The organism is Bifidobacterium sp. MSK.13.1 (genome assembly GCF_019131435.1).
In the GTDB taxonomy this organism is placed as follows: Bacteria; Actinomycetota; Actinomycetes; order Actinomycetales; family Bifidobacteriaceae; genus Bifidobacterium; species Bifidobacterium pseudocatenulatum.
This window is the reverse complement of the sequence record NZ_JAHOMM010000002.1, coordinates 344,649-402,016: the sequence shown is the minus strand read 5'-3', so window position 1 is coordinate 402,016 and position 57,368 is coordinate 344,649. Positions and strand designations below refer to the sequence as shown.

The window sequence follows — 57,368 nt, the reverse complement described above, 5'->3', positions numbered from 1 at the left end:
TAGACGCGATACCGGTGGAAGGTAAGGCGAACACCTACGAGGTTCGTGTGGAGGTCGAACTGACGGTGGAAGGCTGTCCACTGTCGCAGACTATCACCAACCAGATCAACGGAGCGGTGTCGTCATATCCGGAAGCGACATTGCTGCCGCGCATCGAAGTCGGGTCCATGAGTCAAGACAAGCTCACCCAACTTGTGGCAGGCCTCAAGGCCGAACGCAAACAGAATCCGTTCAACAAGCCGGGCATCAAAACCCGTATTTTCGCCATAGCATCCGGCAAAGGAGGCGTCGGCAAGTCTTCCGTCACTGCGAATCTTGCTGCCACATTTGCCGCATTGGGGTACGATACGGCCGCCATCGACGCCGACATCTATGGTTTCTCACTGCCGCGACTGTTCGGCGTGCATGCTCAACCAACCAATCTGAACGGCATGCTCATGCCAGTCACCGCATGGGGTGTGAAATTGATTTCCATCGGCATGTTTGCCGGCGCCGATCGTGCGATCCTTTGGCGAGGCCCGCGATTGCAGCGTTCTCTTGAACAATTCCTTTCAGACGTATGGTGGGGCGAGCCTGACGTGCTGCTGCTCGACTTGGCACCAGGTACCGGCGACATGGCGATTTCCGTGGCGCAGGCTCTGCCGAACGCGGAACTGGTGGTGGTCACCACGCCGCAGCCATCCGCCTCGGACATTGCGGTCCGCTCCGGCCTGGTGGCATTGCAGGTACCGATGAAGGTACGCGGCGTTGTGGAGAACATGAGCTATTACGAGCATCAGGGCGAACGCCTGCGGATTTTCGGCGAAGGTGGGGGTGCGCGTGTGTCGGAGCAGTTGACCGAAAGCCTTGGCTATGATGTTCCTTTGCTCGCACAGCTACCGTTGGAGCCGGAATTGCGTGAGACCGGTGAGGCCGGCCGCCCCGCCGTGTTGAACGAGGATGGCGCGTTGCGCGCCGATGGCATTGGCGAGACGTTCAGGAATCTGGCCGAATCGTTGATGCACAGACCTATGTGATGTGCGGGGCACGTATCCAGGCCGTCATGACCTGCGGTATGGACAGTGGCCTAATGCGGCTGCGGATTCACAGCTCATCCGGGGAACGTCTGGGTGGAAAACGAAGCGAAATGAAATGACCCTTGTGAAAATCTTGTGCCTTGTGTAGTATCAAGCGCAGACACGGGGGCCGTATGGCTGAGAGGAAGCAAGCGCTTCAACCGTATGAACGTATACCGGGTAATGCCGGCGCACGGACGTCTCTCTTTTCCCGTGCCTTGACATAGAGAAAGGCACATTCATGACCGTAAATGAATCTTCCGTGGTGAAGAAGCATAACAATAAATGGCGAGTTGTTGACATCGTCGTGGCCGCTATCATCGCGGTTGCGGCTGGCGTGATTTTCTGGGGCTGGGATGTCATCTGCGCCGCTCCGATTACGCTTTTCGAAGCGGTGACGCCGGGCTTCGAAGGCTTGTTGAACGGCATCTGGCTGTTTGCGGGTCCGCTGGCCGCCATCATCGTGCGAAAGCCTGGCGCTGCGTTGTTCGCTGAAACCCTTGCCGCCGCTCTGGAGCTTGCCATGGGCAATCCGTGGGGCATCGGCGGTTCTTTGATTATCGGTATCTGCCAAGGCCTCACTGCCGAAATCGGTTTTGCGATTTTTGCATACAAACGTTGGGATTTGCTGTCGACCACCATCGCTGGAACCCTCGCCGGCTTGGGATGCTTCCTGTATAACTGGACCGTGAATCCTGCTTGGGCAGGTTTGCGTATTGTCGTCAGCTGCGTCACTTCCGTTATTTCCGGCGCTCTGGTGGCTGGAGTCCTGATGTATCTGCTGCAGCAGGCCATCGCTAAAACAGGCGTGCTTGACCGTTTCGAATCCGGCCGTGCGAAGGCCTTGGTATGACGATTCGTTAATGAAGTCCCGTATCGCATTCACAGTGGTGGATACGGGACTTCTTTGATGCGTGTTCGTTCTGCAAACGCGGAATGCAAGAGGGATGAAAGAACGATTCATGGGTACTGATGCAGAAAAATCGTTTTCCGCAGCCGGGGTGGTCGCACGCGATTGGGGATGGCGACACGCCTCACGTAAGGATTTCGCGTTAAGGCATGTGGATTTCACCATACAGCCAGGGGAGCGCGTGTTGTTGTTGGGCGCTTCCGGCGCTGGAAAATCGACGTTGATGTCCGGTCTTGCCGGCGTGCTCGGCGGCGATGACGAAGGCGAGCTTGAAGGAGAGCTGCTGATTGACGGAGTGGACGCCCGTCAGGCACGCGGACGTTCCGGATTGGTGTTGCAGGATCCTGACGCGCAGACGATTCTGGAACGTGTGGGCGATGACACCGCTTTCGGTTGTGAAAATCTGAATCTGCCGAAAGATGAGATTTGGAGCAGGGTCCGTTCCTCGCTCGACATTGTTGGACTCGGCTACATGAAACTTGACCGCTCCACACGCAGACTGTCCGGCGGCCAGCGCCAGCGTCTGGCCTTGGCCGGCGTGCTCGCCATGCATCCCGGACTGCTGCTGCTCGACGAACCGACGGCCAACCTCGATCCGGAGGGCGTCAAGGAAGTGCATGATGCGGTACGCCATGTGCTGGAACAGACCCGTGAAACCTTGGTGGTGGTGGAACACCATATTGACGTATGGCTTGATCTGGTGGATCGGGTTATCGTACTCGGCAAGCCGGAGGCCGACTCGCATGTCAGCGGCGTCATCGCAGACGGCACTCCGGAAGAAGTGTTCGGCAGCATGGCATCGGTGCTCGCAAAGGGCGGCGCATGGGTTCCAGGACGCACCATCGAAAGTCATACCCCCGAATCCAGCCAATCGTCGGGAGATGTTGTTCTGCGAACGGAGGATCTCAGCTTCGGGCGTGACTTCGCGCTTGGCGAGCATGTGAACCTCGTGTTCCATGCTGGCGAGATCACCGCACTGACCGGCAAAAACGGCGTGGGAAAATCCACGCTCGCGTTGACTTTGGCCGGCTTGCTCAAGCCGATTTCCGGCCGTGTGAGCATGGATGAGACCATGGTTCCCGCACGTAGGGAGAACGACGTCTTCACTTGGAAAAGTCGGGATCTGCTCGGACGGATCGGCATGGTGTTCCAGGAGCCGGAACACCAGTTCGTCGCATCCAGCGTGCGTGACGAAGCGGCGGTCGGCCCCAAATCCATGGGCAAGAGCGAAGAAGAGTCTTACGCTATAGCCGACAACATGCTTGAGCGTATGAATCTTGCTAGATTCGCTCAAGCTAATCCGTTCACATTATCGGGCGGCGAAAAAAGAAGGCTTTCCGTTGCCTCCATGCTGGCCGCCGCGCCGAAAGTCTTGGTGATGGACGAGCCGACGTTCGGCCAAGACTTCACCACATGGACGGAAATGGTGAAACTGATCGCCGGTGCGCGTGACGCCGGCTGTTCCGTCATCATGGTCACCCATGACGAACCATTGATCGAAACGTTGGGAGCGCGTCGCGTTCTCGTAAGCGAGGGGGAGTGAGATGGAACAGTTGGAAACTATCAGCGTGGTACCGCACAAGGAACGTCATGACGATGCCAAGCCGGCATCGCCGTCATGGTTCGTGGCAAAAATCAATCCGGTCAGCCGTTTCATCGGCGCGCTGATACTATGTATTCCCATGTTCGTGACGCTGGACGTGGTCTCCGCGTCCGTGGCACTCGCATTGGAGGTGTTGTTGCTCTGGATTGGCGGCGTCGCTCCGTGGACGGTGCTTCGTAAAACCTGGCCGGTGTGGATTGCCGCTTCGGGAAGTTTCATTTCCGTGTCGTTGTATGGCAAGACCTCCGGGGCCGTGCTGGTCAATCTCGGTGATGTCGTTGTGATTTCGCAGGGATCGTTGTACTTGGCGTTGGCCACGTTCCTGCGTGTGGCGGCCATTGCCGTTCCCGGCGTGATTCTTGCGCTTGGTCTTGATCCGACTGATTTGGCCGATGGTCTGGTGCAGATTCTGCATTTGCCGTCGCGTTTCGTGTATGGCGGTTTGGCTGGCATGCGCATGTTTACTTTGCTGCAGGATGATTGGCGTGCGCTTGGGCAGTCCCGTCGTTCTCGTGGATTGGGCGACGGCAGCGCCGTCAAACGTGTGTTCTCGCAGGCGTTCAGTCTGCTGGTCGTGTCGATTCGACGCGGCACGAAACTCGCCACCGCCATGGAAGCTCGTGGTTTCGGCGCGGACGCTCCGCGAAGCCAGGCTAGGAAATCGAGCTTACATGCCGTCGATTGGCTGTTTTACGTGATTTGCGTGGCCGTGCCGGTGATTGCGTTGTCTTGCGCTTATTTCACCGGTTACTGGCATTGGGCTTTTACCGGCACTGGCAATTAATCGGAGCAGGGCTGCGCAGTACGAGGTTTGTTGAATGCGCGGCGGATTTGCGAAGGGCGTTTCATTCGTTGTATGGAATGGAACGCCCTTCGCATTTGCCCGTTGTTTTTCTCAAAAAGATATGTGATATCCGCTACTTGGCAAGCTTGTCAAGCAGCAGCGCTTCGGTGATCACATTGTTTTTCAGGCTGGGAAGACTGATGGATTCGTTCGGGCTGTGCGCGTTGGCCTTCGGATCCTCGGGACCGGTGACCAGTACCTGCGCGTCCGGGAAAATACGCTGCAATTCCGGAATGAACGGAATCGAGCCACCTTCGCCCTTATTGACCGGAGCCACGCCAAACGCCTCTTCCATGGCGTCCATGGCGTCTTTGGTAGCCTCGGCATTTGGATCCATGGCCCAACCCATGCCATTATCAAGCTTGTCGACCCACACTTCGGCGCCAAACGGAGCATGCTCGACCATGAACCTGGCAAGTGCTTCCTGAGCCTCTTCCGGACGCTGGTTTGGAGCGGTGCGCAGGCTGAGACGGAACGTCGTTTCAGGGGAGATCACGTTGAACGATCCCTCCACTGGATGAGCATCGAAGCCGATGACGGTCACGCTCGGCTTGGTCCACAGACGTGCGGCCAGGGAACCGGTACCGGCCAGATGATAAGAGTCGACGATGCCGGCGTCCGCACGTACGGTTGCCTCATCCATATCTCGCTGCAGTCCGCCGATCGGTTCCTCCGATGCGATGCCCGGCACCACCAAATCGCCATGCTCGTCATACATGGAAGCGATCAGCATGGAGGCAAGCGTGTTCGCATCGAGGATCGGTCCGCCGTACTGGCCGGAATGCACCGGATGATGCAGCGCCTTGACGTGCACGTCAATATCGGTATTGCCTCGCAGCGACGTGGTGAGCGAGGGGATTTCAGCGGACCAATTGCCCGAGTCGGCGACGATGATCACATCGGAATCGAATTCGTCCTTATGCTCCTCGATGAAGGGAATGAAGCTTGGCGATCCCATTTCCTCTTCGCCTTCGATGAAGACCTTGATATTGACCTTCAAATCGTCGCCGAGCGCCTGCAATGCGCCGGAATGAATGGCGATTCCGCCGCCATCATCGGCCGCGCCGCGTCCGTACAGGCGTGTGTCGATTACCGTGCCGACGAATGGGTCGGTGTTCCATACGCTGGCATCGGGCACCGGCTGCACGTCGTGATGCGCGTACAACAGCACGGTTGGAGCGTCGATATCGACGATTTTCGAACCGATGACCTCCCAAGCGCCCGGCGTGCCATCGGGATTGTGCGACTGCACCACATGCGCATCGACACCTACCTTGTTCAGCTCTTCGGCCACGAATTGCGCGGACTGTTTCATATGATCCGCGGTAATGCCTTTTGCGGAAATGGACTGCAACGCGATTTTCTTGTTCAGCACGTCGACAATGCGGTCAAAATCCGTTTCGACGCGCGCGCGAATCTCATCGGCATGTAAAACTGCCATACTGCTCCTTCTTATATATGCGGCATATACGCATCTTGGAAACGTGCCGCCGCATGCTATCGAATGACCATTGTATCCGTCGAACCAATCACGTCCAATCGTTGACATGAATGAGGCAAGGCGTCGATACGTCAATTTACGCTCTATAGGCATGAGTGTGTTTAATAAGAAGGAAGATGCGGACCAGGAGCCTGTCGGGAAGAAGGCTGCGGAGCCTACTGCCGGCAAGGGGCGTCCGACGCCGAAGCGCAAGGATGCCCAGGCGCAGAATCTCCGTCCGCTGGTTCCCAAGGATCGTGAAGCGAGCCGCAAGGCCGCCAAGGCGCGTATGCGCGAGCGTGAAAACGCCGAATACGATGCCATGCAGAAGGGCGACATCAACCATATGCCGAAGTCCGAGCGTCTGCCGTGGCGTATATACATCCGCGACTACGTCGATGCCCGCTTCAACTTGGGTGAGTTCTTCATTCCGGTCGCCTTCGTCATTTTGATCGGTTCGATTTTCGTGACCTACAAGTGGCCGGCGTTGGCATTGCCGTTGATGCTGCTTATGTACATCTATCTGTTTGCGGTGATCATCGACATCGTGATCATGTGGCGCAAGCTCAAGAAGAAGCTCATTGAAAAGTTCGGCGAGCAGTCCGTGGCCAAGGGCATGCGTTCCGGTTCCTACGCGTGGAGCCGTGCCATCCAGATGCGTCGCTGGCGTCTGCCGAAGCCGCGCTATCAGAAGCGTGGACACTGGCCCGAGTGATCCATTCTGCGAGAATCGCAGTTGCTTTTTCAAGCCGTCGGCGAAAACCGACGGCTTTTCCATTACCATGTAACCAGTTGTAACGCACGAATCAACGAGGGCAGGCATGACTGAACAGCATTTCGACATTGTCATCATCGGAGCGGGGCCAGGAGGATATTCCACGGCATTGCGCGCCGCGCAGCTCGGCAAAACGGTGGCGCTCATCGAACGCGACAAAACGTTGGGAGGCACCTGCCTCAATCGTGGTTGCATTCCGTCGAAGGCGTTGCTGACGGCCGCACACAGTGCGCAGAACATACGCCAGGCGGAACGTATGGGCATCAGTGCCACCTTACAGAGCATTGATTTCGGCAAATTACGTGACTTCCGTACGTCCACGGTGGAGACGATGACGAAGGGGTTGGCGGGATTGCTGTCGCATCGCGGCGTCACGGTGTTCCGCGGCGAGGCTGAGTTGAGGGACGTTCATGATGTGCATGTCGCGCCGGCCGGGGGAGAAGCGCAGGTCATGCGTTCCTTCAAGGCGGGAGTGGAGGAACCCGTCGGGTCGGAGCTTACCATCAAAGGCGAAGATATTGTGCTGGCGACCGGATCGCGACCGTTACCATTGCCGGGCAACCCGTTTTCAGGTGCGTTGATCGATTCGACGCAGGCTTTGGAATTGGATACGTTCCCGTCCAGTGCGGTGATTGTCGGAGCGGGTGCGGTGGCGTTGGAATTCGCTTCGTTGTGGAATGCCGCGGGATGCGAAGTGACGTTGCTGATCCGCAAGGACCGCGTGCTGTCGTCTTGGGAGAAGCGGGCTTCGATGACGTTGACCCGCGAGCTCAAACGTCGCGGCATCAGCGTGGTGACGCGTACGTCGGTGGATTACGTGGATACCGGTGCGAATTTGGGCGCCACCGTGCATTACAGGCAAGGCGGCGGCGAGGAGGAGCGCACCGCATATGGTGAAGTGGTGCTTGCTGCTATCGGACGTATGCCGAACACCGATGCCGGCTGGTTCGCATCCAACGGCATCGAATTGGAGGAACGCGGTTATGTTTCGACCGACGCGTATGGGCGTACGAATGTGGAGGGCGTATGGGCCTTGGGCGACATCACTCCGGGGCATGCTTTGGCTCATCGCGCGTTTGAACAGGGCATCACCATCGCCGAAACCATCGCAGGACTTGACCCCAAGCCGGTATCCGACGAAACCGTGCCGCAAGTCGTGTTCTCTTTCCCTGAAGCGGCAAGCGTCGGTCTTGCACTCGACGATGCGAAATCGTGTGAAACCATCATCAATCCGCAGGAAACCGCATATCCCATGTTGTCCAACTCGCGTATGCTCATGAGTGGGGAAGGCGGATCCATGACCATCGTCAGCGGTGCGCTGGCAGGCGCTCCGGATGTTCCCCTCGTGCTTGGCGTGCATATCGTCAGCCCGATCGCCAGCGATCTGATCGCGGAAGCCGAACAATTGGTCGGCAACCGGGTGCCGCTCGCCGCCGCGGCGAGGCTCATTCACCCGCATCCCACCTTTAGTGAATCGTTCGGCGAGGCGCTGCTTAAGGCGGATGGCAGGCCTCTGCATACCCGATAATCCCCGTCAATCAAGGAAAAACGGCGGAAACCGTGCGATATGGCATGGTTCCTGATAAACTACCGTTCCAGTGTGAGTAACCGCATAACCAAGTGAGGAAGTCGATGGCAGACAAAGAAGAGCCAAAGAAGAAGCAAAGCACCATCAAGCAGATCATTCAGATCTTCAAGTACACCCACGCCGAAGATAAGGCTCTTCCGTGGTTGTGCGGCGGCGTGTTCGTGGCGCCGATCGTTGTGTTCGTGGTGCTTGGCATCGTGTTCAAGTGGTCGGTGATCGGATGGATCACGTCCATGATCCTCGCCATCATGCTTGGCCTGCTGTTCGCCACCATGATGCTCACCAACCGTGCCGACAAAGTCGGATACGCCAAGCTTGAAGGGCGTCAGGGTGCTGCCATCAGCGTGCTCGGCAACATTAACAAGGCTGGCTTCAACTTTCCGCAGGAGCCGGTGTGGGTTGATCCGAAGACCAAAGACGCCATTTGGCGCGGCACCGGTTACAACGGCATCTATCTGCTCGGCGAGGGCGATTACAATCGCGTCAAGCGTGCCATGGACCGTCAGGAGCAGAATATCAAGGGTGTGACCGCCGGTTCCGATATTCCCGTCTACCGTATCTACGTCGGCCAGGGCAAGAATCAGACGAGCCTGAAGAATCTGCGCAAGACCGTGCTCAAGTGCAAGAGCTACCAGCCGACCAGCCACAAGAACAAGCTGATGGCAGCCATCCATTCGAAGAGCCGCTTCATGCTTACCAAGACCGAGCTGAACATCCTCAACGAGCGTCTGCGCACTCTGCAGATGAAGAACGGCATGGGCATTCCGAAGGGCGTCGACCCGATGCACCCGCAGCGCATCAGCCGTCGTGCTATGCGTGGCCGCTGATTTTCCTGGAATCGTAAAGCCGGCTTACATATGGGAACCTCGATGAACACGTTATCGAGGTTCTTTTTTTCATATCTCCGTTACCTTCCGCTGGCCTGCGCGCATGCGGTAAGGTTTTTGAGAAAAGAAATGGACGTCGCAAGCGACATGACGACACGAATGTCCACAAATTGAACGGTTTTGCAGAGGCAAATACGAGCGTTCGTAACAATTGAACCCCAGTTTTTCGCGAAATCATCCTTCGAATATGTCATTACGAAACATTCTCGTAACCCAATTGGCGAGTGAGCGAAACGCGCGTTCCTAGACTAAGAGCCTGTAAGTTACTTATTCGAAAGGAGCGGTCCCGTGACTGCACTTGAAACCAAGGCTGATGCTGAGGCCCTTATCAACAAGGAAGGCATCGAGTATGTCTCCGTTCGCTTCACCGATCTGATCGGTGTTCAGCAGCACTTCACCGTGCCGGCAAGCGAATTCCTGAAGGACGCCTTCACCGACGGCATGCCGTTCGATGGCTCCTCCGTGGAAGGCTTCCAGGCCATCAACGAGTCCGATATGAAGCTGGTGCCGGACGTTTCCACCGCATTCATCGATCCGTTCCGCAAGCACAAGACCCTCGACGTGGCATTCTCCATCGTCGACCCGCTGACCGACGAGCCGTACTCCCGCGACCCGCGTCAGGTTGCCGGCAAGGCCGAGGCCTACCTGAAGTCCACCGGCATCGCCGACACCGCTTCCTTCGCTCCGGAAGCCGAGTTCTTCATCTTCGACAAGGTGCGTTTCGAGAACAGCATGCAGCGCTCCTTCTACGAGGTCGACTCCATCGAAGCTCCGTGGAACTCCGGCATTGACACCGAAGACGACGGCACCCCGAACATCGCCTTCAAGAACCGCGTCAAGAAGGGCTACTTCCCGGTTCCGCCGATCGACCACACCCAGGACCTGCGCGACGACATGGTCGCCAACCTGCAGAAGGTCGGCCTGATCCTCGAGCGTTCCCACCACGAGGTGGCAGGCGCTGGCCAGCAGGAGATCAACTACCGCTTCAACTCCCTGCAGCATGCAGGCGATGACCTGATGAAGTACAAGTACGTCGTCCACGAGACCGCTGCCCTCGCTGGCAAGGCCGCTACCTTCATGCCGAAGCCGATTGCAGGCGACAACGGTACCGGCATGCACTGCCATCAGTCCCTGTGGAAGGACGGCAAGCCACTGTTCTACGATGAGAAGAACTACGGCGGTCTGTCCGATCTCGCCCGCTGGTACATCGGCGGTCTGATCAAGCACTCTTCCTCTGTGCTCGCCTTCACCAACCCGTCTCTGAACTCCTACCACCGTCTGGTTCCGGGCTTCGAGGCTCCGGTCAACCTGGTGTACTCCGCTCGTAACCGCTCCGCCGCCATCCGTATTCCGCTGGCCGGCACCTCCCCGGCTGCGAAGCGCATCGAGTTCCGTGCTCCGGATCCGTCCTGCAACCCGTTCCTCGCCTTCTCCGCACAGCTGATGGCAGGCTTGGACGGCATCCTGAACCACATCGAGCCTCCGGCACCGGTCGACAAGGATCTGTACGAACTGCCGCCGGAAGAGCATGCTGGCATCAAGCAGGTTCCGAGCTCCCTGGCTGAGGCCATGGACGCACTTGAGGAAGATCACGACTTCCTCACCGCAGGCGACGTCTTCACCGACGACCTGATTGACACCTGGATCAGCATCAAGCGTGGCGAGATTGACCAGGCTCGTCTGGCCCCGACCCCGCTGGAGTACGAGCTGTACTTCCACATCTGAGGCCTATACCCAGTTTCCCTTGAAATCAAGCTGTTTTGGACTCCAAGGGTAATCAGAAGGTAGCCAGATTGGTTATAAGGAGAGCCTCTCCAAATTGGGGAGGCTCTCCTTATTCCTACAGAATTTCTTCCATCCGGGACGGCAAAGACCTTACGGACCGGTCTTCTGACTCCTCGCCTCCACGAACACATCAGACGCATCCAATAAATAACCGTTGATATGAGCCGGACGTGCTTCCACAGGTTCACCGTTAATGTCGTCGTATTCATACAACGCAGGAGCGTTTGTGCCTCTGTCGAATCCGACAATGACGACATGCACGTTCGCATTGTCCGTAGTCTGAGCGTCCCAGCAGAACGTACGGTGAGCGAACCGGATACGCCACCCTCGTTCGACCACATGCTTGAATAGCGGGGCGACTTGTGCTGGCCTTGTGTGATGCTATTCGTGGATACGAACGCGAATTGCGCGGAGGGATTCCCGTCAAGGAAATCAATAGCTTTAAAATACCATCCAGCCACATAATCCAGCGAGCCTCCGGCCTTGCCGCACACCAGTTCCATATCATCCTTGATCTGCTGCGTGTGCTGCTGATGGCCGATGAACGGCGGGTTGCCCATCACATACGAGCATTCATCACCGGGCAGCAGAAGACTGACGAGGTCATAACCATAGTCACTCGCGAACGCTCTCGTTGGCGTCGCGGCATCTTCGAGGATGCCTTCAAGCGCCTCACGAGTCCCCAACGTCCTTCTCTGCATGAATGAACCTCCTTGTATGGCTGGAAGTTATCGTCACAGATGATTTCGTAACCACTTACCTCTGTTCAAGCGCCGCGTTGACCTGTGCCTTGAGTGCAGGCAAGGTCTCGGCCTCGAACCAAGGATTCCTGCTCATCCATAGCTGGTTGCGCGGCGACGGATGCACCAAAGGGAAGAATCCCCGGCCGATATAGGCATCATAATCGCGCACCACGGTTGTAAGGCTGTCCGAATTCTTGAGATGCAGGTACCTGCGGACGGCATATGCGCCCACAAGCACAGTGAGCCGAACATTGGGCATGAGCGCCAAGAGTGCAGGATGCCACTGCTCGGCGAATCCCTTGCGCGGCGGTAGATCGCCCGACCTGCCATGTCCCGGAAAATAAAAGTCCATGGGGAGAAGCGCCACCCGCTCAGGATCATAAAACGTCTCGCGAGAAACACCCAGCCAATCGCGCAGACGCTCTCCTGACTTGTCGTTCCAGGGGATGCGCGTCTCTTCCGCCACCGCGCCTGGTGCCTGCCCGATGACCACGATGCGAGCGCCAGCCCCGACGGAGTAGAGCGGATCGATGCCGCGCTTGGTGTAGTCTGCATTCGCCCCATCAGCCTTTATGGCATTAAAAATCGCAAGGAAATCCTTGTCCATGTCGAAACCATCTCCTTGGTGACATGCGCCGTTCATGCATATTGATTACTCGTTTCCCACAAATATACCTTGCCTTTGCTCTGCAGGGTATATCGTAGGAAATCATCCTCATGTAGTAATTCCCGCATAGCCGCTTATCGTCTTTCAAGATTTTTATTGCCAATGTGCATCACAAAGCACTACGCCTAACTGGATTAAATAAATACTCAGGTTTCAACCGTCTTGCAAGCGTAGCGTTACCGCGAACCACTCTCTATAAGCACCCATGGCGCCCATCGTAGATAACAAGCCGAAAGAAGGAGAACGCGGTCCGGACGACCTATTTCAAGCCTCTAAAGGAGCAATCCTTTCGGGGCTTTTCTATTGTCCGAAAGGAGGCGGCACGCATGCCGAGAAAACCAAGACGCCCCTGCCGCCACCCCGGCTGCCCGAACCTTTGCGAGGACGGCGAGCAATACTGTGAGAAGCATCGCAAGGAAGCGGAGCGGCAGTACAAGCATTTCACGCGCGGCTACTCCGCGGGCAAGCGCTATGGCAGGCAGTGGAAGAAGATCCGCGACCGATAGAAGAACATTGGCATAGTCCTCAAAGTGAAATCCCCTTATGAGGTCAGACACATCTGGCAGCGGGACACCATAGGACGCCGCCACATACGTTAGATATTCCCGGAATGTGAAATACTGAAATGACTGATCTTCCGCTGCCCCTAGATCCAGTGCAAATCAGAAAGTAAGGGGTGATCTGCGGTGTACCAGACGCTTAAATGGTTCAAGGAAAGAAGTGCCTTGCTGTCCATTCTGCATTACCTCCGATTGTTTTTGTCTTTCTCCCAGAGCGAATAGGCGGAGAACAGGAGCACGTCGCCGAGGAAAATGTACAGCAGGACAAACGGGATGTTCATGGTAACGAAACTGTAAATCATGCAGACAATAAAACGCAAATCCATTCTTCGCGTGGCCGACGGATACGGGTTCCATCCGATCAGTAAGTTCGGCAAACGAAGCATCCCGGAGTTGACCGGATGCGCTGCGGGGCATGTGGATGCATGTTGGTTGTGATGGGCCGGTTGGAGGATATTCCGGCCGATTATGAGGGTCGTTTGGGCGTCCCCGTTTTCTTGAAAAACCTGTCGAATAAAAACGACCTTACTGAGCCGCCTATGCCTTGTGCATGGCGATAATATGCTCTATCTCGGCAAGATCCGAAGCGAAATAGATGCCATGCTGACGTTCCCGTGTGGAAAAACCATCATCGATCATGCGTTGCAGCAACGCCTTCATGTCATCGTAGAAACCGTTGAGATTGTAGAAAATGCAAGGCTGCGTCAACTGGTCAAGGCAAACCTTCGACACAACCTCACTGATCTCCTCCAACGTTCCCGTGCCGCCGGGGAAGGCGATGAACACGTCGCCAAGCTCGATCATGCGAGTACGCCGTTCGGTGATATTCGGCACGATGGTGAGCTGGGTCAGATTCTTGTGCGCGACACCCTTGTCCACGAACATCTGCGCCTCGATGCCGGTCACCTCGCCACCCTGCTCAAGCACGGTGTCGGCAATCACCGCCATCAGTCCTTCGTCGGAACCGCCATATACCAAGCGGTGCCTGTTTTGGGCGATCCATGTGGCCAGTTCCACCACGGCTTGCTTATATACGGGGTTGTCGCCTTCGTGAGCTCCTAAATACACCGTGACATCCATGCTTGTACCTCCAACATTCATGGGATGATGTCGCACTCCCAACCGCAATCAGACAATAATCAGATAATCAGTGTAACGAACTGATGCTCGCAAACCAATCGAAAGTGGCAAGAAACACTCGCAAGCCGTGCATGTCTTTCATGGATGCGCAAAAGCCCCGTACCCGACCTGCCAAATTCATGACATGTCGAATACGGGGCAAGGCGAAGGGTGACGATCCTGCTGTGACAAATCGCTGCCGTTGCACAACACTTTTCCCTCTGTGGGATTCGCAAGCCCGGAAATCAGTAACAGCATAGTGGTTTTGCCAGCGCTGGGGCATCGCTCTGTGCGTTGCCGGACTGCTGCGAATCCGGAGAATTGTTATCGGTATTGGAATCCTGCGAGCCGGCAGAGTCGCTGGAATCATTTGTCGGACCCTGCATATCGCGACCGAACTGCGCCCTCTGGCTGGTCTGCTGCGACTGCTGCTGGAATGAATCTGGAAAGTTTTCTGAATTAAAAACGTGACATGGATGGGGCATTCGTTGTGGCAATGGTGTTAGGCTAACGCGTATGCCTATAAAATCCGAAGTCATTGCGAATCCCAAGTCGGAGCGCGTTCGCCGCGTGTCCGAACTCGCCGATCGAAAAGGGCGGAAACGGTCTGGCCGTTTCATGGTGGAAGGCCCGCAATCGGTGCGCGAGCTGCTGACATGGCATCCAGGACTTGTCGAGGACCTCTACGTTGAGGTCGAGTCGGCACAGCCCGATGCCTCGTTTGCGACACCTGCCGTCGCGCAGATGGCGGGCAAGGCCATGCAATCCGGCGTGTATGTGCACAAGGTCACTCATGCGGTGATGCACCGTATGAGCGTCGACGCGCAAGGCGTGCTTGCCGTCGCGGATATGCAGGCTTTCCTTGATTCGTCCGCCGTTCCGGACGATTTCGACGGGCATGCGATGGTCGCCGCGTTTTGGCAGGTTCGCGATCCCGGTAACGCCGGAACCGTGATTCGTTCCGCCGATGCGGCCGGCTGCTCCGCCGTGGTATTGGTCGACGACTGCGTGGACATGTTCAATCCGAAAGTGGTCCGCTCCACCGCGGGATCACTGTTCCACCTTCCGATTCTGACCATGGGAACGGACGACTTCTTCGCATGGTGCGATACTCACGAGCTGGCAGTGTATGCGGCCGATGTATACGGCACGGATTCCCGACAACCGGAATCCCTGACGGATGTAATTGCCGCGCCGGAAACGCTTGCCGGGGCCAAAGCGGTGTTGTTCGGCAATGAGGCGCGTGGATTGACCAAGGAAGTTTTGGAACGAACCGATAGGATCGTGTCCATACCGCTCTATGGCAAAGCGGAATCCTTGAACCTCGGCACCAGTTCGGCGGTAATGTTGCTGAGCTTGGCTATGTCGAGTCATGTTGAAAGAATGTAAAGTCGGAAAACGTTGAAATTGCGCGTTTTTCGCGTAAAACAAACGGGAAATGAGAAAGGTATCTCGTGGCAGAAGGTGCGGTATTCGACGCCCAAGCGGTAACCAATGCGGTTGCCGAGGGCATCGCGAAAATCGAAAACGCCTCCAGCATGGAGGAATTGAAAGCCATCAAGACGCAGTACGCCGGAGCGGAATCCGCGATGACGCAGGCCAGCAAGGCCATCGGCGCGTTGCCGAAGGACCAGAAGAAAGACGCCGGCAAGATTATGGGCAAGCTGCGCGCCGACTTCGGTCGTGCGTATGGCACCAAGGAACAGCAGGTCAAGGCCGAGGAAGAGGCCCGTGCGCTTGCCGCCGAAACCGTGGATATGACCCTTCCGGTCAACCGCAAGCCGCTTGGCGCGCGCCACCCGTTGTCGAAGCTGATGGAGGATGTCGAAGACTTTTTCATCTCCATGGGCTGGCAGATTTCCGACGGTCCTGAAGTGGAAACCGAATGGTACGACTTCGACGCGCTGAACTTCGGCCCCGACCATCCGGCACGTCAGATGCAGGATACCTTCTACGTCAAGGGCAATCAGGCCAAGGACGCCGCGGGCTTCGTCGGATCCAACATGGTGCTGCGCACCCAGACCTCCTCCGATCAGGTGCGTGGTCTGCTCACCCGTGGCGTGCCGCTGTACATCGCATGCCCGGGCCGCGTGTTCCGCACCGATGAGCTCGACGCCACCCATACGCCGGTGTTCCACCAGGTGGAGGCTCTTGCGGTCGACAAGCATCTGACCATGGCCGACCTGAAGGGCGTGCTCGATAAGCTTGCCGTGGCCATGTTCGGCCCGGAAGCCAAGACCCGTCTGCGTCCGAGCTACTTCCCGTTCACCGAGCCGAGCGCCGAACTCGACCTGTGGTTCCCCGATAAGAAGGGCGGCGCAGGCTGGCTCGAATGGGGCGGCTGCGGCATGGTCAACCCGAATGTGCTGAAGTCCGCTGGCCTCGATCCTGAGGTCTACACCGGCTTCGCCTTCGGCGTGGGCGTGGAACGTACCCTGCTGCTGCGCCACGACATCAACGACATGCACGACCTGGTCGAAGGCGACGTGCGATTCAGCGAACAGTTTGTGATGGGGGAGTGATTGACCCATGCCAATGGTTGACATTGATTGGCTCAAGGACCATGTCGAGGTTCCGGAAGGCCTTACGTACGAACAGCTTGCCAAAGATCTGGTGAAGGTCGGTCTCGAAGAGGAAGAGATCCACACCTCCCAGCTGGTCGGTCCGATCGTCGTCGGCTACGTGGTCGACGCCACTCCGGAACCGCAGAAGAACGGCAAGATCATCAACTGGTGCCACGTCGACGTCGGCGACGAATACAACGAGACCGATGAGAACGGCAACAAGGTGCCGCGCGGCATCATCTGCGGCGCGCCGAACATGGCCGCAGGCGAAAAGGTCGTCGTAACGCTTCCTGGCGCTGTGCTGCCGGGCGATTTCAAGATCGAACCGCGCAAGACCTACGGCCATATCTCCAACGGCATGTGCGCTTCCGAACGTGAGCTTGGATTGGGTGATAGCCATGACGGCATCATCCTGCTTCGCAAGTACGGCTTCACCCCGGAAGAGTATGAGAAGCTCCAGCCGGGCGACGACGCCATGCACCTGCTGCACTTGGACGAGCCGCTGCTGGAGATCAACATCACTCCGGATCGCGGCTACGCGTTCTCATACCGTGGCGTGTCTCGCGAATACCATCATTCCACCGGTGCGGCCTACACCGATCCGGCTGTCGCCCTGAACGAGAAGGCGCCGATCACCAAGGGCCTGCCGGAAGGCACCAAGACCGACATCGAAGTGATCGTCGACGACAATAATCCGATTCACGGTGTGGTTGGATGCGATCGCTATTACGCTCGCGCGGTCAAGGGCTTCGATCCGGCCAGCCATACGCCGAATTGGATGCGTCGCCGCCTGACCCGCGCAGGCATGCGTTCCATCTCCTTGGCAGTGGATGTCACCAACTACGTGATGCTCGACTTGGGACAGCCGATGCATGCCTACGATCTGGATAAGATCGAAGGACCGATCGTGGTGCGTCGCGCCAACGAAGGTGAGAAGCTCACCACGTTGGATGGCAAGGATCACGATTTGAGCGTCGAGGATCTGCTGATCACCGATTCCCCGAATGGCGAACGCGGCTCCCGTGTGCTTGGCATCGCAGGCGTGATGGGCGGCATGTATGGCGAGGTCACTGCCGAAACCAAGAACATCCTGCTGGAATCCGCGCACTTCGATCAGGTGTCGATCGCGCGTTCCGCACGCCGTCACAAGATTCCGTCCGAAGCCTCCCGTCGTTTCGAACGCGGTGTGGACGACCAGCTGCAGCCGGCAGCCGCCCAAATGGCCGCCGAACTGATGGTTAGGTACGGCAATGGCGAGCCGAGCGAGCACCCGACCGACTTCAATACCGTCTCTAACCGCCGTCCGATCCTGTTCAAGGCTTCGGAAGTGGCTCGTGTGGCCGGACTTGACACGGACGTGAACACCATCAGCGACATTCTTACCGACATCGGTTGCTCCGTCGCAGGAGGCGGCAACGGCGAGTTTTCCGTGGCGCCTCCAAGTTGGCGCCCCGACTTGAACGAGCCGTGCGATCTGGTTGAGGAAGTGGCGCGTCTTGTCGGATATGACGAGATTCCCGTCACCGTGCCGCCGGCACCGGTCGAAGGTCAGGTCGGTCTGACTGCTGAGCAGCTGCGCAAGCGCCAGGTTGCCGATGAACTTGCCGAATACGGCATGGTGGAAACGTTGAGCTACCCGTTCGTCGGCGATGAGGATTACAAGAACTTCGCGCTGGACGTCGCTGAGACGAAGAACGTCAGCGTGGAGATCGCCAACCCGCTCGCCGGTGATCGTCCGTTCCTGCGTCGTGACATTATTCCGACGTTGGCACAGACCGTTCAGCGCAATCTGCGTCGCGGCGTGGAGAATGTGTCGCTGTATGAGATCGGCCACGTGTATCTGTGGGATCCGAACGCTCCGGCGATTCCGGCACTGCCGGGTGCAGTCAAGCCGACGGACGAGCAGCTTGCCGCGCTTGATGCCGGTCTTCCGGACCAGCCGATGCATGTTGCTGGCATTCTGACCGGCAACGCCGTTGACTCCGGTTGGCTGGGCGAGCGCCGCGCAGTGGATTGGTCTGACGCCGTCGAGGCGGTGCAGCGCATCTTCGACCGTATTGGTGCAGCTCTCACGCTGGATCAGCCGAAGGCTGAAGATGTGCCGGCACAATGGCATCCGGGTCGTGCGGCTCGCGTGATGGCTGGTGACGTATTCGTCGGTATGGTCGGCGAGCTTCACCCGCATGTCAACGAGGCGTTGGGCTTCCCGGCCCATTCCGCGGCCTTCGAGTTGGATTTGACCGCGCTGTTCGCCACGTTGAGCGGCAAGCCGGTGCAGGCCAAGCCGATTTCCACCTTCCCGCCGGTCAAGCAGGATCTGGCCTTTACGGTGTCTACCGATGTCACGGCCGCCGAGCTCAAGCAGGTTATTGTCGATGCCGCTGGAAGCAGCCTCGAAAGCATCGAGCTGTTCGACGTGTACACCGGCGACCAGCTGGGCGAGGACGAAAAGTCTTTGGCCTACGCGGTCACATTCCGCGCTCCGGATAAGACTCTCGCTTCCGAAGACAGCGAAGCCATCCGCAAGCGTATTGTGGATGAAGCGTCCAAGCTGGGTGCGCAGCTGCGCGCCTGATCCCGACCTTCCCAAGAACAGAGGATGATTATGAACGAACCGGAGCAGTATCAGCCGACCAACACCGACGAACGTCAGGAGACGGCTGATGCTGCTCCGGTTTCGTCATCTTCCGATGCCGCTGCGTCTTCACAGCCGGAGTATGGTCAGATCAATCAACCCGAATATGGTGCGATGAGTAGCCAGCTGCCGGCCGGTTACGATCCATACGTGTATGGTGCGCCTGAACCTGAACCGCAACCTGCGGATGCTGTACAGCAGCAGAATATGCAATACCAAACGGGGCAATACCCTTCAAATGGGCAGCAACCGATGCCTCCGTACAATGCGAACGGACAACGGAATCCATACGGCGCCAACCCGTATGGGCCGAATCCGTATGATCCGAACCAATATCCGCAGCAGGGCAATATGCCCTATCTGCCGAATCTGGATCTCAACGATCCTCGGCAGAATCCCGCATACGGCCATTGGGATGCCTATGCGATCATGTCTCTCGTGCTTGCCGTGCTGATGCCGGTGCCGGTCCTTCCCGCGTTGGTCGGCGCGATTTCGATGTGGCGTACCAAGAAGCTCCATATGAAAGGGTATGGCTTGGCTCTCGCCGCGGTGATCATCAATGTGTTGTACACCTTGGCCGTGATTTGGTTGGCGATGCATGGTCTTTCCGTTGCCGACCTGTATAACGAGACGTTGCAGAATATGCTTGGCGGCGCGGGATCGGGGCAGGGAGACGAGTCGATCGCTGCCTGATTCGGCGTGTTTTCTAGTCTTTTAATAATTGTCATAGTCTCGCAATGACCACTATGCGACACGAAATGAATGCATAATTATGCAATGTAGTGCATAAAGTGTATGCTGAATGTGTTTTCAGTGAGTCAATGGAAAGAGACGTGACATGGCCAAATACACAGTAGCCGTGGCCGGCGCGACAGGGTATGCGGGAGGCGAGGCCCTCCGTATCCTCGCGGCCCATCCAAATTTCGAAGTGACGTGCGTGGCCGGGCATTCATCCGTTGGGGACAAGCTTGGCAAGCATATGCCACATATTCCGCAGCTTGCCGACCTTGTGGTGGAAGACACCACTCCGGAGGTACTGAACGGGCATGACGTGATCATCCTTGCGCTGCCTCATGGGGCATCCGGTGCATTGGCTTCCCAGCTTGATCCGAATGCCGTGGTGGTGGATTTGGGAGCCGACCATAGGCTTGAGGAAAAAACCGCATGGGATGAGTTCTACGGCGGCGACTTCTATGAACACTGGACTTACGGCATGCCTGAGCTCATTACCGGCATATCCGAAGATGGTTCTTACCAGCACCAGCGTGAGGTGATTCCAGGAACCAAGCGTATTGCCGGTCCAGGATGCAATGTGACCGCAACCACATTGGCGCTGCAGCCGGGCATTGCCCAAGGGCTTGTTGAACCGGCGGATATTGTTGCCGATCTGGTGGTCGGCTACTCCGGCGCAGGGAAGAATCTGAAGCGCGTCAATTTGCTTGCAGCTGAGGCATTCAGTTCCGCATTACCGTATTCTGTCGGCGGTACTCATCGTCATATTCCTGAGATTTTGCAGAACTTCGCCCATGCTGCAGGAAAGAACGCATCCTCGGCAAACGAGTTCACGCTGGGATTCACCCCGATTCTTGTGCCAATGGCCCGTGGCATTCTCGCTTCGGTTTCCGCCAAACTAACCGATACAGCATTGAATATGTCAGATGCTGAAATCAGGCAGGTTTGGACTGACGCATATGCGGATCAGGATTTCATGATTGTTTTACCGGAAGGCGTCATGCCGGCCACCGCCAATATCATCGGATCGAACGCGGCCCATATTCAGGTGGCCATCGACCGTAAGGCGGGGCGTTTGCTGGCCTTCGCGGCAATTGACAATCTCAACCGCGGCACGGCCGGACAGGCGGTGCAGTCGTTGAACGTAGCACTGGGACTTCCTGAAGATGCAGGCCTGACAAAGATTGGAGTGGCGCCATGAGCGTAACATTTGCACAAGGTTTTTCCGCGGCCGGTGTGGAAGCTGGCATTTCCTCGATCAAGGGCAAGAAGGATCTGGCTCTCGTGGTCAATGACGGTCCGCTTGACGCAGCCGCAGGCGTGTTCACTGCAAACCGTTTCTGCGCAGCTCCCGTGCAGTGGACGCGCAAGATCGTGGCCGACGGTCATGTGAAAGCCGTCATCCTTAATTCCGGAGGCGCAAACGCATGCACCGGCCAGCCGGGATATGAGCAGTCCAAGGCCACGGCCCAAAAGGTCGCGGCGCTTGTAGGTGCTAAAGACAGCGATATCGCGGTCTGCTCCACGGGCCTGATCGGTGAGCTTCTGCCTCTTGACCATGTGCTTTCTGGCGCAGACAAAGCGTTCGCGGCCCTTGCCGATACCGCTCAGGCCGGTGCGGATGCGTCCCATGCCATCATGACCACCGACACCAAGCCGAAAACCGTCGAACTTGAAGGGTCCAATGGGTTCCGTGTCGGCGGCATGGTCAAAGGGTCAGGCATGATCGCGCCTCAGCTGGCCACCATGCTGTGCGTGATCACCACGGATGCCGTGGTAAGCGCGGGACAGCTTCAGGCAGCTCTGAACACTGGAGTGGAAATGTCGTTCAACCGCATTGACGTTGACGGTTGCATGTCCACTAACGACACCGTGCTTTTGCTTGCGTCTGGAGCATCCGGTATCGAACCGGATCCCGACGAGTTCAACGAGCTTGTGGCGCAGGCGACTGCCTCCTTGGCACGTCAGATTGTCGGAGACGGTGAAGGCGCGAGCCATGACATCCGTGTCAAGGTGACCGGCGCCACCACGGAAGATGCGGCGCTTGCTTGCGGTCGTGCGGTAGCGGCATCCAATTTGCTGAAATGCGCCATCTTCGGCAATGATCCGAACTGGGGTCGTATCGTCAGCTCGCTGGGTACCGTGCCGCCGGAAGTCGCTCCCTACGATTCCAATAAAGTCACGGTCGACGTCAATGGCGTGCGTATCTGTGAGAACGGCGGAGCCGGGCGCGACCGATCCGAAGTCGACATGACTCCGCGCGAGGTGCATATCGACATCGATCTGCATGCGGGAAAAGCGGAAGCAACCGTCTGGACCGACGATTTGACCCACGAATACGTACACATTAATGCAGATTACGAAAGCTGATTGAACGGTAATGACCAAGGAACTCAAAGGACCTGGATTCCATTTTGACGTGCATACCGATTTGCGCGCCGACCAAAAGGCGGAAGTGCTGATCGAGGCGCTGCCATGGCTTGAGGAATTCGCCGGACAGCGCATCGTCATCAAATATGGCGGCAATGCGATGATCGACGATCATCTCAAGGCCTGTTTCGCTGAAGATATGGTGTTCCTGCGACAGGTTGGCTTGCATCCGGTTGTGGTGCATGGAGGCGGACCGCAGATCTCTCACATGCTCAAGGCTTTGGGCATTAAGTCGGAATTCAAGGGAGGTCTGAGGGTCACCACTCCGGAGGCCATGGATGTGGTGCGTATGGTTTTGACGGGCAAGGTTTCCCGTGAACTTGTCGGGTTGATCAACGCCCATGGTCCGTTCGCGGTCGGTCTTTCCGGCGAGGATGGTGCGCTGTTTTCCGCCATGCAGCGCAAGCCGATCATCGATGGATCGCCAACCGATATTGGTTTGGTCGGCGACGTGGTGAGCGTCGACGCATCCGCGGTTGAGGACCTGATCAATGCCGGACGCATTCCTGTTGTTTCCTCGGTGGCTCCAAATGAGGATGATGCTACCGAAGTGTTGAATGTGAATGCCGATTCCGCGGCTGCGGCGCTTGCGGCCGCTCTTGGAGCCAGCAAGCTGGTCGTGCTGACCGATGTGGATGGCCTGTACGCCGATTGGCCGGACAGGGATTCTCTGATTGGTCGCATCGGCGTGGAGAACCTACGCGACATGTTGCCGGATCTGGAGAGCGGCATGCGCCCCAAGATGGAAGCCTGCGTCAGAGCCATCGATGGAGGCGTGCCACGCGCCCACATCATCGACGGACGCAAACCGCATTCCATCCTGAATGAGATTTTCACCACAGACGGCATTGGAACCATGGTCGTTCCCGAAGACGGTATTGAAATGAGGAGTTCGTATGGCAACTGAACAGTTGGAAAACCTCGGCAGAGAGGACGCCAAGTGGCTGGGGGAGTACTCCCGGGTGCACATGAACGTGTTCGGTACTCCGCTGCGTGTTATGGACCATGGCGAAGGCGCGCACATCTGGGACATCGATGGCAATGAATACCTCGATTTCCTTGCGGGCATCGCGGTGAACGCGCTCGGATACGCCCACCCGAAATGGGTGAAGGCCGTCAGCGAGCAGGCAGCCAAAGCCGCTCATGTGAGCAACTACTTCGCCACGGAACCGCAGATTGAACTGGCGTCGAAGCTCATTGAGCTTGCCGGCGCCCCCGAGGGATCTCATGTGTATTTCGGCAACTCCGGAGCGGAAGGCAACGAGGCAGCACTGAAACTCGCCAAACTGTATGGCCGCACCTTGCCGGGCGCATCGCCTGCCATTGGAGGCAAACCGGCGCGTATCATCGCCATGACCCATGGCTTCCATGGGCGTACCATGGGCGCGCTGTCCGCAACGTGGAAGCCCTCCATCCGAGAAGCGTTCGAGCCGCTGGTTCCCAATATCGAATTCGTCGAAGCTGGTGACGAGGCCGCATTGCATGACGCGTTTGCCGAAACCGGTCCCGGCAAATATGGCAAAGGTCCTGTCGCCGCCGTCATCATGGAGCTGATCCAAGGTGAGGCTGGCGTGCGTCCGCTTGGGGCCGGCTATGTGAAGAAGGCCCGTCAGATGTGCGACGACAACAACGCGTTGCTCATCATCGATGAGGTCCAGACAGGCATCGGACGCACCGGATCCTGGTTCGCATTCCAGCGTGAGGATCTTGCGGGCGGAGTGGTTCCGGATATTGTGACCTTCGCCAAGGGCGTTGCAGGCGGTTTCCCGATGGGTGGCATGATCTCCTTCGGAGCCAAGCTTTCCGCGCTGTTCACCCCAGGCTCCCACGGCTCCACCTTTGCGGGCAATCCGCTCGGAGCGGCCGCCGCGATGGCCACGTTGGAAACCATTGAGGAAGACGGTCTCGTGGCCAACGCCGAGGCGCGTGGCCAGCAATTGCGTGACGGCATCATGGCTTGCGGCAATCCGCTTTTCGTCTCCGTGCGTGGACGTGGCTTGCTCGATGCGGTCGAACTTGCCCATCCATGTGCGCATGCGGCGATGAATTGGGCGTTGGAGCACGGTTTGATCGTCAACGCGGTGGCGCCGGATGCGCTTCGTCTTGTTCCTCCGCTGGTGGTGACCGAACAGGATATTGATCAGGCCATCTCCATCCTCGCGAAGATTCCAACTGATCTTCCCAACGACTGAACATAGCCGGCAATCACAACGAACTGAAACTCTTTTGAAAGGAGCCAACAATGGCAACTCCTGAATTGCGCCACATGTTGCGCGATGACGATCTCAACCATGAAGAGCAGAAGCAGGTTCTCGAACTCGCCATCAAATTCCACAACGATCGTTTCTACCATCAGCCGTTCGCCGGCCCGCAGGGCATCGCGGTGATCTTTGACAAGCCGAGTACCCGAACCCGTTCCAGCTTCTCCATTGGCGTTGCCGAACTGGGCGGCTATCCGCTGGTCATCGACAAGTCCGGCTCCCAGCTGGGCCGTGGCGAACCGGTTGCCGACACCGCACGTGTGCTTGACCGCATGGCCTATGGCGTGGTGTGGCGCACCTTTGGCCAGGATCGTGTGGAGGAAATGGCGAAGTATTCCACCCATCCGGTGGTGAACGCTCTGACGGATGAATTCCACCCTTGCCAGATTCTTGCCGACTTCCAGACCATTGCCGAGCATCGTGGCGGCGTCGACAATCTGAAGAACCAGACCATCGCCTACCTCGGCGACGCGGCCAACAACATGTCGAACTCCTACCTGCTCGGCGGCGCCGTGGCCGGTATGAACGTACGCGTTGCCGGACCGAACGGCTATCTGCCGGATCCGCAGATCGTTGCCGATGCCGAAGCCATCGCATCCGAAAACGGCGGTTCTGTACTGGTGACCACGGATCCGAAGGAAGCGGTCGCCGGTGCCGACTGCGTGTTCACCGACACATGGGTTTCCATGGGCGAAGAAGCGGAATACGCCATCCGTTCCAAGCCGTTCTGGGACTATCAGGTGAACGCCGAACTCATGTCTTATGCCAAGGAAGATGCCATCTTCCAGCATTGCCTGCCGGCATACCGTGGCAAGGAGGTCACCTCCGAAGTCATCGACGGGCCACAGTCCGTGGTTTGGGATGAGGCCGGTAACCGCCTGCATGCGCAGAAGGCGCTGCTGACTTGGCTTGCCGGCAAGGCTCGCGGCGATGAAAGCCTGTTGGCCTGATGACGGACCAAACGCCTGCGCTGCAACGTCCTGCCACACGGGCCGCTCGATTGAGCGCCATCGAGCAGGCGTTGCTGACGTGCATCGTTACCTCGCAGTCGCAGCTGTCTCAGATTCTCGCGGACCAGGGCATCGAGGTGACCCAAGCCACCCTGAGCCGCGATCTCGACGAGATTCATGCCACGAAAACCCGTTTGGCTGACGGAACCGTGGCCTATGCGCTGGGCAAACAGCCGGAAGAAGCCGCATTGGCCAATCCTGATGCAAAAACGGAACAGCAAATGAACCGTGTGCTTTCCGGATTGGTCACTTCGGTCGCTGCGGCCAGGAATCTGGTGGTGGTCCATACGCCGTCTGGCGCGGCCCAGTATGTGGCAAGTGTGATCGACAAGCAGCCCATCGACGGTGTGCTCGGCACCATTGCCGGAGACGATACCGTCATGGTGATCTGCGCCGATGACGATTATGCGAAACAGCGTGCGCAATGGCTGTTGGACGTCGTGTCCAAGGGCTGAATAGCCGTATAGTGGACACGACGCACCGTATATGCATAAATATACAGAGTATTGCATATACTGATGAATAACGTTTGATGTTAGAAAGGGAAACCATGAGCGATCAGAATCGTCTCGTTCTGGCGTACTCCGGTGGTCTGGATACCTCCGTCGCCATTTCATATCTGAAGGAACGCACCGGCAAGGATGTCGTGGCCGTGTCCCTCGACGTCGGCCAGGGTGGCGAAAGCCTCGAAACCATCAAGCAGCGCGCGCTTGCCTGCGGTGCCGTTGAAGCGTATGTGGTAGACGCCCGCGACGAATTCGCCAATGAATACTGCATGAAGGCGCTGAAGGCCAACGCCCTGTATGAGGGTGTGTATCCGCTGGTTTCCGCCATTTCCCGCCCGCTCATCTCCAAGCATCTCGTGCGCGCCGCCCACCAGTTCGGTGCCGACACCATCTCCCATGGCTGCACCGGCAAGGGCAACGACCAGGTCCGTTTCGAGGTGTCCATCTCCTCCATTGATCCGACACTGAAGGCCATCAGCCCGATCCGCGACCTGTCGCTGACCCGCGACGTCGAGATCGCATTCGCCAAGGAGCACAAGCTTCCGATCGTGCAGACCGAGAAGAGCCCGTTCTCCATCGACCAGAACGTGTGGGGCCGCGCCATTGAAACCGGCTTCCTTGAGGATCCGTGGAATGGCCCGACCAAGGACTGCTACTCCTATACCGACGATCCGGCATTCCCGCCAGTCGAAGATGAGGTTGTCATCGAATTCAAGCAGGGCATTCCTGTCAAGATCGACGGTCACGACGTCACCCCGCTGCAGGCCATCGAAGAGATGAACCGTCGCGCAGGCGCACAGGGCATCGGCCGTATCGATCTGATCGAGGACCGTCTGGTCGGCATCAAGTCCCGTGAGCTGTACGAGGCTCCTGGTGCTATCGCACTGATCACCGCCCACCAGGAACTCGAGAACTGCTGCCTCGAACGCGAGCAGCACCGCATCAAGCGCGATATCGACAAGCGCTGGGCCGAACTCGTCTACGATGCGCAGTGGTTCTCCCCGGCAACGCAGTCCCTGAACGCCTTCATCGAAGACACCCAGAAGTACGTTTCCGGCGAAATCCGCATGATCCTGCATGGCGGCCGCGCCGTCGTGACCGGTCGTCGTTCCGACACCTCGCTGTATGACTACAATCTGGCCACCTACGATTCCGGCGACAGCTTCGATCAGAAGTCGTCCAACGGCTTCATCGACATCTACGGTCTGCCGAGCCGTGTGGCCGCAGCCCGCGACGTCAAGTTCGGCAATGGCATCGAGGTTCCGGAAAACAGCGTCGAGTAAGCGGGTTTTTACGCCGAATCGTCTTGATAATGGGGGAGAGCGTACCGTTAGGACCATCCTGACTGGTATCCTCTCCCTCAGTCATATCTGCAAGGAGAATGAAGTAACAATGACCGAGAGCACAACCAATGGTGAACACCTCGCCCTGTGGGGCGGCCGGTTCAAGTCCGGCCCGTCTCCGGAACTCGCGCGACTGAGCAAGTCCACCCAATTCGATTGGCGTCTTGCCGACGACGACATCGCAGGCTCACGCGCCCACGCCCGTGCGCTCGGACGTGCGGGACTATTGACCGCCGACGAGCTGCAGCGAATGGAAGACGCTCTCGACGAGCTGCAGCGCCGTGTCGATTCCGGTGCGTTCGCTCCGATCGAAGACGATGAGGACGAAGCCACTGCATTGGAACGTGGACTGCTGCAGATCGCCGGAGACGAGCTTGGAGGCAAGCTCCGCGCCGGCCGCTCCCGCAACGACCAGATCGCCGCGCTGATCCGCATGTGGCTCCGTCGCCACAGCCGCGTCATCGCCAAAATGCTGCTCGGCCTTGCCGCAACACTGACCGAACAGGCCGAAAAGGCCGGACGCACCGTCATGCCGGGGCGTACCCACATGCAGCACGCCCAGCCGGTGCTGCTCGCACACCAGCTCATGGCCCACGTGTGGCCGCTGCTGCGCGATGTGGAACGTCTTGCCGATTGGGACAAGCGCATCGATGCAAGCCCGTATGGTTCCGGCGCCCTCGCCGGCAACACCCTCGGCTTGGAGCCGGTGGCCGTGGCCCGCGAACTCGGCTTCTCCAAGGTAACCGCGAACTCCATCGACGGCACCGCCAGTCGTGATCTGGTCGCCGAATTCGCTTTCATCGCAGCCATGGCAGGCGTCGACATCAGCCGACTGTCTGAAGAAATCATCATCTGGAACACCCAGGAGTTCGCGTTCGTGCGCCTTGACGACGCCTATTCCACCGGCTCGTCCATCATGCCGCAGAAGAAGAACCCGGATATTGCGGAACTTGCACGAGGCAAGTCCGGCCGTCTCATCGGCGATCTGGCTGGTCTTCTCACCACGCTGAAGGGCCTGCCCACCGCTTATGCACGTGATCTTCAGGAAGACAAGGAAGCCGTGTTCGACCAGGTCGACACGCTGGAAGTGCTCCTTCCCGCGTTCACCGGCATGGTCGGCACCATGGTCTTCAACAAGGAACGCCTCGAAGCGGAAGCGCCGACCGGTTTCGCCCTCGCCACCGACATCGCCGAATGGCTGGTGAAGAACGGTGTGCCGTTCCGCCACGCGCACGAGCTTTCCGGTGCATGCGTGAAGATCGCCGAAGACCGCGGCCAGGAACTGTGGGACCTGGCCGACGATGACTTCATCGAGGTCTTCAAGGAATTCCTTCCGGCCGACAAGGCTCCCGAAGTGCGCGAAGTGCTATCCACCGAAGGTTCTGTTTCCGCCCGCAATGGCAAGGGAGGCACGTCTCCGCTGCGCGTGCGCGAGCAGATCGTTTCCGCGAAAACCGCCATCGAACAGCTGCGTGCCTTCGCCAACTCCGTCAGCGACGGCCCGGCATACAAGACGCCGGAATCATTGCTCAAATAATTACAGCAACAGTACATAGCAAAGGCAAAGCGGTGCCACTGACACGAACGCAGATACAGCAGCTTGTTCGACTTCACGGCCAGGAGATACTGTGCCATGAGCATATGCAGATCGAAAGAGTCTGTTACCAGCATGGCGTGGTCACCACGTTTGCTCATTCCATCCGTGTGGCCTGTCTGGCCGTATGGATCGCTGACAGGCTGCGCTTATGGCATAGGGTGGATTTGCATTCGTTGATTCGCGCCGCTTTGCTGCACGATTATTTTCTTTACGACTGGCATGCTCATGATGGCGGCCGTCATCGTATGCATGGTTTCACCCATGGTGGCACCGCCATGCGCAATGCCGTGCGCGATTTCCATCTCAATAGAGTGGAACGTGACAGCATCGAGAATCATATGTTTCCTTTGACGCCGATACCGCCTCGGTATCTTGAAGGGTATTTGGTGACTGTCGCGGATAAGATCAGCGCCACACGGGAAACGGTCAGTCTTGAGCGCTTCTACAAGCCGAAAGTCAATATGCATACAAGTGGAAAGTGACGGCGCGAAAGCATGCTCATGCTGGAATACCTGTTCTTATGGTTCCTGTTCTATTCATTTGCCGGATGGGTATATGAATCGATTCTCGTGTCCGTTTCGGAACGTCGCTTGGTGAATCGTGGCTTCCTGAATGGTCCCATCTGCCCGATCTACGGTTGCGGAGCCGTTCTTGCGATTGTGCTGCTGCATGATCTGCATAATCCCTTCGCGGTTTTTCTCATTTCTTCAATCGGTGCATGCATGCTTGAATATGTCACGTCATGGGGCATGGAAAAGCTATTCCACGCACGATGGTGGGATTACAGTCATCGCCGATTCAACATTCAAGGGCGCATTTGCTTGCTTGGAGCGATTGTGTTCGGTCTGCTGGGTGTGCTCATCACCGATGTGATACAGCCTGAAGTGAATCGCATTACACAGATGATTCCTTTGCCAGTAGTGCACTGGATGTGCGTGATTTTCATGGCGTTTATCGTCGCGGATACCATTATTACAGTGCTTGGCATCATCGATTTGGCCGACAATCTTGCGAAGTTCAGCGAAACCGTGCAGGCATATGCGGAGAAAGCCGGTGATTCCCTGCAATGGGGCAAAGACATTTTCCGAGACAAATTCCGCGACAAGGTGCAAGACAAGGTCCAGGATTGGTCGGACTCCTCGCAGGAGATTCTTGCCAATATGCAGGCCACTGCCGCATCTATCCTGAACAAGCAGCAGCGTCGTATGATTAACGCATTCCCGCGTCTGCGTTTCACGGATTCCATCAAATACAGCAAGATCATCGAAACTCTGCACGAAATGCTGCGTCGCAAATAATCGCGCAATAAGCAACAGCATGAAATCGCCTGCCGCTCGAAAGAACGACAGGCGATTTCATTATTGTTTGCGATATGCGATTTGCATGACAATCACGCTATGACAGTCCATCGGATCGTTTACGGATTTCGTATGGAGTGGGCGCTTCCAGCGACGTGTCCGATCCCTTGTAGTCGGTGATGCCCGCACCGACATTCGGATGTTGCGCGGAATACACTTGGTCGGCGCAATACAGCACGAGCAGCACGGCGGCCACGATGCCAAGCTTTCGCGCATCGATTCTGCTGAGCAGGTTGTCGAGGGCCGGAGCCAGCAGATATACGATGGCCAATCCGCCAAGGCCGAACGTCAATAATCCTTCGGCGCAGATACGGCCGTTGATATTTAGAAAGTATCCGGTGTAATCCCACCAGCGTTGACCATCATGCGTCATCTCCAGATACCACGATGAGAAGTATTCCAAGCAGCCGCACAGCACCATAGCCGCGACGAATTCAAGCGCTGGCTTTTCGCGCAGCTTTTTGAGCAGAACCAGAATGATCACTCCGCCGGTGCCATAGATGGGCAGCCAAGGGCCATGCAGCGTGCCACGGTTCACGAACATGTCTTCGGAAATAAATGCGAGACTTACCTCCCACACCCAGCCGACGAAGCAAAAGATGAAGAACATCATGATCAGATTGACCAGTGAGTAGCTGCGGTCGGCGCTGATGGTACGTGATTCACGGAATTTGAACGGCATCGGAGCAGGCGCAAGACGCCCCGGATAAATGGAGCCATTCAGAATATTCTCGCCGATCTGCATCTGGTGAAGATTCTCACGATACTCTTCATAGCGGTTCACTGCGCTGGCATGCAGAATGCGGATGCCAAGCCACTCAGAAAGAAATCCTGTGAATCCATGCGGCTTGGGCGCTGGAACAAGATTCTGTTCCAGCTGTGCTACGGATTGGGCGACATCGGCGTACGTGGTATGGAGCGTCTGCGGGTCGGCCTTGAAGTACAGGTATTCGTCGTTGAGCATCTCACTGCCTGCAATGCCGGTAGTCTTGGCCATCGAACGCACGTACACATAGTATTCCGCGAAGAACGCGGCATTGTAGCCATTGGAATAGAAGATGCCGCTCAAGCCGAAGGTGATAAGGTTGAGCAGGTACCAGCCGAGGAACGAGCAGTCCGCCACGAAGCATTCCCATTTATGCCCTTTCATCATGCGTCGGGACAAGCGAATGGCGTCCAAAGCCTCGATATTCGGATTCTCCGCAACGATGTACGGCACCATACGGTAGGAATATTGCTTGATGAAGAAGCCGACGATGGTGAGACTCCAAAGGAACAGGAACACGTTTTCCACAAACATGGTCCATGCCATGCGCGGCCATTTGCGCGTGTGAATGGGGTAGAAGAAGCGACTTGCCGGAAGCTTGTTATAGGAACGTCCTTCCAACAGCATACGTGCCATGACGATGCGGTATGTTTCTTGAATGAACAGCCAGACGAAAATGTAGACGGCCAGCGAGAGTATTACCGGCACGGCGATGGAGACGCCGCCGTTATGGGTGACGGAATTAATGGCGTCGGCCACGGCGATCACCATCGAGCCGGATGCAAACGAGTTGAGCAGGGACGCGATTACTCCGCGGCGACGGCCGAACGTGGCATCGGTATCGTTGTTGACGATCTGCTCTTGGTTTTGCTTGACCTTTTCACGGGCATCGTTTTCATTGCCTACGGCAAGATCCTGCAATACGTCATACATGTCGTTGGATTGCGTGGAATCCTCCGTTTGCGGGGTGCTGATCGAAATGTTGGTGCTGACCGAGAGCGTCGATGAAGTGTACGCAACACCGAACACCGAAGCGAACAGGCAAATGGCGACTATCATCCAATAATGTTTTCTCTGGGCTTTCTTAGCCGCAACCTTCATGCCTTTGCGGTCCATGCAGGTATCTCCCTTCTTGATATGGGGATGCTCCTTCTAACTTTACCCGTATGCACGATGGTTGGTGGATGATGGGGAAACACCGCGTGCGCCTGTCTTCATCTTCTGCGAAACTGTAGGGTGCGTAAAACGCAGTATCATCCGCAATTCAATAGGGAGAAAACACAGCTATGGCTCACGTCATCGATTTCAAGGAGGCCGGTTTCGAGTCCGTCCTCGATGAACTGGAATGGCGCGGGTTGATTTCCCAGTCCACTGACAGGGATCGACTCGCCGAAGCGTTGAACGGAGATCCCATTTCCTATTATTGCGGTTTCGATCCGACCGCTGCCTCTCTGCATATCGGCAATCTGGTGCAGCTCATCAACATGCGTCACCTTCAGGCAGCAGGCCATCATCCGATTGCCCTGGTCGGTGGCGCCACCGGCTTGATCGGCGATCCTCGCCAATCGGGCGAACGTACGCTCAATCCGAAAGACGTCGTGGCTGGTTGGGCCGAGCGTCTGAAGGCGCAGATCGGCGGCATTCTCGAAGTGGAAGGCAGCAATCCGGTCCGTTTCGTGTCCAATTACGATTGGATCGCCTCCATGAACGTCATCGACTTCCTGCGTGACGTCGGCAAGAACTTCCGTTTGGGTACCATGCTCGCCAAAGACACCGTTGCCCGTCGGCTGAATTCTGAAGATGGCATTTCCTTCACCGAGTTCAGCTACCAGGTGCTGCAGGGCAACGACTTCCTGCACCTGTTCGACGAATACCATTGCGTGCTTGAGCTTGGCGGATCCGACCAGTGGGGCAACCTCACGTCCGGTCTTGACCTGATCCACAAGGTACGTGGCGTGGATGTGAACGTGTTCACCAGCCCGATTATCACCGACGCTCAGGGTAAGAAGTTCGGCAAGTCCGAAGGCAACGCCGTCTGGCTTGACGGCACTATGCTGAGCCCGTACAAGTTCTACCAGTTCTGGTTCAACCGCCCTGACAGCGAGATGGAGAACCTGCTGAAGGTGTTCACGTTCTTGCCGAAGGCGGAGATCGAACGTCTTGTGGAGGAAAGCAAGACCAATCCGGGCGCGCGTGAGGCGCAACGCGCCTTGGCTTGGGAGGTCACCAGCCTGGTTCATGGTGAGGAAGCCACCCGACAGGCCATCGAGGCCGCCGGTGCGCTGTTCGGCCGTGGCGGCGATCTTGCGGGCGTTGACGAGTCCACGCTCGAAGCTGCTCTTGACGGCGTGAAGATCGACGGCGAGTTCGCCAAGGCCGCGGTGGGCGACCGTGTGGCGGAAGCCGGCATGAAGGCCGGACTGTTCAAGTCGATTTCCGAAGCGCGCAAGACGATTAAGGCTGGCGGCGTGTACCTGAACAACGCCCGTGTTGAAGACGAAGAGCAGGTTTTGAACGAAAATGACTTCCTGCATGGACGTTTCGCATTGATTCGTCGCGGCAAGAAGGCCCTCGGCGTCGTCGAAAACGTGTGAGGCAATCGCGAGCGGCGTAAACAAACGTAAGCAAAGAACAAACGAAGACCATTTTCAAGGAATACAAGGAATATAAGGAACAGCATGGCAGAAGAACAGCGCGGATCGCGCGGCAAGTCCTACGGCAACCACAAGTCCTACGGCTCGGGCAAGCCGGGCGATCGCGGCGGCAAGGGATTCAAGCCGCGTGGCAATGGCGGCAAGTCCTACGGCCACAAGTCCGGCGGCTTCCACAACGACGATCATAAGGGCGGATACCGCAAGGGCAATGGCGGCAATTTCCACCGCGACCGCGATTTCCGTCGTGACGGTGAGGGGGAAGGCCAGGAGCGTCGCTTCCATAACGGTCCGCGCAAGTTCAACCGTGACGGCGAGCGTCGTGACGATCATCGCGATTATCGTGGCGGTCGTGGAGACAATCCTCGCTATCAGCGCGATGGCGAGCGTTCCGGTTCCCGTCGTGACGATCGACGTGACGGAAACCGTAAAGACTTCCACCGTGACGGCGACCGTCGTAACTTCCGTCGTGAAGATGGCGACCGTCGTAACTTCCACCGCGATAATGATCGCCGTGATTTCCATCGTGATGGTGATCGTCGTAACTTCCGTCGTGACGACCACCGTGGCAATGATCGTCGTGATGGCGGACGCCGTAATTTCCGTGATGGCGATCGTAAGGATTTCCGTCGTGACGATCAGCGCCGTGACTTCCACAAGGATCGCGACCAGCAGCAGGGCGAGGAGCGTCGTGAGTTCACCCGCGAAGAGAAGATGGCCTACCGTGAGGAGAAGCGTGGCGAGTACATGGCCAAGCCGCGCCGCAATTCCGATGGCACGGTGAGCTTCCCCTCGCAGAACCCGTACACGCATCGTCGTCCTGATGAGCCGAAGATGCCGAAGGGCATCGAATGGCGTATGCTCACCACCGACGATCGCGAACGCCTGCGTGGCCTGTCGAAGGAACATGCGGAAAACATTGGTCTGCACATTCTTGCCGCGTACACGCTTGAGGAGAGCAACCCGGAGCTGGCCCTCGAACATGCCAAGTGGGTGGCCCGCCAGGCTTCCCGCATCGATTTCGCCCGCGAGACACTCGCCTTCGTGGCATACCGTCAGGGTGATTACAAGCTTGCCTTGCGTGAGTTCCGCACCGCGTTCCGTATGAACGGTTTCCTGGATTATCTGCCGTTCATCGCCGACTGCGAGCGTGGCATGGGCGAGCCGAAGAAGGCCATCGAAGTGGCTGTGAGCGACGATGCCAAGTATCTGCGCGGTGAAGCCAAGGCTGAAATGTTCTTGGTGTACGCTGGCGCTCTGGGCGATCTGAAGATGTGGGACAAGGCCATCGAGATCGTGCACACGCTGGGCCGTTCCAAGGGATTGGCCGGCGAATACCGCATGCGTGCGGTGCAGGCCGAACAGTATTTCCTTGAAGAGGCCGGCCGTACCGATGAGGCCATCGCATTGGATCGTCTGCTCGACAAGCTCGAACTGCAGTACGCCGATGTTGAGGATGATGAGACTTCCGACGATCTGGTTGTCGAATACGACATGCAGGAGCTGAACGACGAACTCATGGACGTGCTTGGCATTTCCGAAGATGACGCGCAGTACGCTCCGGAAGACCCTGAGAATGAGGAAGACGAATCCGAAGCCATCGACGAGAACGGCGAAACCAACGACGAAACCCAGCTTGAGGCCGAAGAGACGGAAGCAGGCGCGGAATCCGATGACGAGCCGGCAGAAGCTGACGATGCTGCGGAAGATGACGCCGATGATGACGGTGAGGCTGAAGAGGCCGAAGAGTCTTCGGATGCTTCTTCCGAATCCTCCGAAGATAACAAGTGAGGTGACGTGGCCCGCATGCTGAAGTCCACGAATCAGCCGCTCAGCGAAGCATACTCGCTGGCACTGCTTGATCTTGACGGCGTGGTCTACCGTGGTAAGAACCCGGTGGAACATGCTGCCAAGAATATCCGCAAGGCCGAATCCTTGGGCATGACGGTGGAATACACCACCAACAATTCGTCCCGACTTCAGGCCGTGGTGGCAGACCAGCTGAAGGGGTTCGATTTGGATGTCGAATCCTGGCAGGTCATCACCTCGTCGGTTGTCGCCGCGCGCATGGTGGCACGTGCCGTGCCTGAAGGTTCGAAGGTTTTCGTGCTTGGCGCCCAGCATCTGCGTGAGGAAGTGGCCAAGCAAGGTCTTGAAGTCGTCGATTCCGCAGAAGCGCAGCCGGTCGCCGCCATCCAAGGATGGTATCCCGACATGTCTTGGAACGAAATGGCCCAAATCGCCTATGCCGTTGAGCATGGCGCGACCTATTTCGTGACCAATCGTGATCTGACCATTCCTCGTGAGCTTGGCATCGCGCCGGGATGCGGTTCCATGATCATGGCGGTGATCAATGCCACCGGTGTGGAACCGGTTTCGTCCGCAGGCAAGCCGGAATCCGCCATGTATGACGAGGCGCGCATTCTCGCAGCCCATGATGATGGCGAGCCGGTGGACAAGGAACAGTGCCTCGCCATCGGCGACCGTCTCGACACCGATATCGAGGCGGGCAATCGGGGCGGGTACGATTCCCTTGCGGTGTTGACCGGCGTCACCGATCCGCGCGAACTCATGTTCGCTCCGGCGTATCTTCGCCCGACCTACATCGCCAAAGATCTGCGGGGCTTGAACGAGCCCGCTCCTGAAGTGGTGCATGATGAGGGCGCATGGCTGTGCCGCGATGCGAAGGCCCGCGTTGACGGCGACCGCCTGTATGTCACCGACATCACCAGTGTCGACGGGTTGCGTGCCGCATGCTGCGCCATGTGGGCCGCGGCCGACAGCGGGCGAGATGTGAGTGGCGTGATCGTTCCGGAATTCCGTATTTCCTAACGAACAATTCGTACCGATTATTGGAAAACCATTGCGAAACAGTGATTCCACTCAGGTTGTTCGTCTTGACGTTGCGTTGTTGGAACGTGGTCTGACCGACAGTCGTTCCAAGGCGCAACGTCTGATCGCGGATGGCAAAGTCAGTGTGAACGGTGTCACCGTCACCAAAGCATCGGCGAAAGTCGGTGGTGATGACGTCATCGCCGCCGATAGGGGAGACGGCTACGTTTCCCGTGGCGCATACAAGCTTGTCGGCGCGTTCGAACGGTTCGCCGACGTCGGATTGCGTTCCGCGCAAGGATTACGTTGCTTGGATATCGGCGCGTCCACCGGTGGTTTCTGCGACGTGCTATTGCGCAATGATGCCGCGCAGGTCATCGCTTTGGATGTCGGCCATGGGCAATTGGATCCGAAAATCGCGCATGACGACCGTATTATCGAAATGAGCGGCGTCAATATTCGCGACGTGTATGCGGAGGATTTGCCGTATTGTCCGGAAATGATTGTTTCCGACGTATCGTTTATTTCGCTGACATATGTGATTCCGGTGATCGCAAGAATCGCCGCACCGCAGGCGCAGATCGTGCTGCTGGTCAAACCGCAGTTCGAGGTCGGCAAAGGCAACCTTGGGAAAAACGGGATTGTCGAAAGCCAGGAATTACGCGAACAGGCGCTGTCCTCCGTCGTGGCATGCGCGGAACGCAACGGGCTTGACGTGCGCGCCACAACAGTATCTCCCATTGAAGGCACGCATGGCAATATCGAATATCTGCTGTACGCGGTCATGCAGTGAAACAGCGACCGGTTGAGAGAACCGTGTCTGCAGTGTAATCAAGGCAAATAAGATAAGTAAAAGAAAAACCGGAAATCATGATTATGAAATTCCGGATTTTTCCATATGGAAAGAGCGTGTCAGCTGCGTAGGAACCGGTCGATTTGATTCTGCTTGCCCATGATGATGAGTTCGTCGTTGCGGTGCATGATGAGCTCTTTCGAACCGTATTCGAATTCCTTGCCCGGCGATTTGATGCCGACCACGGTAATGCCGAAGCGTTCATGCACGCGAGCGTCTTCGATGGTGTAGCCGACCACATGCGCGGGGGTATGGATTTTGACGACGTTGTACGCGCCTTCAAGCTCGATGTAGTCAAGATAGTTGCCGGACACAAGATGTCCGACGCGTTTGCCGGCGTCGGTTTCCGCGTTGATGATGTGGCGTGCGCCGATGCGTTGCAGAATGCGGGCGTGTTCCTTCGACACGGACTTGGCCCAAATGTCGGAGATGCCGGCGTCGAGCAGATTGCCGGCGGTAATGACGGAAGCTTCGACGCTGTCGCCGATAGCCACGACGGCCGTGTCGAAATCGGATGCGTTGATCTGCTCCAACGCCATCACATCGGTCATGTCGGCCTGCACGGTGGGAATCTGCGAAGACCAACGGTTCACCAGTTCGCCGTCTTTGTCGACGGCGAGCACATCCTGGCCCATCATGTCGAGCGTGGTGGCCACAGAGCTGCCAAAACGCCCCAAACCAACTACGAGAACGCTTCTGGTGTTGTTGGCCATGATGTTATGCACCTTTCGAAATTCCATCTTCAAAAATCTATATTCATGTGTGATTGCAGGCAACTGTAAGTATATGAAGCCGTATCGTCAGCCGACCACGATCTGCTCGGTGGGGTAGCGGACGGCCTCGAGATTGTGTGGACGCGAAATCGCGTAGGCGATGGTGAGCGGTCCGAGACGCCCGATGAACATGGTTGCGGCGAGAATGTATAGCACCGTGGGGCTGCTTTCACTGGCTACGCCCACCGAGTAGCCACCCAGTCCGAACGCGGAGCAGGTATCGAACAGTGCGTCGCACAGCGAGCAGCCGGTGATGATCATCAGCGCCATCGACACCACGGTGACCAGCATGAGACATGCCGTGCTTACGGCCACGGCGGTCATAACCGCCTGCGTGTGGATGCGGCGGTGGAATGCGTTGATGTCGTGGCGTCCGGTGAATGCGGCACGACAGGTCAGCAGGGTCACCGCGAACGTGGTGACGCGGATGCCGCCTGCGGTCGAGGTGCTGCCACCGCCGATGAACATGACGATGGACAGGAACACTTTGGTTGCGTCGCTGACGCCTGGCATCCACGACAGGTCAAATCCGGAGCTTCGTGGCATGACGGCCGCGACCATGGCGTGCCAGAGGCGCGGCTCGATGCCGTTTCCGGCGAACAGCAGCTTGTTGTTCCATTCCATCAGCAGGAACCACGTGAACGAGGCGATCACAATGCAGAACGTGGTGGTCAGTGTGAGCTTGGTGTGCAGGCTCCAACGCTTCGGAGGACGACGCATACGCCAGGAACGCATCAGGTTCAGCAATACCGGGAAGCCAAGGGTTCCGCAGAAAGCACTGGCTAGGATCGGCAGGCCGACCGCCCAGTTGTTGACATGCAGACCGGCGCCGTCGGGGGTGAAGCCGGCGTTGTTGTACGCCATGACCGCGAAGAACAGCGATTCCCACAATGTGTGGCGCACATTACCGTGGTTGACCTTGTAGAGGCCGGGGAACAATGCGACGAATGTGATGCCTTCGATGACGAATGCGGTGGTGATGACTACGGTGAGCACGCCTTTGATTTCACCGAGCTTCGTAGTGCCGAGTTCGTTGGCGGTCAGCATGCGCTGCGTGGCCTTGAGATGGTGGTTCACGGCCAATGCGATCAAGGAGGCGAACGTCATGACGCCAAGGCCACCCATCTGCACGGCGAAGATGAGCACGCCTTGGCCGAAGGTGGTCCAATGCGTGGTGGAGTTGACGATGGAGATTCCGCATGTGGAAATGGCGGATACTGCGGTGAAGAACGCGGTGGTGAACGTAGTGGTTTCGTCTTTCGGCGTGGCAATGGGCGTCATCAGCAACGTAGTGGACAACGCCGCGAGCGTCAGAAAGTAGAAGATGGTCAGACGGCCTGGATGGTTGACGAGTCGGCGCGTGAGGCCGCGCTTGCGTGGCTTGCGGTCTTCCGCCATGGCCTTCTCGAAAGTATCTCCCGAGAACCACCATGCGTAGCCATGTGAGGCCTCACGATTGGAGGAGGACTCGTCAAAGACGAGGTTTGACATGCCGTTCCTCTCTCCTTTTCTTACGATGTTCGGTCTTCGTTCCTGTGAGCTATTGTAAGCATATGTGCGACTAACAGGCTATTTGACGGCTGACATTCCTGATTCGTGGCTTGCATCGGAGACGGATTTGAGGCGTGTTCGCGGGTTTTGGCATGTTTTCGACGCGCATTGCCGGTTTTCGTTCATTTGTTCGATTACACTGGAGGTCGGTGACGTCTTCATGGGCGTTTTCCATAGGGCGTTTCCTTTTGCTGGAAAGGGATTAACGATGTTCGGTACCCGTCATGCGGTGGTGGTGACGCATAGTCGTCTGAGGGAGAGTGGCACGGTGGTTGAGGAGGCTGTCGGGCAGCTGACCCAGGCCGGTTTCGAAGTGTCGATCATTGACAATATCGAGGCGCCGGATTTCGGCAAGCAGCCGCCGGTGGTTTCCGAACGTACTGAGATCGTGGTGGTGCTCGGCGGGGATGGCACCATTCTTCGAGCGGCTGAACTGGTGCACTGCACCAGTGTGCCGATTCTTGGCGTGAACTTGGGACATGTCGGCTTTTTGGCGGAGTTTGAAAGCTTCCAGATGAGTGAGGCGATCCGCAGGGTTGCCGAGCATGATTATTCCATTGACGAACGCATGATTGCGCATGTCGATGTGTGGCTGCCGGGAGCAAGCGAGCCGATTGAGGATTGGGCGTTGAATGACATCACGTTGGAGCGTGCAGACCGTGGCAAAATGGTCGAACTGTCGATTCGTGTGGATGATGTGGAAATGAGCTCCTTCGGCTGCGATGGCGTGATCGTGTCGACTCCGACCGGCTCAACCGCATACGCGTTCTCCGCCGGAGGACCGATCATGTGGCCGAACGTGAAGGCGTTGCAGTTGGTGCCGTTGGCCGCCCACGCCCTGTTCGCTCGCCCATTGATTATTGGCTCCGGTTCCACATTCGCCATTGATATCCTTGAGGATTCCACGTCGGATGGTTGGATCTGCTGCGATGGCCGTCGCCAATGCGCGTTGCCGCGGGGCACTAGGGTTGAGGTGCGCGAATCGAAGAGCACATTGCGCCTGGCCCGTCTTTCCGGCGTGCCGTTCACGAATCGTCTGGTCACGAAATTCGATCTTCCTGTTGTCGGTTGGCGCGAGCAGGCGCGTAAAACCGGGGGAGTGCATCATGGGCATGTGTTTCCGGAAGATAAAGAAACGAACGAGTAAAAACACTGATGCTTGAAGAACTTGAGATTCATAATCTTGGGCCGATCCGTTCCGCGCTGATCGCGCCTGCCGGCGGTATGACGGCGATCACCGGTGAGACGGGTGCAGGCAAGTCGATGCTGCTCAGTGCGATTCGGCTGATTTCCGGCGGTCCTTCCGACGGTGGCCGTGTATCGGTCGGAGCGAGCGAGGCGTGGGCGCAGGGCGTGTTCGAGGTCGCCTCGTCACCGGCCGCGGTCGCAGCCGCGCACGAGGCGGGTTTCGAACCTGAAGACGGAGAACTGTTCCTGTCTCGCAAGGTTCCTGCCTCCGGGCGCTCCCGCAGCATGCTGTCTGGTCGTAGTGTGCCTCGTTCCGTACTGGGGTCGATCGCAGCGGAGCTGGTGACGATTCATGGTCAGGCGGACCAGTTGCGTATCGCGTCTTCGGCGCGGCAACGTGAGTTTTTGGACCGCTATGCCGGCGATGATGTGGCGTTGGTCGCATACGGCAAGGCTTGGAATGCGCTTCGTGCCATGGATGAGCGGTTGAAACGATTGTCGAGTCAGGAATCGTCCATGCGCCAGCAGGCGGATTACCTGCGCGAGTCCATCGAACGAATCAACCGCATCGATCCGCAGCCGGGGGAGATGGCCGAGTTGCGTGCTCGCCGTGATCGCATTGAGAACGCGGCCGAGATCGCCGAAGGGGTGAACCGTGCGTTGAGCGCGTTGGATGCTTCGCAGGTTGTTGACGATGTTGAATCATCCAGCGCCACCGATCTGATTGATCGCGCGTCGCAGGCGCTTCGCGCCATTCATGTGGACGGCGTGTTTTCGGAATTGGCCGATCGGCTTGATTCCATCAGCACTGATTTGTCTGATGTGGTGTTCACCTTGTCGGGCGAAGTCGACAATGATCTCGGCATGGAAGACTTGGACGCCATCAACGGGCGGATCCATGAGCTTGACGAATTGGTTCGTCGTTGGGGTCCGGAATTGTCGGACGTGATTGCGTGGCGAGATCAAGCGGTGTTCGATTTGGAGGATCTGGACGCGTCTCCGGAAAAAGTTAGTCAATTGCAGGCGGAACGTGAAAAACTGTTCGGTGAAGCGTTGAAGGCGGCGCGTGCGGTAAGCAAAAGGCGTGTCGCTGCCGCGAAGGAACTCGCCGCCAAAGTCACTGCGGAACTCGAATCTCTTGCCATGAGCGGATCGAAACTAGAGATCCGTGTATCGGAACGTGAACATTTGGACGCTTCCGGCGCTGACGGCATCGATTTTCTGTTCACGCCGTTCCCGGGTTCGCCGCAAATGCCGATGGGCAAAAGCGCGTCCGGCGGCGAGCTGAGCCGGCTCATGCTCGCGCTTGAACTCGTTGCGGCGGAAAAACATGTGGTGGCGGGCGGTTCCGTACCTCCCATGACGTTCATTTTCGACGAGGTCGACGCAGGCGTCGGTGGCAAAACCGCGGTGGAGCTTGGCGCGCGATTGGCGAAACTCGCTCAATCCGCGCAGGTCATTGTCGTCACCCATCTGCCACAGGTCGCATCCTGGGCGGACGAACAGTACGTGGTCGCCAAAGGTGAAATGGATGACGGATCAATCGCCACCACCATCAATCAAGTGCGTGGGGAGGCGCGTGTGCACGAAATCGCCCGTATGCTCTCCGGCAGTGAAAGCGAAGCGTCGCTGGAACATGCCGAAGAACTGCTCAAATCATCGGTTCTCGATTAACGTAAGATGCACAATAATAAAGGAGGATATCGATGGCAGGCAATCAAGGCAAGGGCGCCATTTTCGATCTTGACGGCACGCTGCTTGATTCCATGGGCGTTTGGGATCAGGTTGACATCGATTTTCTTTCAAAACGAGGCATTGACGTGCCGGACGATTACATGACGAAAGTCGCGGCCATGCAATTCCGCCAGATCGCCGAATATACGATTGCGCGTTTCAGCCTTACCGACACTCCCGAAGAGCTGATGGATGAGTGGGATCATATGGCCCGCGTCATGTATGCCACAGTGGTCGAAGCTAAACCGTATGCACGTGAATATCTCGCTCAATTGAAAGAGAGTGGAGCGAAACTTGCCGTTGCCACATCGCTGCCGCCGATGCTGAGAGAGCCGGCGATGAAGCATGTTGGCATTTTCGACTACTTCGATGAAGTGGTCAGTGTCGATGATGCCGGCGGCGTCGGCAAAGACCAACCGGACGTGTATCTGTTGGCTGCATCTCGCCTCGGAGTCGAGCCGGGGGAGTGCACCGTGTTCGAAGATTTGCTGATCGGCATGCGTTCCGCCAAGTCGGTTGGCATGAAGGTATGGGCCATGCACGACGATTCGTCCGATGCCGATTGGCCGGCGATTTGCGGTCTGGCGGATGGTGTCATGTTCGACTTCCACGACGCGCCTGCCGTATTGTAGGAACCGGCGTCGTACGGAGATATATGCATTTGGGGCTTTCCGTTGATTCGGAAGACCCCAAATCCGTTCCATAAGAGTCTACCGGCTGGCTTGGTTCAGATGTCCTTGCTGCCGTAAATATGCAGCGATATCTTGCGGGAGAACGCCAAGGCGAGTACGTCGATGATCAAGAATGCCGCTAACGCAATGGCTTGGTGCCGGCTGATCGCCTCGGCCAGCTGTTCGACGGTCTTTTCGAATTCCGGCAATGCCTTGCACAGTCCGATGACCGCGCCCCCGATCACGCCGATGCTCAGAAAAATGGCGGCCATGGCGCGATAAGGGGAGAACCGGTACAGGAACGGCTGCACGATGGCGTTGAGCAGCACGAGGGTCAGCACGGTCATCGCGGCGAAGCCGATCGCATCCGTCACTTTAACTGGCTCGTGCATGATGGTGCCGGCGCAGGCGATGCTGACGGCCACTTCCAATCCCGCCACCAGATCGCAGGCGATAAGGAATGCGAATCGTCCGAGGATCTGGTGGTTGCGGTTGATGGGCACGATGCCGTTCATCCAATGATGGTTGTTCATTTGTTCATAGGAGAACAGGGTGATATTAAGCATCAGGAAGCCGGAGGCCGCCCCGCCGATGGCGGCTCCCGCAACGCTGTCGAGAGTGGACCCTGTAGCCGCCATCAGGCATGTGAAACCTGGAACGTACGCGAAGAAGATGGCTATGTACGACCGCCCGTAGCTGATGGTACGGTTCCAGTCCAAGGAAATCTGCCTAAGGATGGCGGTCATGGCGTCCGCGTTCGCTGTCGTGTTCATCGTACGTCTCCTTCGTTGGTATTGCCGATTGCCGTATGTGCCGCGGCGTTGGTCAGTCTGATCACATCCTCAATCGAAGCATGCTGTGTCAGGAGACCGTCGGTGCCGCCGATGTGTGGGATATCCTGCGTGCGGACCAACGCGTCGAAGCCGGTTGCGTATGTGCGGATGCCGACCATTGCCCGCCGCAGACCATCAGTAAGCTCATCCGGACCGCCCTTGACCAGACGGAACGCGTCTTCGAACTCGTCTTTCGGCCCGCTGTAATACAGCATGCCGCTCGTTATATACGCGAGGAAATCCGCGCAACGCTCCAAATCGGCGGTGATATGCGTGGAGAAGATTACGCTGTGTCCGCCATCCGCAACATAATCGGACAGGATGTCCATGAGCTCGTCGCGGGACAGTACGTCCAGACCGCTGGTCGGCTCGTCGAGAATCAGCAGTTTCGCATCGTGGCTCAACGCCACGGCGAGCATGAGTTTCATCTGCATGCCGCGCGACAGATCCTTGATCTTCTTGTTCCGTCCGAGTCCGAACCGTCTGAGATATGCGTCGAACAGATTGTGGTCCCACAGCGGGTACATTGGGCTGCTTGTCCGTTCCACCGCGTCGACCGTCATGTATTCGATGAAATAGCTGCTGTCGAGCACTACGCCCAGCTGCTCTTTGGCCCGCTCCTCATCGGCCATCGCGTCAAGGCCGAGCACTTCGATTCGTCCCGCGTCTCGCGTGGTCATATTGAGGATCAGTTTGATCAACGTGGATTTGCCGGCTCCGTTCGGACCGACCAGACCCATGATGTAGCCGGACGGCAGGTCGAAGGTCACGTCATCCAATGTGAAGCCGGAATCATAATGCTTCGTCAATCCGGTTACGCTCAAGGCCAAGGTTGGCCGCGTTCCTTGGGGGAGTGAGGAATCGTTCATGATTGTTCCCTGTACGCTTTCTCGAACATGCCAAGCAGATCAAGTAGGCTGATGTCGGCGGCTTTGGCCTCGATGGAAACTTCACGGAGCTTGTCCATGATGCGTTCACGCGCACGTTCCTTCATGAGTTCGTTGCCTCGTTCCATCACGAATGTGCCTTTGCCCTGCACATTCTCCACGAGCCCCTCGTCGGCCAGTTCGTTATACGCTCTGGTCACGGTGAGCACGCTGACGCGCAGTTCCTTGGCGAGCTTGCGCAGTGAGGGAAGCGCCTCGCCTGCTGTAAGCTCACCCGACATGATCGCGGACCTGATCTGGTTCTTGATCTGTTCGTAAATCGGTTCTCCGGACACGGATGAGATGATCAGCTTCAATCTGTGCCTCTTTTTCTGTATGTTTCGTAGGTGATATATCTCCCGGCCGAACAGTTAGATGCAAACTGTTTAGCTGTTATATATAACAGTAACACAGAAAACCCGTACTGTTATTACGTGTCGCATAACAGTACGGGTTTTGTTGGAATATAAGGAAATCCGCCGCTCCATGAACGCCTCTTGCGGTCGACGATTGACGGAAGCGACATTTACTTGCGTTCGAGGATTCCCGTATGGACGGTTATGCGCGAGTCGGATGGATGATACGGCGGAAACACAGGTAGATCAGCTACGCCAACGGCATGGTCATCAACATAGGCAGTGTAGGGAACCGGCGATGAGTCCCACGCCAATCATGATTGCGATTTTCTTCGCGCCGAAGGAGAGAGCGTCCGTTTCGGCGCGATCCGTCGCCTGGGTGGTGTTGCTATCTTGCTGCATGATTGTTTGTTGGGGAAACCATCTGTTATTCCATTCCCTTATAGAGTTCTTTGGCTAGACCAATCAGTGACTTGTCTGAGCCTGCTGGGCCAATAAGGCATGCGCCGCATGGCAGTCCATCTGCTGTTTCCAATATCGCGTATCGTCCGTTCATAGTCGGGTAGTTGTTGAAACATCGACAGATCAATCAGACCGTGAACGCCTTTGGTGTGATATCAACGACTTGCGTCACGTTGAAGTCGATGGCAGCCGACAGCAGCAGGTACACTTGTTGACGTGGCATCTCGAACATGGCGGCAATCATATTGATGGCGTGTTCGACGCTTTGCGATAATGCGTCATCCAGCGTACTGCTGAAACCCATTGGAATCAGCGTGCCATGACTGATCGCAAATGGCAGAGGGGCTGCGGACGTTTTCTTGGAGATGATCACGCAGCCATTCCCTGGCTCTGACGGTATTGTACCGGACTCATCCAACCGAGCGACCGTTTGATGCGCTCGTGGTCGTACCAGCGGATGCAGTCGTCGACCGGGACGAGCACCTCGTCGCGGGTACGTTCCTCCCAATGCCCGGGATGGACGGACTCCATCTTCATGCGTCCGAAGGACCCCTCCGCGCCGTCGTTCCTCGGGACCGAACATACGATAATCCTTTCATTCAGTCTCCAAGAAAACGTCCGCATCCTGTAACGTCCGGATTCTTGCATACTTTGGGTTTTCGGTCCTGACGTGAAAGGCGGGGACGTTTCCACGTGTCAAGTCGACAATCGGCCAGCCATAATGATGTGCGTTGATTGGGGGTGTCCGCAGCGAAATCGGTGGAACTTGTCCAGCAGGTTCTGTGATACGTCGAGCATCGTGAATCCATGGGGTGGGGGAGTTGCGGCTGTGCAACTTACTTGAGTTCTAAGCGACGGTTCGCGGATTATTTGTCGATCGTTCACGTTTAAGGCGTTGCGTGTTCGCCCTCCGAGCCTATTTTGTCGCCCGGGCTGGCTTGTCTGACAGCTTCAATGTGGCAAAGCAGAAGAGGTAGAAGAATGAGGATAATGGCGAAAAACCATACGGCAACAAAGGAACAGCGGCAGGCAGGAGCCTGGCGCAAACGCGGTACCAAATCGGTGGGCGGTGGCATGCTCGCGTTGACAAGCGCTGTAGTGGCAGCGGCCATGCTCGCAACGCCAGCGGCTTTGGCTGGGGAAGGAACCGCCCGGTATTACAGCAGCAAGCAGCCGTATGTTGCACCGGCGAGCACATCATATTCAGCAATTCCGAGCAGATACCATCTTGCATACACCGAGTCTGTGGCAAGGCATGGCTCGCGTGGCCTGTCGAGCTACAAGTATGACGCTTTGCTGGCACTGATGGCTCAGTCTGCTGCGGAAAACAATTATGCTGGATTCGTTAGCCCAGAGGTTGGCAAGGAATTCATCAACAATGTCAATGCCATTACTGCGGTCAACGTGGGCAACGGGTATGGCATGCTCTCTGGTCAGGGCGCCATACAGCATCAGGGCATTGGTGAGAGAATATACCAGCGTGATGCTGATCTGTTCGCCAATGCCGCAAAGCAGGGACTGCGCGTCTCATACCAGAGCTCGGGTGAGCCTCGTGCAACCGAATCCGGAGAGAATTTCAAACTAGGATTCGATCAGGCTTCCAACGGTTTGCTGGCGAATGCGGTTGTAGCACCGAATAATCCTGCGGATAACAATTCCGGCAAGAATTTCGACAAGAACACCACCACGTTGTATTTCCATAAGACTGATAATCCGGATGGTACGCAGAAAACGGGCGAGGCCAAGGAGCGCGCGGAACGTTACCAGCAGTTCGTCGCGAATGATGGGGGCATCGCCGAAGCTGAGGAAAACGTGACGAACGATCCGTCCATGACCACCGCTTCGCATAATCTGCTCTCTCAAATCTTCACTGACGATTTCCTCGCGTCCATCGGCAAGGAGGAAGGCCAGCGCATCTGGTACAACACAGCTGACGGCACGAAAAAGGGTGCGGCCAATTGCGCTGCTGGCGCCGACCCTGCCAAGGATGCGAACGCGTGCGGTGACGCCAAGAAGAAGATCGCGTCGGAACAGGACGCGGCAATGGATTTGTACAATCTGTACATCATCGCGGCCGATATGGAACAGGAGAACACCGGATCCCACACGTTCAATTTCGACCAGTACTTCCAAGGTCAGCACGCCCAGGAGGCGAAGACGTTTGCTTGGTCGCTTGATGCCGAGGACTTCTATGAGAAGGGACCGGGGCGCGCAGGTCAGGATGAGACCTACCGCATTGCCCAGCCGTTGCTCGACGATTTCTTCAATGCGATCGACACGAGGGAGCGGGCCGGCACCGCCGCGACGTTCCGATTCGCACATGCCGAAACCATTATTCCGTTTGCGGCATTGCTGAAGCTGCCTGGATCGCAGCAGCAGGCGAGTGAACTGTACACGTATGAGAATAATCCGTGGCGTGGCGAAAGTGTGACGCCGATGGCTGCGAATGTGCAGTGGGATGTGGTCGTGCGTGATGGTACGGACGTCTCGGGGCAGCCGTATCAGCCGTTGGTCAGAATGCTGTACAACGAAAAGGAAATCGGATTCAACGATTCCTGCACGCCAATTGCGGATGGTTCGACCTGGTATAAGGAAAGCGAGCTGAAAAGCTGCCTGAATGGTAAGGGAACCACGGTTGATGCCCGACTGACGGATGAGGAAGGTCAGCCTGAAACGCCGGGCCATGAATCGACACCAGATGATTCGCAGAAGGCTCCGGGTGCGAATGATGCGAACGGCCAGCGGAAGCATCCGGTGAAATCGTCCGCGAACGGCGGCGATGCGGTCAAGCTCGCCAAAACCGGTTCAAACGTGACGCCCGCCATCGTGGCGACCGTCGTGATGGTGTCCTCCGCGATTTTTGGAGGAAGCTACGCGCGGCGTTCCCGCCGGAAGGCTTGATTTGAAACCTTATCTCGACCGGGTTACGGCCTGACTTGCAACTTGGCCGCAGCCGGACTTCGGTCTAGCGTTTTACATCTGATGCGCTGTTCCCAATTCCCATCCTCGGGCTTGGAAGCAGCGCATCATTGCGTCAAGGTGCGGTATGAGGTCAGTGCGTATGCGGCTGGGGCTTTTCGCGTACTTTGGCGGTGAGATAGTCCGCTTCCACCTTCCATACGGTGACGGCGCGTACCTGCTGGTCGGTGAATTCCGCATGTTCCATGCCGGCCTGCTGCTTCATCAGCAGTGCGAGCCCCTGGCGTGCCTCGTCAAGATCGTCGATGATGGATGCGGTGCCATTGCCGACGATCGACTTGAACGCCTCGCCCCAATTGCACAACGTACGCCCCTCAACCACCTCGCAGTCAGTCGCCATTTCGAATGCTACAGGAAGCGCGTTGTTCGCGGCCTTGACCGCGTCCATCTTACGTCCGGTCGCAGAACCATGGAAATACAAGGTGAGATGATTGGATTCCGCATCGAACACGTATCCGAAATTCAACGGCACGATGGTGATGCCTTCCGCATCGGTGTATGCAAGACTCACGATCTTGCACGTTGCGATAATCGCATCGATCTGCTGTGGTTCGGTTACCTCACGGTCGGCACGCCTCATCATGCGATGCCTTCCCGCAACCGTCCGCTCATCATTACGACGCGTCACCATGGCACGTTCCTCTCTGCTGGATTTACACACCCAGCCTACCGGCTCCCTCAGCCGATGCTGTACACGCCGGAACCATCATCCCACCAAGCATGATCCACCGGCTCCGGCTGCACAAGACGTTTCGGTCCCTTCAGCATTTCAATCGCCTTCAACTCCAAACGTTCACGCTCATCAACCAACGCACCGCCAACACGATCAAGCAAACCGCACACGCAAGCCGTGGGCTGACATGTCGGAAGACGATGATTTATTGTCGGAAGTCTGAGTCTCATCGCGCTTTTTCTCTTCTCATACGAGGCCGTGCCCCGTGCCGTTACGAGACCTTCGAAAGGCTCGCCGAAGAGCCATGTTCGAAGACATCGGCACACTGCACGACCACTATCAGGAATTCGACATCTACCCGCTACTGACACTGCTTGCGTCATTCGCACGAAAAAGCTGATCTATAAACAAAGCGGCATCGCATTCCAGATTAGAAAACGGAACCATCAAGCTTATCAAGCGCACGCAGCAGAGAATCAACATGACCTTTCGCGCGCACGTTGTATCGGGCAACACGAATCACTCCATCACCGTCAATCACAAAAGTCGAACGAATCACACCCTCGTAAACCTTGCCATACAATTTCTTCTCACCGTACGCACCATACAAACGATGCACGGTCAAATCAGCATCCGACAACAGGGGGAACGTCAAATGGTCGCGCTCGCGGAATCGGATAAGCTTGTCCATCGGATCCTTCGATATACCGAGTACGGTGAATCCGCGGGAGCTTAGGCGTGCGAGGTTGTCGCGGAAGTCGCAGGCCTCGGTGGTGCAGCCGGGAGTCATCGCGGCAGGGTAGAAGTATAGGATGATATTTTGGCCGCGCCATGCGGAGAGCGTGACACTACCGCCGTTGTCGCTGGGAAGTGTAAAGTCCGGGGCCGTTAGCCCCGCTTCGAGTCGTGCAGATGTACGGGAGTCCTGCGCTGCTGGGGTTGCTGGCGAATTGATGTCGGACATGATTGCTCCTTATCGTTCTTCGGACTTCGTGCCGATACAAAGCGCGAATAGGTGTCATCATACCCGCCTTTGCGTGTGCACAGTTCGTTGACTCGTTGCGCGCCGCCGCGAACTCCAAACAGTAGGCGTCAGACCTGTCAAGGGAACAAATCGGAAAAAGATCCTGCGCGAAGTATGGTTTGAAACGTGTCATCGTGCGCATTTTCTGGATCTGTCGGCCTTGTGCTGAGCAAAGCAGGCTGTATCTCGCCTATGTATGGCAGATTTCGGGATGTGACATGAGGCATCTCGCTTATATATGGCAGTCGGTTTCGCGAAAATGAGGTTTTTCATGCCCCCTACCTACTGCTTTGACGGACTGACCTGCCATATATAAGCAAGATATCTCCGGACAAGTTCGCAAATCTGCCATACATAAGCGAGATATGAGCAAAACGGTGTTCAACAACAAAGGAAACGTCAAATGATCGCGCTCGCAGAATCGGGCATGAGTACTCTTTAGCTACTCTTCGGAATTCAGAAGCCAAGTGGAAAACGAACTGTCATACAATTCCGTTTATCTCCTATGATGTTTTCCAGAACGGGGAAATTTCGGGGAAGCATGGCGCGTTGAAGAGAGGGACATCCACGTCGCACCGTACGACAACGGAGAACAAAGACGCGGCAGCGAACGTCACCGCGAAATCCATATGGTTCAAACGACAGCTCAACATGGCGGTTGCGGCGGTAGGCAGCGTCGCATTGTGCGCCACCATGGCCTTCGTCGCGGCACTCACCGGCTACGTTTCCTCAAGCGACCTAGACTCCGCAGCATACAAGATGGCGGCCTCCCAAGCTGAAATCACCGAGAGTCTCATCACCGACAGCGACGGCGTGCGGAAGGTCTACAATTCTGCCGCCATAGCGTTCCCTGACGGGCACACCGACTCCTACCAGAAGATGCATCGCGCCGGATCCGAGGAAACCGCATGGTCGTTGCCTGGCAGCACGCCGGTCATGTTCGAGATGCCCGAGTGGACCGGCTCGGACGGCAAGCCGCTCAAGGCCGGTATCGACATTTGTTGAGACGGCCACTTCTATCCGGAACTCGGTCGTTATTATGCCGCGTCCGGAGCCGAACTGTTTCCGCATCCGACGGCCACGACCGGCAACGCATGGCATCGCGAATCCCGCATGGGCAGCTATACCGACCGTGACGGTCTCGCAGTGATCACCGACAACGTGTGGGGTCCCGACGGGTATCCGCTCGACGTCGACGGCAACCCGATCTACTTCGTCGATGAGAACGGCGACACCGTTTCCTCCGGCAAGGACATTGCGGTCTACAACTACGCAGGAGTTGGATCTGACCCGTTCCGCACGTCGAGCCTCATCATCAACGCATGGAGCGGCAAGGATGGCACCCCGTTCGACTACTCCACGGGCAGCGCGCTCGACACCAGCGGAACAGGCAAGGGCGCGTCCGACAGCGAATCGGCCGACATGACGTTCGCCGAAGGCGCCTACGATCCAGACAATCTGGAAATCCGACAGATGAACTTGTCCCGCGCAGGGTTCAGTGTCATGAACTTCAACGCTCGCCTCTGCTCCAAGATGTGCGATCAGCTCGCCAAACTGACCATCCCAGGATATCAGGCCATGTATGATGATCCGACCGAACTCGACAAGAGCGCGCTCGAAGCTCCGATCGCGGCGGCACAGGCCAAGCTTGCCGAATTCGGCAAATACACGGACGATACGGTCGCATCTCTCACGGAAGCGTACGAGCAGGTCCTCTCGCTGTGGAACAACACCACGTTCAGCAGCGAACAGAACGGTCTTGTCTCCAATGCCGCCACGCTCCTTAACACGGCATTGGACGGTCTGAAGCTTCGGGAAACGAAGCCTGATGACCAGCCGGGCGGTGGCGAGGCCAAGCCGAATGACAAGCAGCCCTCGAAAGACAAGAATGCCAGCAAGGCCGATGGAAAACCGACTGCGGACTTGCCTCGCACGGGCTCCGACATCGTTCCCATTATCGCGGTCATGCTTCTCCTTGCAGGAGCCGGAACCACTGCCGGTACGTTGATACGCCGCAAGCATGTGTAGCGGTATGTTCTAGAAACCATCACCAGATAAATGGCCGGTCGAAGCACATTAGCTGCGACCGGCCATTTATCAGATGGGGTACGGTGATTAGAAGACGCTGTAGCCGCCGTCTACGCGAATGTCAGTGCCAGTAACGTACGAGGACGCGTCGCTGGCGAGGAAGAGCACCGTGCTGGCAATCTCGTCATTCGTGCCGAAACGATGCATCGGCACGACCTCGAGCATGGCGTCGTGGCCAGGCATGTCGATACGGCCATTGAAAATTCCAGACCACACGTATCCGGGGGAGATGGTGTTGGAACGGATACCATCCTTGGCGAGCGCGGCAGCAAGGTAACGTGAGTGTTCCATGATGGCCGCTTTGGTGGCGCCATACGCGTTCACCGGCGTCGGACTTCCCATCATGTAGTTCGCGTTGTGTCCGGACAGGGAGGCTGTGAAGATCAGTGAGCCGCCATGACCGTGTTCGCGCATGATTTCATGCGCGATGCGGCCGGTACGGTAGGTGCCGTTGAGGTTGATGTTGATGGTGCGCGTCCATACTTCTTCGGTGGCGTCTTGATCGTCGCCCGGTACGTTGACTCCGGCGTTGAGGAACGCGAAGTCGACGGTGCCCAGCTGTTCCACCAATTGTGTTTTGAGTTCGGCTACTTGTTCGACGTTGGTGACGTCGCAGGTGAGCGCGATGACGTTGGTGCCGAAACGTTCGCTCATGTCTTTCGCCAGTTCGGTGAGCTTGTCTTCTTGGCTGGGCAGGTCGACTAGTGCGACGTCTGCTCCGGCTTGGGCGAGCGCGGCCGCCGCGTTGCGTCCTAGACCGCCTGCGGCTCCGGTGACGAAGCCTTTGCGGCCGCGCATTGAGAATTTGTCGAGTATCGAGTAGTTTGAATCCTCCCATTTGTCGAGGGGATAACGTTCGTCGAAGATTTGTTCGACGGTTTTCTCTGGAATCTTCGATGATTCGTCTGCCATGTTTCGCTCCTTTGCGTGATGGCGACCGCTTTTTTGGATGCGTCCGCGCATCATGTTTTGCGCATCTATGGACCATGTTTGCGGTTGCCTATGCTCGTGCCTGCGGTCGTTCGGCGTCCGTGTCGAACCAATCCGAGTATAGCAAATAAAACGATGGCGGTGCTGTCAGTATTTGTCAGGTAAAACGTAATGAGGAAACCGTAAGGTCAATATAAGAAGATAGTTGATGATTGAAAGGGGAGTGGTGATGACGGATTTGAAAATGTTTTCCAAGCCTGTGGTGTTCACGGATTTCGATGGGGTGCTCAACGCCTTTCCGGATGACAAGCTTTTGCGCAGGGGCGGCGTGAACAAAGTTATGACCTGGGCGAAGCCCGACAGTCCCTACGCGAAAATGTACAATCCTGAAAAAGCGTTCCACTTGGACGGCAACGAAAAGCCCACACGCCCGTAGGCTCATGGCGCATCCACTGGTCCAGCGAACTATCCGACGCCATGTACGCGTTGGCAGTTGACGGCATTGTGGAATTGTGGTGGCTGTCCACCTGGCAGCCATACTGCAGTCAGATTCTCGACCCGATGCTCGGATGGGATCCCATGCTGGTCGATGTCATCACCTGGTACGATCCTGTCACCAAATGGGGACGTGAGGCAGGCAAATGGCAGACCATCCAACGACGCGTACGCATCGAATGCGAAGAGAATGAACCCGCGCCGATCGTATGGATCGACGATGATGAATGCTTCGAACAGCGCGCGCAGCTCTTGGAGGAACTCCAGCCGAAAGCGCCGGTGCTTATGGTCCGCCCGGACTATCGTATCGGCATCAGCCGTCGCCAATGGAAACTGATCGATACGTTCGTACACCATCCCGAACAGTTCGACACGGTCACGTTCGACATGGAACCAACCTGCAGGATATACGACATCCACCACGGTTTCTAGCCTAAATGAATTACCATGGGAGGATAGTCGAGCGGAATGAAGGAAGGATGGGGTTATGGCGGAACGTATCGTGGAGCGTCTTATCCGAGAGCGTGATACTCGATATGGTGACGGCATTTACACGACCACGCAAATCCAGTTCGCATGGAATTCCAATCATATGGAAGGTTCCACCCTTACTGCCAAACAGACCGCGCAGCTATTTGCCACCGGTACCTATACCACGGATGGCAGCGAACAGGTCAATCCTGATGATGCGTTGGAAACCCGTAATCATTTTGCTGCGTTCCGTTGGATTCTCGACCATGCTGATGAGCCGGTGGACCGGGATATGGTCTGTCACCTGCATGCCATTCTCAAGCAGGGCACCAGACAGGTCTCCGACTCGCTTTTCAACGTGGGCGGCTACAAGACTCGGCCGAACTTTATCGGCAATCATGTCACTCCGACAAGGACCGCGCTGCCGCAGGATGTTCCCGAATTTATGGACAGGCTGTTTGATATGTGCACGAAACTTGAGGACGAGCCGTATCAGATCGCCCGTGTCCATTGGACGTTTGAGAAGATTCACCCATTTTCGGACGGCAACGGTCGAATCGGACGGCTTATCATGTTCAAGGAGCTTTTGCGTATCGATGCGTTGCCTGTCCTTGTCCATGACGCGTATCGTGCGGAGTACGTCAATGGCATCAGTAAGTTTCCGGACGAGCCAGGATGGCTGGTTGATACGCTTCTATTCGAACGGGACCTTTACCGGTCGCATGTTCTGAAAACGGATGCCGAGGCATTGCGTTACACGTACCATGACCAATGGAATATGGCTGAGCATCGGGTGGAACGAGATGAGGATCTGGAATTCGCCAAGCTCATCGACACGAAGGCCCAGCCGTTGTTCGATGAGGAGTATCAGCAGCGCGAACGGCTCCTATGGGGCGAATAGCGGTCCGACTGTGTTGTTGTGGTGGTTCCTCCTTCCAAACGTGACATGAACCGAATGTGCATTGAGATGTGCAATTTGTGCACATTGCGGTCGCCGGCCGTTCACCTTGGTGTAAGAAGGAATCAGCCTTCGGACTTTAGCATGAGGTGCAATGGCGCGTATTGAATGCGCGCATACGAGGAAGTGAGAGCTGCATACATGCGTGTATTCGACTTCGATGGAACCATCTATGACGGAGAAAGCCTGTTCGACCTGTACCTGTTTTCGGCCAAATACAATCCGAAAGTATTGCGGTACATCGCCCCGGTACTGCGCTATGCCATCAAATACAAGCTCGGACGAACCACGTCCGATCAAATGGAATACGGTGTGGTCAAGCTATGCCACGGATATTTAAGCGAACTTGCCGAATCGTTGGAATTCGAAGAATTGGTCAACGCCTTCTGGGATCAGAACATGAAGCGCATCAAACCCTGGTATAAGCCACGCGAAGACGATGCGATCCTCACCGCCTCGTTCGACATCACCGTGGGCGAGGCCTGCCGCAGGCTTGGCGTGCAACATTTGGTCTCGTCCACCATCGACGACAACACGTTGAACGTAAACTACCTCAACTTCAACACCAACAAGCCCAAACGATTCCGCGAACTCTACGGAGACAACGTGCGAGTGGACGAATTCTACACAGACAGCCGATTCGACCAGCCCATGATCGACATGGCCCGACGTGCCTACATGGTCAAAGGCAACAAAATCCACCAAGTCAAATAGCCGGAAAGGCTGGAACGGAATACGGCGGCAAGGACCGATCCTGACATCTCCCCTTCGGCATGGACGCCTTGCACGAGCCAGGATGGGCGTCGGTCGGTCATATTGCCGTATATGGAAAATACGACCGACCGCAAAAACAGTTAGAACGACACGCGCTTGGACTGGTTTACGGCAGAAACCTCGCACACGATGCCAACAACTACCGCGAAACACGCTTCACACACAACAAATAAATCAACCAAGCAACAGGCATCGCCAACATAAACACCGGATAAAACCACACAGCAGGCAAATGCCCATACACCAAACCACCCACAAACGGACCAACCGACATACCCAAATCAATACCCGCATAATACGTACTATTCGCAATACCACTGCGCTCGCGGCCTGCGATTACCACGGCCTGCGCCTGCGTGACTGAACTCATCAGACCGTAGCCGACAGCGGTGAAAATCGCAGCCAACAACAGCATCCAATCATTGAACAGGAACGTCATGCATGCGAGCATCGCCAGCATGCCCAACGAGCAGACCGTCAGCCAGAAACGGAAGCCCTTGCTGTCGAACAGGTCGCGCAAGCCCAGTCGCAACACCAATAACGCGACCGCGTAAAACATGAAAAACAGGTCGGATGATACCGGCAGATGACGAGACTGAACATAACTCACGATGAAGGACTGATTTGCGAAATACGCTATCGCAAACATCATGAACGTCAGCGACAACGGCACCACACGCGGTTCCAGAATCGAACGGATCGAAAAACGATGCTTTTTGGTTGCGCTAGCAGAACCGTCAATGTCTACGGCAGTGGAGGGATTCTCCGTTATGGAAGTCTGCTTTTTGCGTACCGGCTGTCCGCCATTCTTCACCATCAGTGTGGCGAGCAGCATGATCACCGCCAGCACCAGCGAACTCAAAAACGTCAGACGATAACCGATGTATTTTTGCGCGCGAATACCCAATGCCGGTCCGACCGCCATAGC

The 57,368-nt window shown here is 56.9% G+C and carries 55 protein-coding genes, 2 pseudogenes and 1 riboswitch (2 of these 58 cut by a window edge); of the genes and pseudogenes, 37 read left to right on the top strand and 20 right to left on the bottom strand.

Annotation, left to right across the window (positions count from 1 at the left end; all coding sequences use genetic code 11):
- The 4 genes from KSY55_RS04590 to KSY55_RS04575 form a co-directional block, all read left to right on the top strand.
- On the top strand, positions 1-1,016 hold the 3' portion of the coding sequence (locus KSY55_RS04590) for a P-loop NTPase (protein ID WP_055063457.1). 106 nt of this gene lie to the left of the window's left edge; only the last 1,016 of its 1,122 coding nucleotides appear in the window; its start codon lies beyond the left edge, outside the window; the stop codon is at positions 1,014-1,016.
- Positions 1,017-1,168: 152 nt separating this feature from the next.
- A riboswitch (TPP riboswitch) is annotated at positions 1,169-1,271 on the top strand.
- 25 nt (positions 1,272-1,296) lie between these two features.
- Complete coding sequence (locus KSY55_RS04585; RefSeq protein ID WP_022245116.1) at positions 1,297-1,908, top strand: ECF transporter S component; 612 nt, start codon at positions 1,297-1,299, stop codon at positions 1,906-1,908.
- A gap of 109 nt (positions 1,909-2,017) precedes the next feature.
- Positions 2,018-3,508: an ABC transporter ATP-binding protein gene (locus KSY55_RS04580; RefSeq protein ID WP_055063600.1), complete on the top strand. Its 1,491-nt coding sequence runs from the start codon at positions 2,018-2,020 to the stop codon at positions 3,506-3,508.
- 1 nt (position 3,509) lies between these two features.
- Entirely contained in the window at positions 3,510-4,352 is an 843-nt protein-coding gene (locus KSY55_RS04575) for an energy-coupling factor transporter transmembrane protein EcfT (protein WP_055063456.1), read from the top strand.
- Positions 4,353-4,485: 133 nt separating this feature from the next.
- Here the strand turns inward: KSY55_RS04575 and KSY55_RS04570 are convergent, their stop codons facing one another.
- A complete protein-coding gene (locus tag KSY55_RS04570) occupies positions 4,486-5,853 on the bottom strand; it encodes a dipeptidase (RefSeq protein ID WP_065435318.1) in 1,368 nt (455 codons plus the stop codon).
- 151 nt (positions 5,854-6,004) lie between these two features.
- Between KSY55_RS04570 and KSY55_RS04565 the strand changes: the two genes are divergently transcribed.
- The 4 genes from KSY55_RS04565 (at position 6,005) to glnA (ending at position 10,867) form a co-directional block, all read left to right on the top strand.
- Positions 6,005-6,607: a DUF3043 domain-containing protein gene (locus KSY55_RS04565; protein ID WP_034879600.1), complete on the top strand. Its 603-nt coding sequence runs from the start codon at positions 6,005-6,007 to the stop codon at positions 6,605-6,607.
- 106 nt (positions 6,608-6,713) lie between these two features.
- Entirely contained in the window at positions 6,714-8,195 is a 1,482-nt protein-coding gene (locus KSY55_RS04560; RefSeq protein WP_117750097.1) for an FAD-dependent oxidoreductase, read from the top strand.
- Between the two features lie 104 nt (positions 8,196-8,299).
- A complete protein-coding gene (locus KSY55_RS04555) occupies positions 8,300-9,082 on the top strand; it encodes a DUF4191 domain-containing protein (RefSeq protein WP_117645378.1) in 783 nt (260 codons plus the stop codon).
- Positions 9,083-9,430: 348 nt separating this feature from the next.
- The gene (gene glnA, locus KSY55_RS04550) at positions 9,431-10,867 is read left to right on the top strand and encodes a type I glutamate--ammonia ligase (RefSeq protein WP_003810315.1); all 1,437 of its coding nucleotides are present in this window, start codon (positions 9,431-9,433) and stop codon (positions 10,865-10,867) included.
- A 150-nt stretch (positions 10,868-11,017) separates the two neighbouring features.
- Here the strand turns inward: glnA and KSY55_RS09250 are convergent, their stop codons facing one another.
- The 3 genes and pseudogenes from KSY55_RS09250 to KSY55_RS04540 form a co-directional block, all read right to left on the bottom strand.
- The gene (locus tag KSY55_RS09250; protein ID WP_004222397.1) at positions 11,018-11,266 is read right to left on the bottom strand and encodes a DNA methyltransferase; all 249 of its coding nucleotides are present in this window, start codon (positions 11,264-11,266) and stop codon (positions 11,018-11,020) included.
- Positions 11,267-11,355: 89 nt separating this feature from the next.
- Positions 11,356-11,487: pseudogene (locus KSY55_RS09245) on the bottom strand (DNA methyltransferase); the annotation flags it as partial.
- Positions 11,488-11,683: 196 nt separating this feature from the next.
- A complete protein-coding gene (locus tag KSY55_RS04540; RefSeq protein WP_022245374.1) occupies positions 11,684-12,277 on the bottom strand; it encodes a uracil-DNA glycosylase family protein in 594 nt (197 codons plus the stop codon).
- A 386-nt stretch (positions 12,278-12,663) separates the two neighbouring features.
- Here KSY55_RS04540 and KSY55_RS04535 point away from each other — a divergent pair, with 386 nt between their 5' ends.
- Entirely contained in the window at positions 12,664-12,843 is a 180-nt protein-coding gene (locus KSY55_RS04535; RefSeq protein ID WP_033499875.1) for a hypothetical protein, read from the top strand.
- 591 nt (positions 12,844-13,434) lie between these two features.
- On the opposite strand, the gene KSY55_RS04530 is transcribed toward KSY55_RS04535, so the two are convergent.
- Together KSY55_RS04530 and KSY55_RS04525 are read right to left on the bottom strand one after the other, a co-directional pair.
- Positions 13,435-13,977: a TIGR00730 family Rossman fold protein gene (locus KSY55_RS04530; protein ID WP_033499819.1), complete on the bottom strand. Its 543-nt coding sequence runs from the start codon at positions 13,975-13,977 to the stop codon at positions 13,435-13,437.
- 177 nt (positions 13,978-14,154) lie between these two features.
- Positions 14,155-14,277: pseudogene (locus KSY55_RS04525) on the bottom strand (hypothetical protein); the annotation flags it as partial.
- A gap of 255 nt (positions 14,278-14,532) precedes the next feature.
- Here KSY55_RS04525 and KSY55_RS04520 point away from each other — a divergent pair.
- The 14 genes from KSY55_RS04520 (at position 14,533) to KSY55_RS04455 (ending at position 30,392) form a co-directional block, all read left to right on the top strand.
- Positions 14,533-15,405 carry an RNA methyltransferase gene (locus tag KSY55_RS04520; protein WP_117649142.1) on the top strand — a complete coding sequence of 291 codons (873 nt, stop codon included), beginning with the start codon at positions 14,533-14,535 and terminating at the stop codon, positions 15,403-15,405.
- A gap of 65 nt (positions 15,406-15,470) precedes the next feature.
- Complete coding sequence (gene pheS, locus KSY55_RS04515; RefSeq protein ID WP_080789396.1) at positions 15,471-16,538, top strand: phenylalanine--tRNA ligase subunit alpha; 1,068 nt, start codon at positions 15,471-15,473, stop codon at positions 16,536-16,538.
- A gap of 7 nt (positions 16,539-16,545) precedes the next feature.
- Positions 16,546-19,155, top strand: coding sequence for a phenylalanine--tRNA ligase subunit beta (pheT, locus tag KSY55_RS04510; RefSeq protein ID WP_118269026.1), 2,610 nt, complete (start codon positions 16,546-16,548; stop codon positions 19,153-19,155).
- A 30-nt stretch (positions 19,156-19,185) separates the two neighbouring features.
- Positions 19,186-19,908 (top strand): DUF4190 domain-containing protein, encoded by a 723-nt coding sequence (locus KSY55_RS04505; RefSeq protein ID WP_033524111.1) that lies wholly within the window; start codon positions 19,186-19,188, stop codon positions 19,906-19,908.
- Between the two features lie 145 nt (positions 19,909-20,053).
- Complete coding sequence (gene argC, locus KSY55_RS04500) at positions 20,054-21,148, top strand: N-acetyl-gamma-glutamyl-phosphate reductase (RefSeq protein WP_065437385.1); 1,095 nt, start codon at positions 20,054-20,056, stop codon at positions 21,146-21,148.
- The gene (gene argJ / locus KSY55_RS04495) at positions 21,145-22,317 is read left to right on the top strand and encodes a bifunctional glutamate N-acetyltransferase/amino-acid acetyltransferase ArgJ (protein WP_065437384.1); all 1,173 of its coding nucleotides are present in this window, start codon (positions 21,145-21,147) and stop codon (positions 22,315-22,317) included. The genes argC and argJ overlap by 4 nt, the downstream gene beginning before the upstream one ends.
- 10 nt (positions 22,318-22,327) lie before the next feature.
- Complete coding sequence (gene argB / locus KSY55_RS04490) at positions 22,328-23,284, top strand: acetylglutamate kinase (protein ID WP_004222361.1); 957 nt, start codon at positions 22,328-22,330, stop codon at positions 23,282-23,284.
- Entirely contained in the window at positions 23,274-24,569 is a 1,296-nt protein-coding gene (locus KSY55_RS04485; protein WP_065437383.1) for an acetylornithine transaminase, read from the top strand. The genes argB and KSY55_RS04485 overlap by 11 nt, the downstream gene beginning before the upstream one ends.
- Before the next feature lie 50 nt (positions 24,570-24,619).
- Positions 24,620-25,588, top strand: a complete 969-nt coding sequence (gene argF / locus KSY55_RS04480; protein WP_065435327.1) for an ornithine carbamoyltransferase — start codon at positions 24,620-24,622, stop codon at positions 25,586-25,588.
- Positions 25,588-26,103: an arginine repressor gene (argR, locus tag KSY55_RS04475; RefSeq protein ID WP_055063445.1), complete on the top strand. Its 516-nt coding sequence runs from the start codon at positions 25,588-25,590 to the stop codon at positions 26,101-26,103. The genes argF and argR overlap by 1 nt, the downstream gene beginning before the upstream one ends.
- Positions 26,104-26,180: 77 nt before the next feature.
- Positions 26,181-27,437, top strand: a complete 1,257-nt coding sequence (locus KSY55_RS04470) for an argininosuccinate synthase (protein ID WP_003810287.1) — start codon at positions 26,181-26,183, stop codon at positions 27,435-27,437.
- Positions 27,438-27,546: 109 nt separating this feature from the next.
- Positions 27,547-29,034 (top strand): argininosuccinate lyase, encoded by a 1,488-nt coding sequence (argH, locus tag KSY55_RS04465; RefSeq protein ID WP_003810286.1) that lies wholly within the window; start codon positions 27,547-27,549, stop codon positions 29,032-29,034.
- A 32-nt stretch (positions 29,035-29,066) separates the two neighbouring features.
- Positions 29,067-29,576, top strand: a complete 510-nt coding sequence (locus KSY55_RS04460; protein ID WP_003810285.1) for an HD domain-containing protein — start codon at positions 29,067-29,069, stop codon at positions 29,574-29,576.
- Between the two features lie 12 nt (positions 29,577-29,588).
- Entirely contained in the window at positions 29,589-30,392 is an 804-nt protein-coding gene (locus KSY55_RS04455; RefSeq protein WP_003810284.1) for a putative ABC transporter permease, read from the top strand.
- A 97-nt stretch (positions 30,393-30,489) separates the two neighbouring features.
- Here KSY55_RS04455 and KSY55_RS04450 read toward each other — a convergent pair whose 3' ends face one another.
- Positions 30,490-32,334, bottom strand: coding sequence for a DUF975 family protein (locus KSY55_RS04450; protein WP_118269801.1), 1,845 nt, complete (start codon positions 32,332-32,334; stop codon positions 30,490-30,492).
- Between the two features lie 170 nt (positions 32,335-32,504).
- Here KSY55_RS04450 and tyrS point away from each other — a divergent pair, with 170 nt between their 5' ends.
- The 4 genes from tyrS (at position 32,505) to KSY55_RS04430 (ending at position 37,494) form a co-directional block, all read left to right on the top strand.
- Positions 32,505-33,812: a tyrosine--tRNA ligase gene (tyrS, locus tag KSY55_RS04445; protein ID WP_217749497.1), complete on the top strand. Its 1,308-nt coding sequence runs from the start codon at positions 32,505-32,507 to the stop codon at positions 33,810-33,812.
- A gap of 84 nt (positions 33,813-33,896) precedes the next feature.
- Complete coding sequence (locus KSY55_RS04440) at positions 33,897-35,660, top strand: lipopolysaccharide assembly protein LapB (protein ID WP_217749498.1); 1,764 nt, start codon at positions 33,897-33,899, stop codon at positions 35,658-35,660.
- Between the two features lie 15 nt (positions 35,661-35,675).
- Positions 35,676-36,701 carry an HAD-IIA family hydrolase gene (locus KSY55_RS04435; RefSeq protein ID WP_065435335.1) on the top strand — a complete coding sequence of 342 codons (1,026 nt, stop codon included), beginning with the start codon at positions 35,676-35,678 and terminating at the stop codon, positions 36,699-36,701.
- 31 nt (positions 36,702-36,732) lie between these two features.
- Positions 36,733-37,494 (top strand): TlyA family RNA methyltransferase, encoded by a 762-nt coding sequence (locus KSY55_RS04430; protein WP_217749499.1) that lies wholly within the window; start codon positions 36,733-36,735, stop codon positions 37,492-37,494.
- 119 nt (positions 37,495-37,613) lie between these two features.
- Here the strand turns inward: KSY55_RS04430 and KSY55_RS04425 are convergent, their stop codons facing one another.
- The gene (locus tag KSY55_RS04425; protein WP_022245237.1) at positions 37,614-38,267 is read right to left on the bottom strand and encodes a TrkA family potassium uptake protein; all 654 of its coding nucleotides are present in this window, start codon (positions 38,265-38,267) and stop codon (positions 37,614-37,616) included.
- Between the two features lie 87 nt (positions 38,268-38,354).
- Positions 38,355-39,818, bottom strand: coding sequence for a potassium transporter TrkG (locus KSY55_RS04420; protein WP_003810276.1), 1,464 nt, complete (start codon positions 39,816-39,818; stop codon positions 38,355-38,357).
- Between the two features lie 268 nt (positions 39,819-40,086).
- Between KSY55_RS04420 and KSY55_RS04415 the strand changes: the two genes are divergently transcribed.
- The 3 genes from KSY55_RS04415 to KSY55_RS04405 are packed head-to-tail and all read left to right on the top strand — an operon-like array spanning position 40,087 to position 43,432.
- Entirely contained in the window at positions 40,087-41,025 is a 939-nt protein-coding gene (locus KSY55_RS04415; RefSeq protein WP_033524035.1) for an NAD kinase, read from the top strand.
- Between the two features lie 8 nt (positions 41,026-41,033).
- Positions 41,034-42,740: a DNA repair protein RecN gene (recN, locus tag KSY55_RS04410; protein ID WP_117784298.1), complete on the top strand. Its 1,707-nt coding sequence runs from the start codon at positions 41,034-41,036 to the stop codon at positions 42,738-42,740.
- Between the two features lie 32 nt (positions 42,741-42,772).
- On the top strand, positions 42,773-43,432 hold the full coding sequence (locus KSY55_RS04405; RefSeq protein ID WP_065438957.1) for an HAD family phosphatase: 660 nt from the start codon (positions 42,773-42,775) through the stop codon (positions 43,430-43,432).
- Positions 43,433-43,527: 95 nt separating this feature from the next.
- Here KSY55_RS04405 and KSY55_RS04400 read toward each other — a convergent pair whose 3' ends face one another.
- The 6 genes from KSY55_RS04400 to KSY55_RS04380 all read right to left on the bottom strand — a co-directional run bounded on the left by KSY55_RS04400 (position 43,528) and on the right by KSY55_RS04380 (position 46,585).
- Entirely contained in the window at positions 43,528-44,244 is a 717-nt protein-coding gene (locus KSY55_RS04400; RefSeq protein WP_217749500.1) for an ABC-2 transporter permease, read from the bottom strand.
- Positions 44,241-45,173, bottom strand: coding sequence for an ABC transporter ATP-binding protein (locus KSY55_RS04395; protein WP_117793516.1), 933 nt, complete (start codon positions 45,171-45,173; stop codon positions 44,241-44,243). Before KSY55_RS04395 ends, KSY55_RS04400 begins: the two co-directional genes overlap by 4 nt.
- Positions 45,170-45,547, bottom strand: coding sequence for a GntR family transcriptional regulator (locus tag KSY55_RS04390; RefSeq protein WP_003810270.1), 378 nt, complete (start codon positions 45,545-45,547; stop codon positions 45,170-45,172). The genes KSY55_RS04395 and KSY55_RS04390 overlap by 4 nt, the downstream gene beginning before the upstream one ends.
- Before the next feature lie 309 nt (positions 45,548-45,856).
- Positions 45,857-45,988: a hypothetical protein gene (locus tag KSY55_RS09220; RefSeq protein WP_003810269.1), complete on the bottom strand. Its 132-nt coding sequence runs from the start codon at positions 45,986-45,988 to the stop codon at positions 45,857-45,859.
- A 187-nt stretch (positions 45,989-46,175) separates the two neighbouring features.
- Positions 46,176-46,421 (bottom strand): acetamidase/formamidase family protein, encoded by a 246-nt coding sequence (locus tag KSY55_RS04385; RefSeq protein WP_022245241.1) that lies wholly within the window; start codon positions 46,419-46,421, stop codon positions 46,176-46,178.
- Entirely contained in the window at positions 46,418-46,585 is a 168-nt protein-coding gene (locus KSY55_RS04380; protein ID WP_229030114.1) for an IS3 family transposase, read from the bottom strand. Before KSY55_RS04380 ends, KSY55_RS04385 begins: the two co-directional genes overlap by 4 nt.
- Positions 46,586-47,158: 573 nt before the next feature.
- On the opposite strand from KSY55_RS04380, the gene KSY55_RS04375 reads away from it, so the two are divergent.
- On the top strand, positions 47,159-48,949 hold the full coding sequence (locus tag KSY55_RS04375; protein ID WP_226555814.1) for a histidine-type phosphatase: 1,791 nt from the start codon (positions 47,159-47,161) through the stop codon (positions 48,947-48,949).
- 151 nt (positions 48,950-49,100) lie between these two features.
- On the opposite strand, the gene KSY55_RS04370 is transcribed toward KSY55_RS04375, so the two are convergent.
- The 3 genes from KSY55_RS04370 to bcp all read right to left on the bottom strand — a co-directional run bounded on the left by KSY55_RS04370 (position 49,101) and on the right by bcp (position 50,664).
- Positions 49,101-49,658 (bottom strand): pyridoxamine 5'-phosphate oxidase family protein, encoded by a 558-nt coding sequence (locus KSY55_RS04370; RefSeq protein ID WP_217749501.1) that lies wholly within the window; start codon positions 49,656-49,658, stop codon positions 49,101-49,103.
- Positions 49,659-49,705: 47 nt separating this feature from the next.
- Positions 49,706-49,930 (bottom strand): hypothetical protein, encoded by a 225-nt coding sequence (locus tag KSY55_RS04365; RefSeq protein ID WP_217749502.1) that lies wholly within the window; start codon positions 49,928-49,930, stop codon positions 49,706-49,708.
- A 200-nt stretch (positions 49,931-50,130) separates the two neighbouring features.
- Positions 50,131-50,664, bottom strand: coding sequence for a thioredoxin-dependent thiol peroxidase (gene bcp / locus KSY55_RS04360; protein ID WP_217749503.1), 534 nt, complete (start codon positions 50,662-50,664; stop codon positions 50,131-50,133).
- Between the two features lie 609 nt (positions 50,665-51,273).
- On the opposite strand from bcp, the gene KSY55_RS04355 reads away from it, so the two are divergent.
- Together KSY55_RS04355 and KSY55_RS04350 are read left to right on the top strand one after the other, a co-directional pair.
- Positions 51,274-51,729: a hypothetical protein gene (locus KSY55_RS04355; RefSeq protein ID WP_004222288.1), complete on the top strand. Its 456-nt coding sequence runs from the start codon at positions 51,274-51,276 to the stop codon at positions 51,727-51,729.
- A 108-nt stretch (positions 51,730-51,837) separates the two neighbouring features.
- Complete coding sequence (locus tag KSY55_RS04350; protein ID WP_217749504.1) at positions 51,838-52,752, top strand: hypothetical protein; 915 nt, start codon at positions 51,838-51,840, stop codon at positions 52,750-52,752.
- Positions 52,753-52,839: 87 nt separating this feature from the next.
- Here KSY55_RS04350 and KSY55_RS04345 read toward each other — a convergent pair whose 3' ends face one another.
- Positions 52,840-53,724, bottom strand: coding sequence for an SDR family NAD(P)-dependent oxidoreductase (locus KSY55_RS04345; RefSeq protein ID WP_021899007.1), 885 nt, complete (start codon positions 53,722-53,724; stop codon positions 52,840-52,842).
- 247 nt (positions 53,725-53,971) lie between these two features.
- Here KSY55_RS04345 and KSY55_RS09090 point away from each other — a divergent pair, with 247 nt between their 5' ends.
- The 4 genes from KSY55_RS09090 to KSY55_RS04330 all read left to right on the top strand — a co-directional run bounded on the left by KSY55_RS09090 (position 53,972) and on the right by KSY55_RS04330 (position 56,380).
- Entirely contained in the window at positions 53,972-54,178 is a 207-nt protein-coding gene (locus tag KSY55_RS09090; protein WP_254881841.1) for a hypothetical protein, read from the top strand.
- 41 nt (positions 54,179-54,219) lie between these two features.
- Positions 54,220-54,669: a hypothetical protein gene (locus tag KSY55_RS09085; RefSeq protein WP_254881842.1), complete on the top strand. Its 450-nt coding sequence runs from the start codon at positions 54,220-54,222 to the stop codon at positions 54,667-54,669.
- 55 nt (positions 54,670-54,724) lie between these two features.
- Positions 54,725-55,609 (top strand): Fic family protein, encoded by an 885-nt coding sequence (locus KSY55_RS04335; protein WP_217749506.1) that lies wholly within the window; start codon positions 54,725-54,727, stop codon positions 55,607-55,609.
- Positions 55,610-55,807: 198 nt separating this feature from the next.
- Positions 55,808-56,380, top strand: coding sequence for a haloacid dehalogenase-like hydrolase (locus tag KSY55_RS04330; protein ID WP_217749567.1), 573 nt, complete (start codon positions 55,808-55,810; stop codon positions 56,378-56,380).
- Positions 56,381-56,579: 199 nt separating this feature from the next.
- On the opposite strand, the gene KSY55_RS04325 is transcribed toward KSY55_RS04330, so the two are convergent.
- A protein-coding gene (locus KSY55_RS04325) for an MFS transporter (protein WP_270201604.1) crosses the window boundary here: on the bottom strand, positions 56,580-57,368 show its 3' portion. It continues 516 nt past the right edge of the window; the window shows 789 of its 1,305 coding nt (coding positions 517-1,305); its start codon lies off the right edge, out of view — the gene reads right to left on this strand; the stop codon is at positions 56,580-56,582.

Coding starts and splice junctions, on each gene's coding strand:
- KSY55_RS04570 (WP_065435318.1), bottom strand. CDS start 5,853: ATGGCAGTTTTACATGCCGATGAGATTCGCGCGCGCGTCGAAACGGAT.
- argJ (WP_065437384.1), top strand. CDS start 21,145: ATGAGCGTAACATTTGCACAAGGTTTTTCCGCGGCCGGTGTGGAAGCT.
- KSY55_RS04350 (WP_217749504.1), top strand. CDS start 51,838: ATGGGCAGCTATACCGACCGTGACGGTCTCGCAGTGATCACCGACAAC.
- KSY55_RS04395 (WP_117793516.1), bottom strand. CDS start 45,173: ATGAACGATTCCTCACTCCCCCAAGGAACGCGGCCAACCTTGGCCTTG.
- argH (WP_003810286.1), top strand. CDS start 27,547: ATGACCGAGAGCACAACCAATGGTGAACACCTCGCCCTGTGGGGCGGC.
- KSY55_RS04375 (WP_226555814.1), top strand. CDS start 47,159: ATGCTCGCAACGCCAGCGGCTTTGGCTGGGGAAGGAACCGCCCGGTAT.
- KSY55_RS04450 (WP_118269801.1), bottom strand. CDS start 32,334: ATGGACCGCAAAGGCATGAAGGTTGCGGCTAAGAAAGCCCAGAGAAAA.
- KSY55_RS04400 (WP_217749500.1), bottom strand. CDS start 44,244: ATGAACACGACAGCGAACGCGGACGCCATGACCGCCATCCTTAGGCAG.
- argR (WP_055063445.1), top strand. CDS start 25,588: ATGACGGACCAAACGCCTGCGCTGCAACGTCCTGCCACACGGGCCGCT.
- KSY55_RS04485 (WP_065437383.1), top strand. CDS start 23,274: ATGGCAACTGAACAGTTGGAAAACCTCGGCAGAGAGGACGCCAAGTGG.
- KSY55_RS04470 (WP_003810287.1), top strand. CDS start 26,181: ATGTTAGAAAGGGAAACCATGAGCGATCAGAATCGTCTCGTTCTGGCG.
- KSY55_RS04435 (WP_065435335.1), top strand. CDS start 35,676: ATGCTGAAGTCCACGAATCAGCCGCTCAGCGAAGCATACTCGCTGGCA.
- KSY55_RS09220 (WP_003810269.1), bottom strand. CDS start 45,988: ATGCAGCAAGATAGCAACACCACCCAGGCGACGGATCGCGCCGAAACG.
- argF (WP_065435327.1), top strand. CDS start 24,620: ATGGCAACTCCTGAATTGCGCCACATGTTGCGCGATGACGATCTCAAC.
- argB (WP_004222361.1), top strand. CDS start 22,328: ATGACCAAGGAACTCAAAGGACCTGGATTCCATTTTGACGTGCATACC.
- pheT (WP_118269026.1), top strand. CDS start 16,546: ATGCCAATGGTTGACATTGATTGGCTCAAGGACCATGTCGAGGTTCCG.
- KSY55_RS04555 (WP_117645378.1), top strand. CDS start 8,300: ATGGCAGACAAAGAAGAGCCAAAGAAGAAGCAAAGCACCATCAAGCAG.
- KSY55_RS04560 (WP_117750097.1), top strand. CDS start 6,714: ATGACTGAACAGCATTTCGACATTGTCATCATCGGAGCGGGGCCAGGA.
- bcp (WP_217749503.1), bottom strand. CDS start 50,664: ATGTCCGACATCAATTCGCCAGCAACCCCAGCAGCGCAGGACTCCCGT.
- KSY55_RS04335 (WP_217749506.1), top strand. CDS start 54,725: ATGGCGGAACGTATCGTGGAGCGTCTTATCCGAGAGCGTGATACTCGA.
- KSY55_RS04505 (WP_033524111.1), top strand. CDS start 19,186: ATGAACGAACCGGAGCAGTATCAGCCGACCAACACCGACGAACGTCAG.
- KSY55_RS04425 (WP_022245237.1), bottom strand. CDS start 38,267: ATGGCCAACAACACCAGAAGCGTTCTCGTAGTTGGTTTGGGGCGTTTT.
- KSY55_RS04575 (WP_055063456.1), top strand. CDS start 3,510: ATGGAACAGTTGGAAACTATCAGCGTGGTACCGCACAAGGAACGTCAT.
- KSY55_RS04380 (WP_229030114.1), bottom strand. CDS start 46,585: ATGAAGATGGAGTCCGTCCATCCCGGGCATTGGGAGGAACGTACCCGC.
- KSY55_RS04540 (WP_022245374.1), bottom strand. CDS start 12,277: ATGGACAAGGATTTCCTTGCGATTTTTAATGCCATAAAGGCTGATGGG.
- KSY55_RS04345 (WP_021899007.1), bottom strand. CDS start 53,724: ATGGCAGACGAATCATCGAAGATTCCAGAGAAAACCGTCGAACAAATC.
- KSY55_RS04530 (WP_033499819.1), bottom strand. CDS start 13,977: ATGGATGTCACGGTGTATTTAGGAGCTCACGAAGGCGACAACCCCGTA.
- KSY55_RS04370 (WP_217749501.1), bottom strand. CDS start 49,658: ATGGTGACGCGTCGTAATGATGAGCGGACGGTTGCGGGAAGGCATCGC.
- KSY55_RS04440 (WP_217749498.1), top strand. CDS start 33,897: ATGGCAGAAGAACAGCGCGGATCGCGCGGCAAGTCCTACGGCAACCAC.
- KSY55_RS04455 (WP_003810284.1), top strand. CDS start 29,589: ATGCTCATGCTGGAATACCTGTTCTTATGGTTCCTGTTCTATTCATTT.
- KSY55_RS09090 (WP_254881841.1), top strand. CDS start 53,972: ATGACGGATTTGAAAATGTTTTCCAAGCCTGTGGTGTTCACGGATTTC.
- KSY55_RS04535 (WP_033499875.1), top strand. CDS start 12,664: ATGCCGAGAAAACCAAGACGCCCCTGCCGCCACCCCGGCTGCCCGAAC.
- KSY55_RS04330 (WP_217749567.1), top strand. CDS start 55,808: ATGCGTGTATTCGACTTCGATGGAACCATCTATGACGGAGAAAGCCTG.
- tyrS (WP_217749497.1), top strand. CDS start 32,505: ATGGCTCACGTCATCGATTTCAAGGAGGCCGGTTTCGAGTCCGTCCTC.
- argC (WP_065437385.1), top strand. CDS start 20,054: ATGGCCAAATACACAGTAGCCGTGGCCGGCGCGACAGGGTATGCGGGA.
- KSY55_RS04565 (WP_034879600.1), top strand. CDS start 6,005: ATGAGTGTGTTTAATAAGAAGGAAGATGCGGACCAGGAGCCTGTCGGG.
- KSY55_RS04365 (WP_217749502.1), bottom strand. CDS start 49,930: ATGAGACTCAGACTTCCGACAATAAATCATCGTCTTCCGACATGTCAG.
- KSY55_RS04585 (WP_022245116.1), top strand. CDS start 1,297: ATGACCGTAAATGAATCTTCCGTGGTGAAGAAGCATAACAATAAATGG.
- KSY55_RS04580 (WP_055063600.1), top strand. CDS start 2,018: ATGGGTACTGATGCAGAAAAATCGTTTTCCGCAGCCGGGGTGGTCGCA.
- recN (WP_117784298.1), top strand. CDS start 41,034: ATGCTTGAAGAACTTGAGATTCATAATCTTGGGCCGATCCGTTCCGCG.
- KSY55_RS09085 (WP_254881842.1), top strand. CDS start 54,220: ATGTACGCGTTGGCAGTTGACGGCATTGTGGAATTGTGGTGGCTGTCC.
- KSY55_RS04405 (WP_065438957.1), top strand. CDS start 42,773: ATGGCAGGCAATCAAGGCAAGGGCGCCATTTTCGATCTTGACGGCACG.
- KSY55_RS04415 (WP_033524035.1), top strand. CDS start 40,087: ATGTTCGGTACCCGTCATGCGGTGGTGGTGACGCATAGTCGTCTGAGG.
- KSY55_RS04420 (WP_003810276.1), bottom strand. CDS start 39,818: ATGTCAAACCTCGTCTTTGACGAGTCCTCCTCCAATCGTGAGGCCTCA.
- KSY55_RS04520 (WP_117649142.1), top strand. CDS start 14,533: ATGCCTATAAAATCCGAAGTCATTGCGAATCCCAAGTCGGAGCGCGTT.